The 57,479-nt window shown below is 42.4% G+C and carries 58 protein-coding genes, 2 tRNA genes and 2 other annotated features (1 of these 62 running past the window's edge); of the genes, 53 read left to right on the top strand and 7 right to left on the bottom strand.

Features of this window, described 5'->3' with window-relative positions; translation table 11 throughout:
• The 7 genes from ytxC to ACQ4XT_RS10890 form a co-directional block, all read left to right on the top strand.
• Positions 1–394, top strand: partial view of a sporulation protein YtxC gene (gene ytxC / locus ACQ4XT_RS10860; protein ID WP_446853694.1) — the end only. The gene continues 425 nt to the left of window position 1, outside the view; the window shows 394 of its 819 coding nt (coding positions 426–819); the start codon falls outside the window, past its left edge; the stop codon is at positions 392–394.
• 328 nt (positions 395–722) lie between these two features.
• Positions 723–2,669, top strand: coding sequence for a threonine--tRNA ligase (thrS, locus tag ACQ4XT_RS10865; protein WP_446853695.1), 1,947 nt, complete (start codon positions 723–725; stop codon positions 2,667–2,669).
• An 848-nt stretch (positions 2,670–3,517) separates the two neighbouring features.
• Positions 3,518–3,641 (top strand) — a sequence feature (ribosomal protein L20 leader region).
• Positions 3,642–3,723: 82 nt separating this feature from the next.
• The gene (gene infC / locus ACQ4XT_RS10870) at positions 3,724–4,227 is read left to right on the top strand and encodes a translation initiation factor IF-3 (protein WP_160915569.1); all 504 of its coding nucleotides are present in this window, start codon (positions 3,724–3,726) and stop codon (positions 4,225–4,227) included.
• A gap of 32 nt (positions 4,228–4,259) precedes the next feature.
• Entirely contained in the window at positions 4,260–4,457 is a 198-nt protein-coding gene (rpmI, locus tag ACQ4XT_RS10875; RefSeq protein ID WP_035509568.1) for a 50S ribosomal protein L35, read from the top strand.
• Positions 4,458–4,487: 30 nt separating this feature from the next.
• On the top strand, positions 4,488–4,844 hold the full coding sequence (gene rplT / locus ACQ4XT_RS10880; RefSeq protein ID WP_089650567.1) for a 50S ribosomal protein L20: 357 nt from the start codon (positions 4,488–4,490) through the stop codon (positions 4,842–4,844).
• A gap of 152 nt (positions 4,845–4,996) precedes the next feature.
• The gene (locus ACQ4XT_RS10885; protein ID WP_446853696.1) at positions 4,997–5,278 is read left to right on the top strand and encodes a DUF1294 domain-containing protein; all 282 of its coding nucleotides are present in this window, start codon (positions 4,997–4,999) and stop codon (positions 5,276–5,278) included.
• A 38-nt stretch (positions 5,279–5,316) separates the two neighbouring features.
• The gene (locus ACQ4XT_RS10890; RefSeq protein WP_446853697.1) at positions 5,317–5,889 is read left to right on the top strand and encodes a TVP38/TMEM64 family protein; all 573 of its coding nucleotides are present in this window, start codon (positions 5,317–5,319) and stop codon (positions 5,887–5,889) included.
• Between the two features lie 9 nt (positions 5,890–5,898).
• Here the strand turns inward: ACQ4XT_RS10890 and ACQ4XT_RS10895 are convergent, their stop codons facing one another.
• Positions 5,899–6,324 carry a sigma-w pathway protein ysdB gene (locus ACQ4XT_RS10895; protein ID WP_446853698.1) on the bottom strand — a complete coding sequence of 142 codons (426 nt, stop codon included), beginning with the start codon at positions 6,322–6,324 and terminating at the stop codon, positions 5,899–5,901.
• Positions 6,325–6,619: 295 nt separating this feature from the next.
• On the opposite strand from ACQ4XT_RS10895, the gene ACQ4XT_RS10900 reads away from it, so the two are divergent.
• Both ACQ4XT_RS10900 and ACQ4XT_RS10905 read left to right on the top strand, forming a co-directional pair.
• On the top strand, positions 6,620–7,102 hold the full coding sequence (locus ACQ4XT_RS10900) for a dUTP diphosphatase (RefSeq protein WP_446853699.1): 483 nt from the start codon (positions 6,620–6,622) through the stop codon (positions 7,100–7,102).
• 83 nt (positions 7,103–7,185) lie between these two features.
• The gene (locus ACQ4XT_RS10905; protein WP_446853700.1) at positions 7,186–8,271 is read left to right on the top strand and encodes a M42 family metallopeptidase; all 1,086 of its coding nucleotides are present in this window, start codon (positions 7,186–7,188) and stop codon (positions 8,269–8,271) included.
• A gap of 45 nt (positions 8,272–8,316) precedes the next feature.
• On the opposite strand, the gene sspI is transcribed toward ACQ4XT_RS10905, so the two are convergent.
• Positions 8,317–8,532, bottom strand: coding sequence for a small acid-soluble spore protein SspI (sspI, locus tag ACQ4XT_RS10910; RefSeq protein WP_035509556.1), 216 nt, complete (start codon positions 8,530–8,532; stop codon positions 8,317–8,319).
• Positions 8,533–8,647: 115 nt separating this feature from the next.
• On the opposite strand from sspI, the gene ACQ4XT_RS10915 reads away from it, so the two are divergent.
• The 3 genes from ACQ4XT_RS10915 to pheT all read left to right on the top strand — a co-directional run bounded on the left by ACQ4XT_RS10915 (position 8,648) and on the right by pheT (position 13,235).
• Positions 8,648–9,382, top strand: a complete 735-nt coding sequence (locus tag ACQ4XT_RS10915) for a TrmH family RNA methyltransferase (RefSeq protein WP_446853701.1) — start codon at positions 8,648–8,650, stop codon at positions 9,380–9,382.
• Between the two features lie 57 nt (positions 9,383–9,439).
• Positions 9,440–9,655 (top strand) — a binding site (T-box leader).
• A gap of 103 nt (positions 9,656–9,758) precedes the next feature.
• Entirely contained in the window at positions 9,759–10,793 is a 1,035-nt protein-coding gene (gene pheS, locus ACQ4XT_RS10920) for a phenylalanine--tRNA ligase subunit alpha (protein ID WP_446853702.1), read from the top strand.
• Positions 10,794–10,808: 15 nt separating this feature from the next.
• Positions 10,809–13,235, top strand: a complete 2,427-nt coding sequence (pheT, locus tag ACQ4XT_RS10925; protein ID WP_446853703.1) for a phenylalanine--tRNA ligase subunit beta — start codon at positions 10,809–10,811, stop codon at positions 13,233–13,235.
• Between the two features lie 67 nt (positions 13,236–13,302).
• On the opposite strand, the gene rnhC is transcribed toward pheT, so the two are convergent.
• Entirely contained in the window at positions 13,303–14,244 is a 942-nt protein-coding gene (gene rnhC, locus ACQ4XT_RS10930) for a ribonuclease HIII (RefSeq protein WP_446853704.1), read from the bottom strand.
• A 147-nt stretch (positions 14,245–14,391) separates the two neighbouring features.
• Between rnhC and zapA the strand changes: the two genes are divergently transcribed.
• From zapA to uvrC, 12 genes are all read left to right on the top strand, one after another.
• A complete protein-coding gene (gene zapA, locus ACQ4XT_RS10935) occupies positions 14,392–14,676 on the top strand; it encodes a cell division protein ZapA (protein ID WP_089650576.1) in 285 nt (94 codons plus the stop codon).
• 1 nt (position 14,677) lies between these two features.
• Positions 14,678–15,220 carry a CvpA family protein gene (locus ACQ4XT_RS10940; RefSeq protein WP_446853705.1) on the top strand — a complete coding sequence of 181 codons (543 nt, stop codon included), beginning with the start codon at positions 14,678–14,680 and terminating at the stop codon, positions 15,218–15,220.
• 104 nt (positions 15,221–15,324) lie between these two features.
• A complete protein-coding gene (gene polX, locus ACQ4XT_RS10945; RefSeq protein WP_446853706.1) occupies positions 15,325–17,046 on the top strand; it encodes a DNA polymerase/3'-5' exonuclease PolX in 1,722 nt (573 codons plus the stop codon).
• An 18-nt stretch (positions 17,047–17,064) separates the two neighbouring features.
• Complete coding sequence (locus tag ACQ4XT_RS10950) at positions 17,065–19,410, top strand: endonuclease MutS2 (RefSeq protein ID WP_446853707.1); 2,346 nt, start codon at positions 17,065–17,067, stop codon at positions 19,408–19,410.
• A 23-nt stretch (positions 19,411–19,433) separates the two neighbouring features.
• Positions 19,434–19,841: a DUF350 domain-containing protein gene (locus ACQ4XT_RS10955; protein ID WP_226591355.1), complete on the top strand. Its 408-nt coding sequence runs from the start codon at positions 19,434–19,436 to the stop codon at positions 19,839–19,841.
• Positions 19,842–20,689: 848 nt separating this feature from the next.
• Complete coding sequence (locus ACQ4XT_RS10960; RefSeq protein WP_446853708.1) at positions 20,690–22,393, top strand: long-chain-fatty-acid--CoA ligase; 1,704 nt, start codon at positions 20,690–20,692, stop codon at positions 22,391–22,393.
• A gap of 101 nt (positions 22,394–22,494) precedes the next feature.
• The gene (gene fadR / locus ACQ4XT_RS10965) at positions 22,495–23,085 is read left to right on the top strand and encodes a fatty acid metabolism transcriptional regulator FadR (RefSeq protein ID WP_115822610.1); all 591 of its coding nucleotides are present in this window, start codon (positions 22,495–22,497) and stop codon (positions 23,083–23,085) included.
• Between the two features lie 16 nt (positions 23,086–23,101).
• A complete protein-coding gene (locus tag ACQ4XT_RS10970; protein ID WP_446853709.1) occupies positions 23,102–23,875 on the top strand; it encodes an enoyl-CoA hydratase in 774 nt (257 codons plus the stop codon).
• 18 nt (positions 23,876–23,893) lie between these two features.
• Positions 23,894–24,667: an electron transfer flavoprotein subunit beta/FixA family protein gene (locus ACQ4XT_RS10975; RefSeq protein WP_089652716.1), complete on the top strand. Its 774-nt coding sequence runs from the start codon at positions 23,894–23,896 to the stop codon at positions 24,665–24,667.
• 25 nt (positions 24,668–24,692) lie between these two features.
• Positions 24,693–25,673, top strand: coding sequence for an electron transfer flavoprotein subunit alpha/FixB family protein (locus ACQ4XT_RS10980; RefSeq protein ID WP_446853710.1), 981 nt, complete (start codon positions 24,693–24,695; stop codon positions 25,671–25,673).
• Between the two features lie 133 nt (positions 25,674–25,806).
• Positions 25,807–26,121, top strand: a complete 315-nt coding sequence (trxA, locus tag ACQ4XT_RS10985) for a thioredoxin (protein WP_226591341.1) — start codon at positions 25,807–25,809, stop codon at positions 26,119–26,121.
• Positions 26,122–26,335: 214 nt separating this feature from the next.
• On the top strand, positions 26,336–28,135 hold the full coding sequence (gene uvrC / locus ACQ4XT_RS10990; protein WP_446853711.1) for an excinuclease ABC subunit UvrC: 1,800 nt from the start codon (positions 26,336–26,338) through the stop codon (positions 28,133–28,135).
• Positions 28,136–28,158: 23 nt separating this feature from the next.
• Here the strand turns inward: uvrC and ACQ4XT_RS10995 are convergent, their stop codons facing one another.
• Positions 28,159–28,593 (bottom strand): YslB family protein, encoded by a 435-nt coding sequence (locus ACQ4XT_RS10995; protein WP_446853712.1) that lies wholly within the window; start codon positions 28,591–28,593, stop codon positions 28,159–28,161.
• Between the two features lie 291 nt (positions 28,594–28,884).
• Between ACQ4XT_RS10995 and ACQ4XT_RS11000 the strand changes: the two genes are divergently transcribed.
• From ACQ4XT_RS11000 to ACQ4XT_RS11070, 15 genes are all read left to right on the top strand, one after another.
• Positions 28,885–29,505 (top strand): succinate dehydrogenase cytochrome b558 subunit, encoded by a 621-nt coding sequence (locus tag ACQ4XT_RS11000; RefSeq protein ID WP_089652712.1) that lies wholly within the window; start codon positions 28,885–28,887, stop codon positions 29,503–29,505.
• 62 nt (positions 29,506–29,567) lie between these two features.
• On the top strand, positions 29,568–31,319 hold the full coding sequence (sdhA, locus tag ACQ4XT_RS11005) for a succinate dehydrogenase flavoprotein subunit (RefSeq protein WP_446853713.1): 1,752 nt from the start codon (positions 29,568–29,570) through the stop codon (positions 31,317–31,319).
• Positions 31,320–31,333: 14 nt separating this feature from the next.
• Positions 31,334–32,098: a succinate dehydrogenase iron-sulfur subunit gene (gene sdhB, locus ACQ4XT_RS11010; RefSeq protein WP_446853714.1), complete on the top strand. Its 765-nt coding sequence runs from the start codon at positions 31,334–31,336 to the stop codon at positions 32,096–32,098.
• Positions 32,099–32,752: 654 nt separating this feature from the next.
• Complete coding sequence (locus tag ACQ4XT_RS11015) at positions 32,753–33,865, top strand: IS110 family RNA-guided transposase (RefSeq protein WP_446852965.1); 1,113 nt, start codon at positions 32,753–32,755, stop codon at positions 33,863–33,865.
• A gap of 711 nt (positions 33,866–34,576) precedes the next feature.
• Positions 34,577–36,901 (top strand): sensor histidine kinase, encoded by a 2,325-nt coding sequence (locus tag ACQ4XT_RS11020; protein WP_446853715.1) that lies wholly within the window; start codon positions 34,577–34,579, stop codon positions 36,899–36,901.
• Entirely contained in the window at positions 36,898–37,548 is a 651-nt protein-coding gene (locus ACQ4XT_RS11025; RefSeq protein ID WP_446853716.1) for a response regulator transcription factor, read from the top strand. The genes ACQ4XT_RS11020 and ACQ4XT_RS11025 overlap by 4 nt, the downstream gene beginning before the upstream one ends.
• Positions 37,549–37,642: 94 nt before the next feature.
• Positions 37,643–37,867, top strand: a complete 225-nt coding sequence (locus ACQ4XT_RS11030) for a helix-turn-helix domain-containing protein (RefSeq protein WP_008635211.1) — start codon at positions 37,643–37,645, stop codon at positions 37,865–37,867.
• A 202-nt stretch (positions 37,868–38,069) separates the two neighbouring features.
• A complete protein-coding gene (locus ACQ4XT_RS11035) occupies positions 38,070–38,507 on the top strand; it encodes a MarR family winged helix-turn-helix transcriptional regulator (protein ID WP_446855657.1) in 438 nt (145 codons plus the stop codon).
• 21 nt (positions 38,508–38,528) lie between these two features.
• Positions 38,529–39,350: a glutamate racemase gene (gene racE / locus ACQ4XT_RS11040; RefSeq protein WP_446853717.1), complete on the top strand. Its 822-nt coding sequence runs from the start codon at positions 38,529–38,531 to the stop codon at positions 39,348–39,350.
• A gap of 136 nt (positions 39,351–39,486) precedes the next feature.
• Complete coding sequence (locus ACQ4XT_RS11045; protein ID WP_446853718.1) at positions 39,487–40,590, top strand: GerMN domain-containing protein; 1,104 nt, start codon at positions 39,487–39,489, stop codon at positions 40,588–40,590.
• A gap of 140 nt (positions 40,591–40,730) precedes the next feature.
• Positions 40,731–41,489: a ribonuclease PH gene (gene rph, locus ACQ4XT_RS11050; RefSeq protein ID WP_226591319.1), complete on the top strand. Its 759-nt coding sequence runs from the start codon at positions 40,731–40,733 to the stop codon at positions 41,487–41,489.
• A gap of 1 nt (position 41,490) precedes the next feature.
• Positions 41,491–42,084, top strand: coding sequence for an XTP/dITP diphosphatase (locus tag ACQ4XT_RS11055; RefSeq protein ID WP_446853719.1), 594 nt, complete (start codon positions 41,491–41,493; stop codon positions 42,082–42,084).
• Between the two features lie 14 nt (positions 42,085–42,098).
• Positions 42,099–42,623 carry a metallophosphoesterase gene (locus tag ACQ4XT_RS11060; RefSeq protein WP_446853720.1) on the top strand — a complete coding sequence of 175 codons (525 nt, stop codon included), beginning with the start codon at positions 42,099–42,101 and terminating at the stop codon, positions 42,621–42,623.
• Positions 42,624–42,735: 112 nt separating this feature from the next.
• Positions 42,736–42,809 (top strand) — tRNA-Gly (locus tag ACQ4XT_RS11065).
• A 174-nt stretch (positions 42,810–42,983) separates the two neighbouring features.
• Positions 42,984–43,057: transfer RNA gene (locus tag ACQ4XT_RS11070), tRNA-Arg, on the top strand.
• Positions 43,058–43,153: 96 nt separating this feature from the next.
• Here the strand turns inward: ACQ4XT_RS11070 and ACQ4XT_RS11075 are convergent.
• The gene (locus tag ACQ4XT_RS11075) at positions 43,154–43,339 is read right to left on the bottom strand and encodes a Spo0E family sporulation regulatory protein-aspartic acid phosphatase (RefSeq protein WP_446853721.1); all 186 of its coding nucleotides are present in this window, start codon (positions 43,337–43,339) and stop codon (positions 43,154–43,156) included.
• Between the two features lie 313 nt (positions 43,340–43,652).
• On the opposite strand from ACQ4XT_RS11075, the gene ACQ4XT_RS11080 reads away from it, so the two are divergent.
• The 10 genes from ACQ4XT_RS11080 to essC all read left to right on the top strand — a co-directional run bounded on the left by ACQ4XT_RS11080 (position 43,653) and on the right by essC (position 53,391).
• Positions 43,653–43,946, top strand: a complete 294-nt coding sequence (locus ACQ4XT_RS11080; RefSeq protein ID WP_446853722.1) for a WXG100 family type VII secretion target — start codon at positions 43,653–43,655, stop codon at positions 43,944–43,946.
• A gap of 112 nt (positions 43,947–44,058) precedes the next feature.
• Positions 44,059–44,415, top strand: coding sequence for a YwqH-like family protein (locus ACQ4XT_RS11085; protein ID WP_446853723.1), 357 nt, complete (start codon positions 44,059–44,061; stop codon positions 44,413–44,415).
• A 21-nt stretch (positions 44,416–44,436) separates the two neighbouring features.
• Complete coding sequence (locus ACQ4XT_RS11090; RefSeq protein WP_446853724.1) at positions 44,437–44,712, top strand: DUF5344 family protein; 276 nt, start codon at positions 44,437–44,439, stop codon at positions 44,710–44,712.
• A 10-nt stretch (positions 44,713–44,722) separates the two neighbouring features.
• Complete coding sequence (locus ACQ4XT_RS11095) at positions 44,723–46,195, top strand: ribonuclease YeeF family protein (protein ID WP_446853725.1); 1,473 nt, start codon at positions 44,723–44,725, stop codon at positions 46,193–46,195.
• Between the two features lie 22 nt (positions 46,196–46,217).
• Positions 46,218–46,520, top strand: a complete 303-nt coding sequence (locus ACQ4XT_RS11100) for a DUF4176 domain-containing protein (protein WP_446853726.1) — start codon at positions 46,218–46,220, stop codon at positions 46,518–46,520.
• A 76-nt stretch (positions 46,521–46,596) separates the two neighbouring features.
• Positions 46,597–46,884, top strand: coding sequence for a hypothetical protein (locus tag ACQ4XT_RS11105; protein ID WP_446853727.1), 288 nt, complete (start codon positions 46,597–46,599; stop codon positions 46,882–46,884).
• 27 nt (positions 46,885–46,911) lie between these two features.
• Positions 46,912–47,409, top strand: coding sequence for a hypothetical protein (locus ACQ4XT_RS11110; RefSeq protein WP_446853728.1), 498 nt, complete (start codon positions 46,912–46,914; stop codon positions 47,407–47,409).
• A gap of 10 nt (positions 47,410–47,419) precedes the next feature.
• Positions 47,420–47,659 (top strand): ESX secretion system protein YukD, encoded by a 240-nt coding sequence (gene yukD, locus ACQ4XT_RS11115; RefSeq protein ID WP_446853729.1) that lies wholly within the window; start codon positions 47,420–47,422, stop codon positions 47,657–47,659.
• A 21-nt stretch (positions 47,660–47,680) separates the two neighbouring features.
• Complete coding sequence (gene essB, locus ACQ4XT_RS11120; protein WP_446853730.1) at positions 47,681–48,895, top strand: type VII secretion protein EssB; 1,215 nt, start codon at positions 47,681–47,683, stop codon at positions 48,893–48,895.
• Between the two features lie 23 nt (positions 48,896–48,918).
• On the top strand, positions 48,919–53,391 hold the full coding sequence (gene essC / locus ACQ4XT_RS11125; RefSeq protein WP_446853731.1) for a type VII secretion protein EssC: 4,473 nt from the start codon (positions 48,919–48,921) through the stop codon (positions 53,389–53,391).
• Positions 53,392–53,462: 71 nt separating this feature from the next.
• Here the strand turns inward: essC and ACQ4XT_RS11130 are convergent, their stop codons facing one another.
• Positions 53,463–53,852, bottom strand: coding sequence for a thiol-disulfide oxidoreductase DCC family protein (locus ACQ4XT_RS11130; RefSeq protein ID WP_446853732.1), 390 nt, complete (start codon positions 53,850–53,852; stop codon positions 53,463–53,465).
• 75 nt (positions 53,853–53,927) lie between these two features.
• On the opposite strand from ACQ4XT_RS11130, the gene ACQ4XT_RS11135 reads away from it, so the two are divergent.
• On the top strand, positions 53,928–54,137 hold the full coding sequence (locus ACQ4XT_RS11135; RefSeq protein ID WP_446853733.1) for a hypothetical protein: 210 nt from the start codon (positions 53,928–53,930) through the stop codon (positions 54,135–54,137).
• 86 nt (positions 54,138–54,223) lie between these two features.
• The gene (locus tag ACQ4XT_RS11140) at positions 54,224–54,397 is read left to right on the top strand and encodes a hypothetical protein (RefSeq protein ID WP_326315941.1); all 174 of its coding nucleotides are present in this window, start codon (positions 54,224–54,226) and stop codon (positions 54,395–54,397) included.
• Positions 54,398–54,479: 82 nt separating this feature from the next.
• Here the strand turns inward: ACQ4XT_RS11140 and sda are convergent, their stop codons facing one another.
• A complete protein-coding gene (gene sda / locus ACQ4XT_RS11145; RefSeq protein ID WP_202412530.1) occupies positions 54,480–54,626 on the bottom strand; it encodes a sporulation histidine kinase inhibitor Sda in 147 nt (48 codons plus the stop codon).
• A 353-nt stretch (positions 54,627–54,979) separates the two neighbouring features.
• Here sda and ACQ4XT_RS11150 point away from each other — a divergent pair, with 353 nt between their 5' ends.
• Together ACQ4XT_RS11150 and tig are read left to right on the top strand one after the other, a co-directional pair.
• Positions 54,980–55,960, top strand: coding sequence for a tetratricopeptide repeat protein (locus tag ACQ4XT_RS11150; protein WP_446853734.1), 981 nt, complete (start codon positions 54,980–54,982; stop codon positions 55,958–55,960).
• A gap of 146 nt (positions 55,961–56,106) precedes the next feature.
• Positions 56,107–57,393, top strand: a complete 1,287-nt coding sequence (gene tig / locus ACQ4XT_RS11155) for a trigger factor (protein WP_446853735.1) — start codon at positions 56,107–56,109, stop codon at positions 57,391–57,393.
• Positions 57,394–57,479 lie beyond the last annotated feature (86 nt).

Raw genomic sequence — 57,479 nt, forward strand, 5'->3', positions numbered from 1 at the left:
GCTTATTGAATACACCGGTAAAATCATTGACGAATATAAACAAGAAGAGTCTTATCAATTAATGGTGGATTCATGGCGTTATCGCGTCCATCATAAGGACACAGGCGTGCAGTTGCTTCATTTGCTTGATGATGGTCGTTTGACCTACTATCATGATGAAGGGAATCCGATCAGTGAATCAGAAACAAAACTATACATGAAGCAATATCCCGACGAAAGCATTGCTCATCTGCCGATTGAATGGCCGGTCACCCCGGCTCTTGCTCATGCCCCTGATGAGTTGATTATCTATTCAGATGAAACGGACCATTCAAATTTAGAGTTATTGATGAATATTTTTGAAGAAAAAGCTTCTTGGAGGCCCAAATCACAATTTCCTTTTAAAATGGGTTGATTTCCTTTTCCTAAATGGATATAATAACGTACATATCTAAACAACGGCTTGGAAAAGGACACGAACATAAAGTGACTCAAGACCAGAGAGAGGAGCCAACGGCTGGAAGCTCCTTGTTGACGGCTTTATTGTTTACCACCTTGGAGCTCTGTCTGTGAACATACGATTAGTAATGGACAGCGTCTGATCCGCGTTAAGGAGAACGAAGCCGCATGGTTTAACCTTGCGGGAATTTGGGTGGAACCACGAGTGATAACGCTCGTCCCTTAGCATATAAGCTGAGGGACGGGCGTTTTTTATATTTATTTTAGATAAAGGAGTGTTAAACATGTCGAATGCGATTCAAATCAAATTTCCAGACGGTAACATTAAGGAGTTTGAGAGAGGAACGACAGGTGAAGAAATCGCACAATCGATCTCCCCTGGCTTAAAAAAGCAAGCGTTGGCGATCAAATTAGACGGCGAACCTTACGATTTAAGAAGGCCGATCGAGCAAGATGGAGCTGTTGAAATCTTGACATATAAAAATCCTGAAGGTTTGGAAGTGGTGCGCCACTCTTCCGCTCACTTGATGGCTCAGGCGATTAAACGTCTATATGGCAACGTGAAGCTTGGAGTCGGTCCAGTCATTGAAAACGGCTTTTATTATGATATCGACATGGAAGAATCCCTTACACCAGAGGATCTTCCTAAGATCGAAAAAGAAATGCAGCGCATCGTTGATGAGAATTTAGAAATTGAACGTATCGAGCTTTCCCGTGAAGAAGCGATCGAAAAGTATAAAGAGATCGGTGATGACTTGAAGCTTGAGCTAATCGAAGCGATCCCTGAAGAAGAGCAAGTGACAATCTACCAGCAGGGAGAGTTTTTCGATTTATGCCGCGGAGTTCATGTCCCGCAAACAAGTAAAATCAAAGTCTTCAAGCTTTTGAGCATTTCTGGTGCGTACTGGCGTGGAGACAGCGACAACCAAATGTTGCAGCGTATTTATGGTACAGCTTTTGAAAAGAAAGCTCACCTTGATGAGTATCTGAAAATGCTTGAAGAAGCAAAAGAAAGGGATCATCGTAAGTTAGGAAAAGAACTCGACATTTTCACAGTCAATCAAAAGGTTGGTCAAGGATTGCCGATGTGGCTTCCGAAAGGAGCGACAATCCGTCGTACCATCGAACGGTACATTGTAGATACAGAGGAACGTCTTGGATATGACCACGTGTACACACCTGTTCTTGGAAGCGTGGATTTGTACAAAACAAGTGGACACTGGGACCATTATCAGGATGACATGTTCCCGACAATGGAAATGGACAATGAAGACCTCGTCCTTCGTCCAATGAACTGCCCACACCATATGATGATCTACAAAAATCAATTGCACAGCTATCGTAATCTTCCTGTGCGTATTGCGGAGCTCGGCATGATGCACCGTTACGAAATGTCCGGCGCACTAGCAGGATTGCAGCGTGTACGCGCGATGACATTGAATGACGCACACATCTTCGCTCGTCCGGATCAATTGAAGGATGAATTCAAACGTGTTGTTCGTCTTGTTCAGGAAGTGTATCGTGATTTTGGTATCAATGATTACTACTTCCGCCTTTCCTACAGAGATCCTGAGGATAAAGAAAAGTATGTCGACAATGACGCGATGTGGGATAAAGCCCAGGCGATGTTGAAAGAAACAATGGAAGATATGGAGCTTGAGTATGTGGAAGCAGAAGGGGAAGCGGCCTTCTATGGTCCAAAACTCGATGTTCAAGTGAAGACAGCTCTTGGAAAAGATGAAACATTGTCTACGGTTCAGCTTGATTTCCACCTGCCAGAGCGCTTTGATCTGACATACGTTGGGGAAGATGGAGAAGATCACCGCCCGGTTGTTATTCACCGTGGAGTGGTATCAACTATGGAACGCTTTGTTGCTTTCCTTATTGAAGAATATAAAGGTGTATTCCCGACGTGGCTCGCTCCTGTACAGGCGAAAATCATCCCTGTTTCCGCAGATGTTCATCTTGATTATGCGAAGAAACTTGAAGATGAGTTGCGTGAAGCGGGCGTACGTGTCGAAGTCGATGAGCGTAATGAGAAAATCGGTTACAAGATCCGTGAAGCTCAAATGCAGAAAATTCCGTTCCAGCTTGTGGTTGGTGATAAGGAAATCGAAGACAATGCCGTCAACGTCCGTCGTTACGGAGAACAAGATTCCGCAACAAAACCACTGGATACTTTTAAACAGGAAATCCGCAACGAAATCGATCAAAAGCTCCTGCGTAAGTAAAAGAAGAAAACCCGAAAGTCTTCCACAAGACTTTCGGGTTTTTATTTCGCTAAATGACAGGATTGTGGAAGACTTGATTTCGAGATGTTTGTGTGGATTTAGGGGCTCCGGGAAAAGGTTCGCTTTCCGTGGGCGAGTGATGAGCCTCCTCGAGCTAACGCTCTGCGGGGTCTCACCTACCACGCACTTCCCACAGGAGTCTCACCGTTTCCCTCCGCCCCTTTACCAAATGAGGTTCTCGAAATCCCTCTTATAGAAACCTGCCTAGTTGTGTTGTGAAATCCTGCTTAATCTGCATCGGCATAGGATTCTTAACTACAAAAGCTCTTATTACTGGAAGATAGTTTCGCTGTCTTACGAAAAGTGGGCGGAGGGGAATGGCGAGACTCCTAACTTAAGTGTGCAGGCGCCTTGATCAGCGGCGTATGGACTGGACTGAGCTGGCGGAGATAAAGGAAACACGAAGAACGGAGTGATTCGATGTTGACTTATCGTACAGAAGCGAGGGAAGTCTCACTAGCCGCTAAGCGCCGGAACCGGATATCGAAGAGGAAAAAAGTGCATGGTGAGACCCCACAGGACGCAGTCCGAGGAGGCTCACCGCGCTCCCGCGGAAAGCGAGCTATTCCCCGTAGCCCCCATCCACTCAATAATAGTCTCGAAACTGAGTCTTCCACTAAAGGGAGCTTTAGTGGAAGAAGGTGGATTGTGGGGAGTGGCTAAAAAAGCCTTGATTTTTGTAGGTGCATGGCTTATCCTAGTTTAAGTAGTCATGTCGGCGGAGTTTAGTTGTTGACATGCATCATAAGGCATGCTATTATAATTTAGGTAACTGAATGAACGGATCTAGAGACAAGTAGGAGCACCCGCTTCTCACCTGATCGACGCATAGCGCAGTTGGCAGGTCACTTATTCCTTTGATTATTAGGAGTCGTGTGGGTGCAGTATGTGTACCGACACTTTTTTTATTTGCATCAGGAAATCTTGTCGATGACAGATCTCATATAAGTTTTCTAAAATTTGTTGGAGGTGGCTCGATATTAGCAAGGATAACATGAACGTTAATGAAAAAATCCGTGCCCGTGAAGTTCGTCTGATCGACGTGAATGGTGAGCAACTTGGAGTTAAATCACGTAACGAAGCTCTTGATATTGCAGCGAATGCAAATCTTGACCTTGTTATGGTGGCACCAAATGCGAAGCCTCCGGTTTGCCGAGTGATGGACTACGGTAAATATCGTTTCGAGCAGCAGAAGAAAGAAAAAGAAGCTCGTAAGAAACAAACGGTCATCAAAGTCAAGGAAGTTCGTCTCAGCCCTGGGATTGAAGACCATGACTTCAACACGAAATTACGTAATGCGCGTAAGTTCTTGGAGAAAGGTGACAAAGTGAAAGCATCTGTCCGTTTCCGCGGTCGTGCAATCACACACAAAGAACTTGGACAAAAAGTACTTGAACGCATGGCGGATGAGTGCAAAGATATTGCCCAAGTAGAGACCAAGCCTAAAATGGAAGGTCGTAGTATGTTCTTAATGCTTGCTCCTCTTAACGAGAAGTAAGTCACTGTATCAAGTAAAAGGAGGAAATTCACATGCCAAAAATGAAAACCCATAAAGGTTCTCAAAAACGCTTCAAAAAGACTGGAACAGGTAAAGTGAAACGTTCCCACGCATTCACAAGCCACTTGTTCGCGAACAAATCTACAAAACAAAAGCGTAAGTTGCGTAAAGATGCACTAGTTTCTGCTGGAGACTACCGCCGCATCAAGCACATGCTTCCAAAAGACTAATATAGAACGACATAAATAGGAGGGATTACCATGCCACGAGTAAAAGGTGGAACAGTGACACGCCAACGTCGTAACCGTGTCCTTAAACTAGCAAAAGGTTATTATGGTTCAAAACATGCACTATTCAAAACTGCAAAACAACAAGTAATGAAATCAGGTCAGTATGCTTACCGTGACCGTCGTCAGAAAAAACGCGACTTCCGTAAGCTATGGATCGCTCGTATCAACGCTGCAGCGCGTTTGAACGACATTTCTTACAGCCGTCTAATGCACGGTTTGAAGCTTGCAGGTGTTGAAGTTAACCGTAAGATGCTAGCTGATCTTGCTGTAAACGATGAGCAAGGTTTCGCAAGCCTAGCAGAGCAAGCTAAATCTGCTCTTAAGTAATAAAATGACAATGAAAAAGAGCCATTTCCGATCGGTAGGAAATGGCTCTTTTTTATACTTGTAAACTTAGTCATTTACTTAGTACTTTATTTTGGAGGGTACATTTTTGAGACGTTTGTTTTTGCAAATGGTCTAGATGGGGAGGGTTTTTTATGGATGTTGTGATCCTCGTTGGTATATATGTAATTGTCATCAATCTAGTCCTTTTCATTATGATGGGTGTGGATAAACGTCGTTCTAAAAGAGGATCTTGGCGTATTGAAGAAAAGAAATTATGGGGAATAGCTTTAGCAGGAGGAGTCTTTGGGGGATGGATTGGAATGAGGGTATTCAGGCATAAAACGAAACATACTTCATTCAAACTCGGTTTCCCAATCCTAAGTCTCATCTATATCGCTGGAGCAGCCTACCTGGTGTATCGGTTCTATCTCTAGCCGCACTGTCATATTATGTAGACAGGGAGGGGGATGAGATGGGCGAAACAACAAGTACCATTTTTGCATGGTTAGAACATCAAGAAGCCTGGGCACCGCTCTTATTTATCGCTATTCATTTATTACGGCCTTTTTTGTTTTTACCCGTTATGCTCGTTTGTATCACGGGTGGCGTTTTGTTTGGTCCGATTGCTGGAAGTGCATACTCGGTGGTGGGTACAATGCTCTCTAGCTTATTGTTTTATCGCACCATCAGGCTCGTTCCTTCTGGCTTTAAGAAATTGAGATCCTTAAAAGAAAAATGGTTGAATAAGAACTCTCATTTGACGGTGAAACAGGTCGCAGTCTTAAGGCTTGTGCCTTTTATTCATTTTCATTTACTTTCCTACTGTTTATTGGAAATCAGTGCAGACTTTAAAGAATATGCGAAGTCATCATTATTTGCAAACTTACCCTTGGCCGTCGTTTATACGTCTGTCGGACAATGGATATCCTTGTTTTCCATTCCAATGATGATCCTCTTTTCGGGAGCTTTGATTGGTTTATGCTTCTTGATACGCAAAAAATATGAAGTTTTTTTATGGAGGGACTTTTTCCAGACGAGTCCATAAAGGAAAGCCTCACTCAAAGGAGTGAGGCTTTTTTTCATCGTGATTTTTTAATGGCTGAATAATTAAACGGGTCATCGGGTATTTCCACTCGATGGAAGCATAAGGATAGCGGATCAATATTTCTTTTTCCATAAAGTAAAGATCTTCTCTGTCCAGACCCTGCAGCTTTTCAGGGTTGTGTACACTCACGCTAATGTTAATGACTTCAAACGAATCTTCTGTGGTGCCTAAGTATTTCTCTCCTTCAAAGACATGTCCCTTTAGAGTCATCAAAAAGTTTTCTTTTGTATTCTCCTTGTTATCATGGAAATAAAATTGTTTTTTGTCTCTGGCAAGCTCCAATTTTCTCCTTGGATTGACAATGAATTTATAAGCGGTATAAATAATGAAGGCTATGGCAATCAGTAAGAGTAAACGGAATAATAAGATGATCATTTCTTTCATCTCCCTGTAAACTGTTCTTTTGCTTCCATACGTATGAACGTATCCTTTTGTTTCAAAAAATGATACATTTAATTAGAAAATTTTTTAAATAGGGTTCTTAGGTACTGATGATTATTAGTAAAGCATATGGCGGGATTGTTTAAACTTGATTTTGAGAAGCTTCAGGGGCGTTGTTGAGTGGAGCTCCTAGGTTCACACCATCGCATCGAAACGGAGTCTTCTAAAATTAACTTATTTAAAATCATCTCAGAGGCTTGCTAAAGGTAATATGAAGGAGTGTTAGGGTATGAATTGGGAAAGATTGTATGATATGCAACGGAAACTAGATCAATATATAGAAGAGCAGCACGAGATACAAGAAGGACAAAAGATTGAGGAGAAAGTATTAGCTCTGCTTGTTGAGTTGGGTGAGCTTGCAAACGAAACAAGATGCTTCAAGTTCTGGAGTACAAAAGGCCCCAGTGAAAAAAGTGTGATAGTAGAGGAGTATGTGGATGGAGTTCACTTCCTTCTTTCTTTAGGTTTGGATCTTGGGTATCGTCATTCATCCACTTCACTAGAGGAGCCTGACTCCCAAACAGCAGCATTTCTTTCTGTCTATTCTTCTATTGGGGATTTAAGGATGAAAAAGGATGAAAGCTCCTATGTTAAAGCTTTTTATGATTATTTAGTTCTCGGTCTTACACTAGGGATTACCGAGAAAGAATTGATTGAAGCGTACGAAAAGAAGAATGCCATAAACTTCGAGCGGCAAGATGAAGGTTATTGATTTTCGGAAAGACTGAATTTTTGTGAAATCGCTTCAAAAGGTTTATAATATCCATTGGATAGGAAAAGGAGGAATTGTTACATATGGCTAAAAAAGACGAAACATTACAAATGTTAAAAGATTTGACAGATGCTAAAGGCGTTCCTGGTAATGAGCGGGAAGCTCGTGATGTGATGAAGCAGTACATCGCTCCTTTCGCAGATGAAGTGTTTACAGATAATTTAGGCAGTTTGATCGCGAAAAAGGTAGGAAATAAAAAAGGCCCGAGCGTTATGGTAGCCGGTCACTTGGATGAGGTAGGCTTCATGGTTACCCGTATTGATGACAATGGCTATATTTATTTCCAAACGGTTGGAGGCTGGTGGAGCCAGGTAATGCTTGCCCAGCGCGTGACGATCATGACGCGTAATGGAGATTTGACCGGGGTGATTGGATCTAAACCACCACACATTCTACCTCCGGAGCAACGTAAAAAAGCCGTGGACATTAAAGATATGTTTATTGATATCGGTGCTTCAAGCAAAGAAGAAGCGATGGAGTTTGGTGTGAAACCTGGAGATTCAGTCGTTCCATATTTTGAATTCACACAAATGAAAAATGAGAAGATGCTTCTTGCAAAAGCTTGGGACAACCGTATTGGGTGTGCGATTGCCATTGAAGTCTTGAAGCAGTTGAAAGGGGAAAAACACCCGAATATCGTTTATGGTGTTGGAACTGTCCAGGAAGAAGTAGGTCTTCGTGGAGCACGTACGTCTGCCAATGTCATTAACCCGGATATCGCTTTTGGTGTGGATGTTGGAATTGCTGGAGATACACCTGGCGTGTCTGATAAAGATGCTTCAAGCAAGATGGGTGAAGGTCCTCAAATCATCCTCTATGATGCGTCTATGATTTCACATAAAGGTCTTCGTGACTTTGTAACGGATACGGCGGATGCCAATGAGATTCCATACCAATTTGATTCGCTAGCAGGTGGCGGAACGGATTCAGGTGCGATTCATTTAAGTCATGATGGTGTTCCTGCGTTGTCCATTACGATTGCGACACGCTATATTCACTCGCATGCAGCGATGCTTCACCGTGATGATTTTGAAAATGCAGTGCGTTTGATTGTTGAAGTCATTAAAGGACTTGATGCAGATAAAGTCCAGGAAATAACATTTAACTAATGACGTATGATATAAAAAGCCAACCTTTTTCAGGTTGGCTTTTTCTTATTGATTTTGCTTCAATCCCTGCTCTAACGTATCCAGGATTTCTTGTCTTTCTTGTTCATCGGATTCTTTCCATAACATTTCAAAAAAGACACCAAGGCCAGGAAGCATTTTTTCTTCGCCTTTTTGAAGGGCATCATCGATGGTTGCTTCCAACTGTTCCGCGTTATGTCCGCTGACGTTAGAAAGAATCGCAGCTCTTAAGTTTAAGTTCATCGGTCATTCAACCTCCTTTTCTGCATAACTTCGCGAATATTCTTCTTTAGTTTGACCAACCATGGTCCTGCTATGTATGATGAATGAGAAATAAACACGCAAATGAGGGACTATTATGTTGACTTCCTTACAGAATACAAAAGTGAAGGAATGGAAAAAACTACATAAACGGAAATATAGAAATCAAACAGGAAACTTTATTGTAGAAGGCTTTCATCTCGTAGAAGAAGTGCTGAAGAGCGATTGGGAGATCGTTGAAATGATTGTACGTGAAGGAACAGACTTTTCAATCCCCGAAGATATTCCTGCGGTAATGGTCAATGATGCTGTGTTTCAGGCAATTGCAGAAACTGAAACACCCCAAGGGATTGCAGCAATCGTTAAACAGAAGGAAGGATCCGTAGATCAAGCTGCATTGACCTTAATGCTTGACTCCGTGCAGGATCCTGGGAATGTCGGTACACTAATTCGGACAGCGGATGCAGCAGGATTCGACCAGGTAATTTTAGGTTCCGGTACTGTGGATGTCTACAATGATAAAGTCATCCGAGCGACGCAAGGGTCTATCTTCCACATCCCCGTAGTTACGGGAAACTTGGAAGACTTTGTAGGACCAATGAAAAAAGACGGAGTACAGATTTGGGCTTCTGCCCTAAAAGATGCTGCCCCTTTTCAACAACTGCAGGCTCCTTCTAAAGCAGCACTCATTGTAGGGAATGAAGGTCAGGGAATTCGGGAGAACCTTTTGAACGAAGCAGATCAACGTGTCTATATCCCGATTTATGGACAGGCAGAGTCCCTGAATGTAGGAATCGCAGGTGCTGTTCTTATGTATCATTTAAAGGGATGAGGTTGCATCCACAGGCTTCTTTGACTATAATATATTCAGTTGATAAAAATTAAACAATGAAATGCTTAGAAAGAGCAAAGTAGATGAATGTAAATCGTTATAGGGAGGAAGCACCTTGGACTGGAAGTGCTTCTAACGTGGCATGTATCGAAATTTCACTCTGGAGCTGGCCAATTGGCCCGGATTTATCCGTTATTTTCATCAAAGTGGGCACATGTCAATGTGTCAACAAGGGTGGTACCGCGAAACGACCATACAAGTCTCGTCCCTTTTTCAGGGATGGGGCTTTTTTTATTTTCCAGCCGTTTTTTAACCTTAAAAAGTTCTGAAGCATAAAGGGAAAATGAGTCGAGACGATTTTAAAGGAGGAAAAAGCATGAAGGAACGTTTAGAAGAGCTGCAACAGGAAGCCTTGGCCAAAGTCGATCAGGCGGATTCTGTTCAAGGCTTGAAGGATGTAAGAGTCGAGTACTTAGGGAAGAAGGGTCCAATTACGGAAGTTCTGAGAGGAATGGGCAAATTGTCCAAAGAAGAGCGTCCGGTCATCGGCCAATTGGCTAATGATGTTCGTGAAAATATTGCTCAAGCCATTGAGACAAAGCAAACAGCACTTGAGGATGCGGAATTAGAGAAGCAATTGGAAGAAGAAAGCATCGATGTCACCCTCCCTGCCCGTCCTGTGAAAGTCGGCGGTCCGCACTTATTGACGAGCATCGTAAAAGAAATTGAAGACCTCTTCATCGGTATGGGGTTTGAAATCAAAGAGGGACCTGAAGTGGAGGCGGATTATTATAACTTTGAAGCACTGAATTTGCCGAAAGGCCACCCGGCAAGGGATATGCAGGATTCTTTCTACGTTACGGAAGAACTCTTGATGCGTACCCATACGTCTCCTGTTCAAGCACGGACAATGGGAGCTAAAGACGGCAGCGAACCCGTCAAAATGATCTGTCCGGGTAAGGTGTACCGTCGTGACACAGATGATGCTACCCACTCTCACCAATTCACACAAATTGAGGGTCTTTTAGTCGATAAGAACGTCCGAATGAGCGATTTGAAAGGCGTTCTGAATGCATTCGCGAAGCAAATGTTCGGAGCAGATCGTGAAATCCGTCTTCGTCCAAGCTTCTTCCCATTCACAGAGCCATCTGTAGAAATGGATATCTCCTGCAAAGTTTGTGGAGGAAAAGGCTGCTCCGTATGTAAAGGTACCGGCTGGATTGAAATTCTCGGTGGAGGAATGGTTCACCCGAACGTACTTGAAATGGCGGGCTATGATCCAAAAGAATATTCCGGATTCGCATTCGGTATGGGACCAGAGCGGATTGCGATGTTGAAATATGGAGTAGATGATATCCGTCACTTCTACACCAATGATATTCGATTCTTAGAACAGTATCACAAGGCTTAAAGGAGGAATAAAACCATGCTTGTATCATTAAATTGGTTGCAAGAATATATTGATGTCAGTCGTTACTCGCCAGAAGAGCTGGCAGAAATCATTACGAAGACTGGAATTGAAGTGGAAAGTGTCGAACCTGTGGCAGAGGAAGTCACAGGCGTTGTTGTCGGGTATGTCCGATCTTGTGAACAGCATCCGAACGCCGATAAATTGAACCTTTGCCAAGTAGACGTAGGAGAAGAAACGCTACAGATCGTTTGCGGGGCACCGAACGTTGCTGAAGGTCAAAAAGTGGCTTTAGCGACACCGGGAGCGGTACTTCCAGGGAACTTCAAAATTAAAAAGACGAAACTGCGTGGAGAAGAATCCAATGGAATGATTTGTTCGCTTCAGGAGCTCGGTGTCGATGAAAAAGACGTCCCGAAAGAGTACGCTGATGGTATTTTCGTATTTCCCGAAGACGTGGAAGTCGGAGCAAATGCCGTTTCATTGTTAAACCTTGATGATTTGATCATCGAGCTTGGCTTGACCCCAAACCGTTCGGATGCTCTAAGTATGGCTGGCGTAGCCTATGAAGTGGCAGCGGCGATCGATGGCGCGTATGAATTGGCTGATGAAAATGTCCAAATGGCTGATGAAAAAGCAACTGATCATGTCTCTGTAGTCGTGGAAGACTCGGAAGCGAACCCTTATTATGGAGCTTTCATTATTAAAGACATCCAAGTCGGCCCTTCTCCACTGTGGATGCGCAACCGCCTGACTGCCGCAGGTATCCGTCCAATCAACAATGTCGTGGACATTACAAACTACGTACTTATGGAGTATGGACAGCCGCTACATGCTTTCGATTACGATCGCTTTGGCTCGAATACCATCGTTACACGTCGTGCGAAACATGGAGAGAAGATCACCACACTTGATGACCAGGAACGGACGCTGAAAAGCAATCACCTTGTTATTACGAACGGGGAAAAAGCTCACGCGGTTGCTGGTGTCATGGGTGGAGCGGAGTCTGAAGTCCAAGATGATACGAAGAATATTATTTTAGAAGCCGCGTATTTCCACCCGTCTGTGGTACGTGAAGCTTCTAAAGATCATGGACTCCGCAGTGAATCCAGTACACGATTCGAAAAAGGTGTTGATCCAAATCGTGTAGAACGCGCGGGCTTGAGAGCCTGCGAACTTCTTGCAAAATACGCAGGAGGAACGGTATTGAATGGTGTCGTGTCCCATGACGAACTGGACCGCACGGAAGTGCAAGTCACTGTAAACACGAACACCATCAATGATCGACTAGGAACCGAAATATCCAATGAGGATATTGCTGACATTTTCCGTCGTCTTCAGTTTAATTATGACCAAAATGGGGATGAGTTCCACGTGTCTGTTCCAACGCGACGTGGGGACATTACGATCTTTGAAGATATGCTGGAAGAAGTGGCGAGGATTTATGGCTATGATAATCTTCCGTACACGCTTCCACAAGGGGCTTCTCAAGCAGGAGGACTTACACTTGAGCAACTACTGAAACGTAAAGTGAAAGCATACTTTGAAGGTGCGGGACTTCATGAGACCATCACTTATTCCCTTACTCATAAGGATAAAGCTCAAATGCTTGTCAGCCCTGAAGTGAAAGAAAAATCCGTAAGCCCTGTCGCTCTTGCTATGCCTATGAGTGAAGATCATGGAACGCTTCGGTTGAGCATGGTTCCTGAGTTGTTAGACTCCTTATCCTATAACGTGGCACGGAAACAAGAAAACCTTGCTTTTTATGAAGTGGGTACTGTGTTTATCAGTGAAGAGGAAAAAGTAACGAAACAGCCGCACGAAATGTTGCGTGCATCAGGCGCATTGACAGGGGAATGGCTCTCTCATCCATGGCAGCAGGAGAAAAAATCGGTAGACTTTTTCGTTGCTAAAGGTATATTGGAAGGATTAAGTGAACAGCTGGACCTTCCTTTCACTTATGAAAAAACGAAGTTGGATCATATGCACCCAGGACGTACGGCAACGGTGTCGGTAAATGGAGAAGTCATCGGCTTTGTTGGGCAGGTTCATCCGAAGCTTCAAAAACAGCTTGGATTGAAAGAAACCTATGTCTTTGATGTGAATTTGGAAGCTCTTATTGAGGAATATAAGAAAGAAGAGAAATTCCAGACCATCCCTCGCCACCCATCTGTTTCTCGTGATATTGCGCTCGTCGTAGATGAGAATGTCACTGCAGGATCAATTGAGGAGACGATTGCACAAGCTGGAAGTCCATTAGTGAAGGATGTTCAAGTATTTGACCTATATCAGGGTGAACATTTAGATGAAGGCAAGAAGTCTCTCGCTTTCCGTCTGCTTTACCTCGATCCACTTCGTACGTTGAAAGATCAAGAAGTAGAAGAAACACACAACGCTATCCTGGAAGCGGTGAAAAATCAGCATCAGGCTGAGCTTCGGGGATAAACCATAGAATAAACTAAAAAGCTCAGAGTTTCCTAAACTCTGAGCTTTTTGTATAAGCAACTATTGGTTATTTAACAAATTTTTTCGCTTTTTCCGTGGTTGCAAAGTGGACTTTGGCTAATTCCTCCAGCTTTTTTTCACCATAAGCTTCAATAATAGCTGCAGCCGCGCGATCGACTTTTCCGGAGGCGCCTTTTGGTATCGGAAGACCTGTATCGAATTCCATCTGGTTCATCGCTTTTACAAAAGCAGATCGTGCAATGATGGAAGCTGTTGCAACAGCAATCGAATAACTTTCCGCTTTTGTCATAAAGTAAACATGTTCTTGAAGTTGCTGGTTTTCACTTCTTAGGTGTTTCTTGTACACATCTGGTTCTGAGAATTGGTCAATCAATATTCCATCTGGTTTTTCAGGTGCAATCTTCTCAAGCAGACGGTTCAGGGCTTGATGGTGGAGCATGGTTTTCATTTTTCCTTGGCTCCAGCCTTTCCTCTGCCACTGGTTGTATTTTTTATTTGGCAGCCTCAGGAGACTGTATGGAATGTTCATAGCCACAATATCTTTCGCCAGGTTGGTAATTTGGGCATCTGAAAGGTTTTTTGAATCTTTGACACCGATCGCTTTCAACTGTGGGATCTGTTCTTTCGTTACAAAAGCGGCCGCTACAGTTATGGGTCCAAAATAGTCCCCCGTCCCCGCTTCATCAGATCCAATATGTGAGCTTACGAAAAGCTCCTGATCAGGATGGTAAGCATGGCGTTTATTCTTGCTCTTACTATTGCTCTGACCTCCCGGGTGCGGGGAGGTAACGGTTCCCCATTTCTCAGCTTCTTCTTCTGGTTTTTGACCTTGGAAAAGTACCTTACCTGATTTGTAGGCTGTAATCGTACAGTTTGCTGTTTTAGCGGCAAACAACGCCGTCGGGGGACAGTTTTTTTGGCTTGAGGCGTAATGCTTCTTCATCTTCTCTAGTGTAGAGGCAGGTAATTTTAATACAACTTGGGGCATAATGGATTCCTTTCTGTCTCAAATGATAGGATTAGTATAGCAAAGTGAATGGCAAAAGAGAACATTTGCGAAAAACATCCATATTGGTTTCCTATTTGTCAAGCTTCGTGTTAATATAAAGTTTAGGATTGAGAGAAACTAGGGGGTATGAATGTGTCGCAGTCAGACCAAGAGAAAAAAAGAATTACAGTGGAGATCAACAAACGATCTTACACTATAGTTGGTCATGAAGAGCCCCATCATATCCGTATGGTATCCAGTCTGGTGGATCAAAAAATGCGAGAGATCCATGAAGCAAACCCAAGCCTGGATACGGCAAAGCTCGCCGTTTTGACCGCTGTAAATACAATGAATGAATATATGAAATTAAAGGAAGAATGCACAGAACTTATGAATTATATTGAAAAGAAAGAGAAAGAGGACAGAGGGTAAAATGATTGATTTATTGTTGTTGTTTATTTTGTTTATTGGTGTAATAACGGGTTTGAAAAGAGGTTTCATTCTCCAGCTTTTCCATCTCATCGGATTTGTTGTGGCCTTTGTACTCGCTGTCATCTACTATGATGACCTCGCGCCGAAATTGACGTTATGGGTACCTTATCCAGAACTACCTCAGGATTCTTCCTGGGCGATCTTCTTAGAAAATCTGCCTTTGGAACAAGCCTTTTATAACGCTGTTGCTTTTGCCATTATCTTTTTTGGAGCCAAAATCATCTTACATATTATTGCGTCCATGTTGGACTTTGTTTCAGAATTGCCGATTCTGCATTCGTTGAATACGTTGTTAGGTGGAATTTTAGGCTTTATTGAAAACTATGTCATCTTATTCGTGGTGCTGTACATAGCGGCACTTGTACCTCTAGCTGGGGTGCAAAGTGCTTTGGACGGATCGATTCTTGCACAGCTGATCATCGAACACACACCAGTCTTTTCAGAACAATTGAAAACGCTGTGGATTGAACATGTAGCTGGCTGAGTAGGATGCTAGGATGAAAGTACAGGTAGAGCCGCTATGATTATGATCATGGCGGCTCTTTTTCATCTTGAAAACAGAATAAAACGTAAAGGAGTCGACAAAACATGGCTATCGATAAAAAACAAGTCATTAAACTGTTGGAGAAAATCGCTGTTTACTTAGAGCTGAAAGGGGAGAACCCTTTTAAAATTTCCGCTTATCGTAAGGCTGCCCAAGCTTTAGAGCGTGATGACAGATCATTAAGTGAGATCGATGATTTCACCAAAATGAAAGGAATCGGAAAAGGTACGGCAGCGGTCATTGATGAATACTTAGAAAACGAAGAATCAGATACGTTAAAACAATTACAAGCAGAAGTTCCTGCGGGTCTTGTCCCATTACTTGATCTTCCAGGTCTCGGTGGCAAGAAATTGGCTAAACTTTACCAACAGTTAGGTGTGACTGATGCAGAGTCTTTGAAGGAATCTCTGGAGGCTGGCAAAGTGGAGGCGCTGGATGGTTTCGGGAAAAAGTCTGCGGAGAAGATGTTGAAGGCGATTGAAGAAGCAGGAGCACGTCCTGAACGTTTACCGATTGCTCTTATGCTTCCCTTAGCTGAGAAAATTGAGCGTTATCTGGAACAGGGGAAGACATTCACACGTTTTTCAAGAGCGGGTAGTTTAAGAAGAATGCGCGAAACGATTAAAGACTTAGATTTCATCATTGCGTCTGAACATGCCGTTGAAACTCGAGATGAGCTATTGGCGTATCCAGATATAAAAGAGGTTATTGCCTCCGGCGAGACGAAAGTTTCTGTCGTTGTCAATGAGGGTTATGATATAGGCATTGACTTTCGTATTGTTGCACCAGAAGAGTTTGCTACAACCTTACACCATTTCACGGGATCCAAAGACCATAATGTCGCTATGCGGCAACTTGCAAAAGAGAACGATGAGAAAATTAGTGAGTATGGCATTGAAAAAGTGGAAACGGGAGAAATCCAAACGTTTGAAACGGAAGAAGAATTTTTCCAACATTTCGGACTTCACTTCATCCCTCCTGAAGTCAGAGAAAATTATGGAGAAGTAGAGAAATTCAAAGAACCTATCGAACTCGTGGAATTAGAGGATATCCACGGGGATCTTCATATGCACTCGACTTGGAGCGATGGAGCCCAGTCTATTAAAGAAATGGCGGAGAAAGCAAAAGCGAAAGGGTATGAGTACATCGCCATTACCGATCACTCCAAATATTTGCGTGTAGCAAACGGATTGAATGAAGAGCGCCTGCGTTTGCAAAGAAAAGAAATTGAGAAGGTGAATGCAGAAATGGAAGATTTTCATATCTTTGCAGGCATTGAAATGGACATTCTTCCAGATGGATCCCTGGATTTTGATGATGAGTTCCTGAAAGAAATGGATTTTGTCATCGCATCCATCCACTCAAGCTTTCAGCAATCGCAGGAGCAAATTATGGAGAGGTTGACCAACGCTCTCGAAAACCCTCATGTTCATATGATTGCTCATCCGACCGGCCGCTTAATCGGACGGCGCGAAGGGTATGATGTGGATCTTGAAGCATTGATTGAAGGGGCGAAGCGAACAGGGACGATCCTTGAACTTAACGCGAACCCTAACCGGTTAGATTTGAGTTGGGAATGGTTGATGAGAGCTCAGGAAGAGGGCGTGAATATTGCTGTTAATACGGATGCGCATAGTTATCCAATGTTGGAGCATATGAAAATAGGAGTTGGAGCAGCCAGAAAAGGGTGGCTGAGAAAAGGTACAGTCATCAACACGTGGACGAAAGAACAGTTGATGGATAAGTTCAAGATCCATAAGGAGTAATAAAGGAGACGGTTACACATGAATCAACGCATCCTTCATGTACTAGAATTTAAAAAAATCATAGAACAATTGAACGAGCAAGCAGCCTCTTCCTTAGGGAAAGAACAAACGGCCGCTTTGAAACCATCTTCTGACTTGGAAGAGGTTCGCCATTTGCAAATGGAAACGGATGAAGCGGGACAAGTACTGCGCTTGAAAGGTCATGTCCCACTTGGCGGCATTTTTGATATTAAGCCAAGCTTGAAGCGGACTACAATAGGTGGGACGCTGAGCGCATTAGAATGCCTGGATGTTGCCAGTACCATTTATGGTGGAAGACAACTGAAGCGTTTCATTGAAGATATGGAAGAACCCGAAATGCCGATTTTAAGAGATATGGTTTCTAAAATCGCTCCATTGAGAGAACTGGAGAGTGAAATCAGAAACTGTATTGATGATCATGGAGGAGTCATGGATGGGGCATCTGAGAAATTGAGATCCATCCGTTCGAAAATTCGGACCTATGAGAGTCGAGTAAGGGACAAAATGGAGTCTTTTACAAAATCTAAATCCAAAATGCTTTCTGATGCGATTGTCACTATTAGAAATGAACGTTATGTTCTTCCGGTTAAACAAGAATACCGGGGATCTATTGGCGGGATTGTTCATGATCAATCATCTTCTGGGGCGACATTGTTCATTGAACCCCAAACGGTTGTTGACTTGAATAACCAACTGCAGGAAGCCCGTGTCCAAGAAAAAAATGAAATTGAAAAAATCTTGAAAGAACTTTCCGATGCGATTGCGGAGAACCATGAACCATTGTATGAAAATGTGAATGTCTTAGGGCATATGGACTTTATGTTTGCCAGAGCGAAGTTGGGTAAGCAGATGAGAGCCGCCATGCCTAAGATGAATGACGAAGGCCGCATTGATATAAAGCAAGCGAGGCATCCGCTAATACCTGAGGATGAAGTCGTGCCGAATGACATCGAAATAGGCACAGATTACACATCCATTGTTATTACTGGGCCGAACACAGGAGGAAAAACGGTTACTCTCAAACTCGTAGGATTGTGCACATTGATGGCACAGTCCGGATTACAGGTCCCTGCATTGGATGGGTGTGAGATGGCTGTATTCAAGGAAGTTTATGCAGACATTGGCGATGAACAGTCCATCGAACAAAGTTTATCAACTTTTTCTTCTCATATGACCAATATCGTAGACATTCTGGATAAAGTAGACGATCAGTCTTTAGTATTGTTTGATGAACTTGGTGCTGGAACGGATCCGCAGGAAGGGGCAGCTCTTGCGATGTCGATCCTGGATGAAGTAGTCAACCGGAAAGCGCGTGTGATCGCAACCACTCACTATCCTGAATTAAAAGCTTATGGCTACAACCGTCCCGATGTTATCAATGCTTCAGTCGAATTTGATATACAAACCCTGAAACCGACTTACCGCTTGTTGATAGGAGTTCCGGGTCGTAGTAATGCATTTGAGATTTCAAGGCGCTTAGGTTTAAGAGAATCTGTGATTGACTCCGCAAAGGGCCATATTGGTGTGGATTCTCAAAGTGTTGAAAATATGATTGCTTCATTAGAGGAGTCGAAGCGGGGAGCAGAGCAGGATTATGAAGAAGCAGAACGATTGCTTGCAGAAGCGGAAGAGCTCCGGAATGAATTGAAACAGAAATGGGACCAATTCGAAGATCAGCGTGAAAAGTTATATGAGAAGGCAGAACAAAAAGCAGAAAAAGCCATTCGACAGGCGAGAGAAGAAGCGGAAACAATCGTTGGCGAAATCCGGAACATGAAATCCCAGGCACAAATGAAAGAACATGAATGGATTGAAGCTCGCAAGATGTTTGACGAAGCACAGCCTGAACTGACGAAGAAAAAAACGAAAGCAGCTCCAGCACCTAAGAAAGAGTCGAAAGAATTGAACCCTGGAGATGAAGTGAAACTACTGACCCTCAACCAGCAGGGAACCATTGTGGAACAAACTGGTAAGAATGAATACCAAGTTCAGGTTGGGGTAATGAAAGTGAAAGCCAAACGCAAAGAACTTGAATTCGTTAAGGCGAAGCAACCCTATAAAGAAAAGCCCATGGCGACAGTCAAAGGTAAGAACTTCCATGTGAAAACAGAACTCGATTTACGTGGCGAACGATATGAAGATGCGTTGAACCGTTTAGAAAAATATATTGATGACGCTCTCTTAGCAGGCTATCCACGAGTATCCATCATTCACGGAAAGGGAACGGGCGCACTTCGGACAGCCGTTCAAAACTTTGCAAAAAACCACCGCAGCATCTCCAGTCACCGGGCAGGAGGCATGAATGAGGGTGGAAGTGGAGTGACCGTACTTGAGTTTCGATAATTCGTTGAAAAGGGAGCGGAGGAATGAGTAATTTTTGGGAATATACGTTAGTGGAAACCGCCGCTCGTTACAGTGTGGTTGTGCTGTGTTTAGTTCTTTTTATGGCGATTTTTGAAATCGTCACTTCTTATAATAACTGGGAAGAGATCAAAAAGGGCAACATTGCTGTAGCGATGGCTACTGGGGGAAAGCTATTTGGAATTGCAAACATCTTTCGTTTTTCGATTGAACATAATGACTCACTCACCCAGACGATGGGATGGGGCTTGTATGGATTTGCTCTTCTCCTTTGCGGGTATTTCATTTTCGAATTTTTGACCCCATCTTTTAAGATTGATGAGGAAATTACAAATGATAACCGTGCTGTAGGATTTATTTCCTTAGTCATTTCTATCGGACTTTCGTATGTAATTGGAGCGAATATCATTTAAGGAGAGAGACAGTGGAAACCTTAGCCAAAATTTTAATGGTCGTTGCCGCGGTATTTCTCATCGTCGGCATCCTGTTTTTTATCATATAAGTGTAGGATTCATCATCAAACAAGAAGTCCAAAATTAAACGGACTTCTTGTTTTTTTATGTTAATGTAATATTAGTTATTACACTATATGGCAGGATTGTGTAAGACTCAGTTTCGAGACTTTTTTTGAGTGGATGGGGCTGCGGGGAATAGCTCGCTTTCCGCGGGAGCGCGGTGAGCCTCCTCGGACTGCGTCCTGTGGGGTCTCACCCTGCACTTTTTTCCCGCAGGAGTCTCGCCATTCCCCTCCGCCCCTTTACCTTGGAAGATTCTCGAAACGACTACTGGAAAAATTACCTGGTATAGTAGAGGGAAATGGATGATATCAACTCTTCCCAGTGGGCATGTAAAACCGTAAACGCTTGGTACAGAGAGCTTTATGCCTGCTTAAGCTGGACGAGTGGGAGCTCTGCTTCTGGGTACTGGGGTTCGTTTTTCGTTACATGAGATGGGGGGGGTGGGAAGCTGCGAGACTCCCGTGGGAGAAAGGAGATAGGCGAGATCCCACAGGGCTTTAGCCCGAGGAAGCTCGCCACTCCCCCACAGGAAAGCGAGTAGCTTCCCAGCCACCCCTGACGCTCAACCCCAGCAACGAACCCTGAAACATCTCGAAACTGAGTCTTCAAGAAAAGGGAGCTTATGTGCAAGAAAGGGTTTGATTTTTAAGGGTAATATTTTCAATTTTTTAAATAATAATTCAAATATAAGCCTTTAGTCGTTATAATAGGAGAGAAGACAATTATTAGGGAGGTCTGTCAAAATGAGTGATTTTCAACGTCCATGGCACAAGTTGTACCCACCAGAAGTCCCTGTCACCATTGATTACAAAGAGCAACCACTCCATGATTACCTTAAAGAAAGTGCTGAAGTTTACGGAGAAAAGAAAGCGCTTTATTTTATGGGCAAGGAGTTGGATTATAAAGAAATCTATGACCAGGCCCAAGCATTAGCAAGCTATTTACAGGACCTTGGGTTAGAAAAAGGCGATCGTGTTTCTATCATGTTGCCGAACTGTCCTCAATCCGTCATCTCCTATTATGGAGTCCTTATGGCTGGAGGAATCGTAGTGCAGACGAACCCTCTTTATATGGAAAGGGAATTGGAGTATCAAATGAATGATTCAGGAGCCAAAATGATCATTTGTCTTGATATCCTTTATCCAAAGGCAGCCAATATCAAACCTGATACCCCTCTTGAACATATCATCGTGACAGGTATTAAAGATTACCTTCCTTTCCCTAAAAATAAAATTTATCCTTTTATTCAAAAACGTCAGTATCAAGTGCTCGTTAAACCGGAACAATCTACGGACACCCATCTTTGGGCCCATATCTTGAAAAACGCGAGCGGTAATGTTGAAGAGGTAGAGATTGACCCTAAAGAAGATCTTGCTTTATTACAATACACCGGAGGAACGACCGGATTTCCAAAAGGTGTGATGCTTACTCATTATAATCTGATTGTGAATACGCAGATGTCGAAGAAATGGTTGTACAAATGCAAAGATGGTGAAGAAACCGTTCTCGCTATTTTACCGTTCTTCCATGTATATGGAATGACTTCGGTTATGAACCTGTCTGTTATGATGGGGAACAAAATGATTCTCATGCCAAAGTTTGAACCCGAAGATGTTTTGAAAGTAATTGAAAAACAAAAGCCTACATTATTCCCTGGAGCACCTACTATTTATATTGCCTTATTGAACCATCCGAACTTGAAAAAATATGACCTTTCATCTATTGAAGCGTGTATCAGTGGTTCGGCGCCATTGCCGGTCGAAGTACAAGAACGCTTCGAGGCAGTGACTGGTGGACGGCTTGTGGAAGGGTATGGGTTGACCGAAACCTCCCCAGTGACCCATTCCAACCTTGTATGGGGACAGCGCATGAGTGGAAGTATTGGTGTGCCATGGCCGGATACCGACGCTAAGATCTACAAGATGGATGCTGATGAAGAGGCTGAGAATGGGGAAATCGGAGAAATCGTCGTAAAGGGTCCTCAAGTGATGAGGGGTTACTGGAACAGACCAGAAGAAACAGCCCAAGTTCTCAGTGAAGATGGTTGGTTCCGAACAGGAGATATGGGGTATATGGACGATGCTGGGTACTTTTATATCGTCGACCGCAAAAAAGATATGATTATTGCAGGCGGGTATAACATCTATCCTCGAGAGGTAGAGGAAGTCCTTTATGAGCATTCTGAGATTCAAGAAGCTGTCGTTGTAGGAGTTCCTGATCCTTATCGCGGGGAAACCGTAAAAGCCTTCATCGTTAAAAAACAGGGAAGCGAAATTACAGAAGATGAACTGAATGAATATTGTCGTAAAAACATCGCTTCTTATAAAGTCCCAAGGTTGTATGAATTCAGAGATGAGCTGCCAAAAACAGCGGTCGGTAAAATCTTAAGGAGGACTTTAATCGATGAAGAAAAACGTAAGTATGAGGAATCTGAGAGTATTCAGTAATCTTAAAAAAGAAAGTTGACAGAATATTTCTTTGCTTGTAGAATAATAAGTGAATGATGATTCATTCATTTTTCAGTTCGCAATAGCAAGGAGATATACCATTGAAGAAAAATAAACCGAAATTCAAACAAATCATTGATGCAGCTGTCGAAGTCATTGCTGAAAATGGCTACCACTCTTCCCAGGTTTCCAAGATAGCAAAAAAAGCGGGAGTGGCAGATGGAACCATCTATCTTTATTTTAAAAACAAGGAAGATATCCTTGTATCATTGTTTCAAGAAAAAATGGGGCAGTTCATAGAAAAAATTGAGCAGGAAACAACCTCTAAGCAGTCAGCAGAACAAAAACTATTGACTTTAATTCAAACACATTTTGAACAGCTGGCTGCCGATCATCACCTGGCGATTGTGACACAACTAGAATTGCGCCAATCCAATAAAGAGTTGAGGCAGAAAATCAACCATGTATTGAAGCGCTATTTAAATGTCATTGATCAAATCGTTGAAGAAGGTGTCGAGGAGGAGTTGTTCCGTAGTGGCCTGGATCGCCGTCTTGTACGTCAAATGATTTTTGGGACGATGGATGAGACGGTGACAAACTGGGTTATGAAAGAGCAACGGTATAACATAGAAGAACAGGCCAAAGAAGTCCATAGCTTAATTGTAAATGGATTAGCCCGACATGATAAGTGAGAAAGGTGATGATGTTTTGTCGACTTTAACTTCACAAGTAAAAGGGAATGTAGCAGAAATCACGATTCAGAGCCCGCCTGCAAACGCACTCTCCAGTTCCATCCTTCAGGATCTTTCCAAGGAATTGGATCAGATTGAAAGCAATCCTTCCGTAAAAGTCATCCTTCTTAAAGGGGAAGGACGCTTTTTCTCTGCAGGAGCAGATATCAAAGAATTTACATCTCTCCAAGGAGCGGATGATTATAAGGGGTTGGCAGCTAAGGGCCAGCAATTGTTTAGCAGAATTGAAAATTTCCACATCCCCGTGATTGCTGCTATTCATGGAGCAGCACTCGGTGGTGGCCTTGAGCTAGCCATGTCCTGTCACATCCGCTATGTAGCAGATGATGCAAAGTTAGGATTGCCTGAATTGAACCTTGGAATTATCCCCGGCTTTGCAGGGACTCAAAGGTTACCAAGGTACGTCGGCACAGCGAAAGCTTATGAAATGATTTTGACAGGTGTGCCGATTAGTGGTGAAGAAGCTGCCCGATTAGGTCTAGCTAATCAAAGTTTCTCAAGTGAGGAACTTTTTGAGAAAGCAGAACAACTGGCCCAAACGATTTCAGAGAAAAGCGGGCCGACCATTCATCACGTCATGAAGTTGATTCCGTTTGCCCATACTTCTCAATTTGAAGCAGGGAACCATGCGGAAGCGGATGCCTTTGGAGAGGTGTTTGGGAATGAAGATGCTAAAGAAGGTATCCAAGCATTCATTGAAAAAAGAAAACCAGCATTTAAAAATCAATAGTCCAGGAGGTATATAAACATGAATATTTACGTTTTGTTGAAAAGAACGTTCGACACAGAGGAAAAAATCTCTGTAAGTAATGGAGTGATTGCTGATGATGGGGCAGAGTACATCATCAACCCATACGATGAGTATGCGGTGGAAGAAGCGATTAATCTGCGTGACGAGCACGGCGGTGAAGTTACAGTCGTGACCATTGGAGAAGAGGAAGCAGAGAAACAGCTGCGGACAGCTCTGGCTATGGGAGCAGATAAAGCGGTTCTTATTAACACAGAAGATGATCTTGAAGAAGGTGACCAGTTTACAACGGTTAAAATTCTTGAAGCATTCTTTGAAGATAAAGAAGTCGACATTATTCTTGGGGGTAATGTAGCCATTGATGAAGCAAGTGGTCAAGTAGGTCCCCGTCTTGCCGAACGTCTGGATATGCCATGTGTGACGACAATCACGGATATCAAAATTGATGGCACAACCGTAAACATTGAGCGGGATGTCGAAGGGGATGTCGAAAAGGTAGAAACGACACTTCCTGTGTTGGTTACATGTCAACAAGGTTTGAATGAACCGAGATATCCATCTTTGCCAGGGATCATGAAAGCGAAGAAAAAGCCGCTTGATGAGCTTGAAATCGATGATCTCGATCTGGATGAGGATGACGTAGAACCAAAAACAAAAACGACTGAAATTTTCCTTCCACCTGAAAAAGAAGCAGGTAAAGTCCTCGAAGGAGAAGTCGATGACCAGGTGAAAGAACTTGTATCATTATTAAAAACAGAAGCGAAAGTACTGTAAATAGACAAGGGAAAGGAGAATCTTTATGAGTAAAAAAGTGTTGGTAATCGGGGAAGCTAGAGAAGGATCTCTTCGTAATGTTACATTTGAAGCCATTGCAGCAGCGAATATCGTCAGTGATGGGGGAGAAGTCGTTGGTGTCCTTTGTGGAGATGGCGATTTAAATGAAATGGGCCAGGAGATGGTTTACTATGGAGCTTCCAAAGTAATCACTGTTTCAAACCCAGATTTGAAAACGTATACATCTGATGGTTATGGTCAAGCGGTCTATCAAGTGATCCAGGATGAATCACCAGAAGGAATTATCATGGGTCACACAGCAATTGGTAAGGATTTGACTCCGAAACTGGCCAGTAAGCTGGAATCCGGACTTATCTCAGACGCTACTGAGGTAGTGGCTGAGGGTGGAGATATTGTTTTCACACGTCCGATCTACTCCGGAAAAGCTTTTGAAAAGAAAGTGGTTACAGAGGGATTGGTATTTGCGACCATTCGTCCAAATAACATTCCAGCCCTTACAAGAGATGAATCGTTAACAGGAAGCGTATCCGAAAAAGATGTAGAGATTTCAAATATCCGTACGATTATAAAGGATGTGCTTCGCAAGTCTTCGGATGGTGTCGATCTTTCGGAAGCGAAAGTGATCGTCGCCGGTGGGCGTGGCGTGAAGAGCGCGGAAGGTTTTGAACCACTTGAGAAACTTGCCGAAGTTCTTGGTGGTACAGTTGGCGCCTCACGTGGAGCTTGTGATGCTGGCTACTGTGACTACTCTTTGCAAATTGGGCAGACAGGTAAGGTTGTAACACCCGACTTGTACATTGCATGTGGTATTTCTGGGGCTATTCAACACTTAGCTGGAATGTCGAACTCGAAAGTCATTGTGGCAATTAACAAAGATCCGGAAGCGAACATCTTCAATGTTGCGGATTACGGAATTGTCGGTGATTTGTTTGATGTTGTTCCTAAATTAATTGAAGAAATTAAAGAAATGAAAGTGAACGCCTAACCATAAAGCCGAAGCCAAATATTTGGCTTCGGCTTTATTCCATGTTTAAATAAGGTATAAACAAATTGTTAGTCACTAAAAATAGATAGTGATATACTCTTAACAGACTATTAGGTCGAGGAGGAATTATAGAATGTCAATTGTAAAAGCAACTGATCAAAACTTTACAGAAGAAACAAGTCAAGGTCTTGTCCTAGCTGACTTCTGGGCACCATGGTGTGGACCTTGTAAGATGATCGCACCCGTATTAGAAGAATTGGATGCGGAAATGAGCGATCAAGTGAAAATTGTCAAGCTTGATGTTGACGAAAACCAAGAAACAGCAGGAAAGTTCGGTGTCATGAGTATCCCGACACTGCTTCTATTCAAAGATGGTCAAGTGGTTGATCAGGTGATCGGCTTCCAACCGAAAGAAGCCCTGGCTGAACTGATTCAAAAACATTCTTAATGAATGAACTTACTAGGAAAGCCGCGTTGCCAAGCAGCGCGGCTTTCCTCATCTTTACAGGATGTTCTCAGGTTCAAGATCTTAAGCAGCTTTTTGCGTCAAGTGAATGACTCGAGACGTTGCTTAAGTTGGTCCAGACGCATTGAACCTGCATACTTGTTCCATAGTTGTGGTATTTTCAATATATATTCAACAAGTCATGGAGTGAACTTATATGAACTCAACAATTAAAGAAAAACTGGCTGTACTACCTGACCAGCCTGGCTGTTATTTAATGAAAGATAAAAATGACACAGTCATTTATGTAGGAAAGTCTAAAGTGTTGAAAAATCGAGTCCGCTCCTATTTTACCGGAGCGAATGATGGTAAAACGCAAAGACTTGTCCGTGAAATCGTCAACTTTGAATATATCGTGACGACTTCAGAGATTGAAGCTTTAATTTTGGAAATGAATTTAATAAAAAAATACGATCCCAAATACAACGTATTACTAAAAGACGATAAAACATATCCTTATTTGAAGGTAACAGCAGAGAGACATCCCCGGCTGATTGTCACAAGAAACGTGAAGAAAGATAAAGGGAAGTATTTCGGCCCCTATCCAAACGTCATTGCTGCGCGGGAAACGAAGAAGCTTCTGGATCGATTGTACCCGTTACGAAAATGTAATACCATGCCTGACCGTGTTTGTCTTTACTACCACATGCATCAGTGTCTTGGTCCATGCGAGTATAAGGTCTCTAAAAAAACGAATGAGGAAATTGTTCAAAATATAACGTCCTTTCTAAATGGTGGCCATACGGAAATAAAGAAAGATTTGAAAAAGCGAATGCTTGAAGCATCAGAAGAGCTTGATTTTGAACGGGCGAAAGAGTTGAGAGATCAAATTGAACACATTGAGTCTGTCATGGAACAGCAGAAGATGACGATGAATGATCAAGTAGATAGAGACATATTCGGTTATTCCTATGACAAAGGATGGATGTGTGTTCAGGTCTTTTTCGTCCGACAGGGCAAACTCATCGAACGGGATGTTACGCTCTTTCCATTTTTCGACGACCCAGAAGAAACTTTCATCAGTTATATCGGACGCTTCTACCTGCATCAAAACCATCCATATCCTAAACAGGTTCTCGTGCCGGTCGCGACCGACGTGGATGTCTTGGAGGGAGCATTAGACACAAAAGTTCTTATCCCTATGCGTGGTCGGAAAAAAGAATTGGTGGAGCTTGCCATGAAAAATGCCAAAATATCTCTGGAAGAAAAATTCGCCTTAATCGAGCGGGATGAGGAGCGGACCATCAAAGCCGTGGAATCACTTGGCGATCATCTCCATATTGAAACGCCACATCGGATCGAAGCTTTTGATAACTCAAATATACAAGGAGCAGATCCCGTCTCTGCGATGGTTGTTTTCATAGATGGAAAACCTCAGAAGAAAGAGTACAGGAAATACAAGATTAGGGATGTAGAGGGTCCGGATGATTATGAAACCATGAGAGAAGTAATTCGAAGAAGGTACAAGCGGGTGTTAAAAGAAGATCTGCCTTTGCCTGATTTAATTGTCGTCGATGGCGGGAAAGGTCAAATGACAGCCGCACTTGATGTCCTCGAAAATGAGCTGGGTGTTGATGTTCCATTATGCGGCTTAGCTAAAGACGATAAACACAAAACCAGTGAATTATTATACGGAGATCCACCAACTCCTATCGACCTTGATCGGCAGTCGCAAGAATTTTATCTAGTCCAGAGAATTCAAGATGAGGTACACAGATTCGCTATTTCCTTTCACCGTCAGCTTCGAGGCAAGGGTGCCATCCAATCTGAACTGGATCGTATCCCAGGGGTTGGACAGAAACGTAGACGGTTATTGTTGAGACACTTCAAGTCTGTGACGGAAATTAAGAATGCAGACATTGAAGATATCACAAAGTTAGGTGTTCCTGAACCTGTAGCTAACACGATTCTTATCCATCTCAACCAGGATAACGTAGAAGAACCAGCTGAAGAATAACAGCTGGTTCTTTCTTTCTTCATTTATCCTTTTAGTGCTTTAATCTCAACAAAGTTTTCTTTGTGGTTTTTCTCTTCAAAACATTCATATGTATGATCACTAATTTGGGAAATGATTTCAGCCATGAACCCACATTCCATGCGGAAATCGACTACGAACATCTTCTGGTTCAGCCGCTTCTCTATCATATGGCCACTCAAATTAAAAATCATTTCTTTTCTTTTTTCTTTGACTAAGACAAGTTCCCCCCAGCCCATGTACTGGAAAAACTCATAGAGGTCGTCCAGGGTACTGATCTCTGCCTGTCTAGCCATGTTCTTCCCCATATAATAAAGGAGGTAGGGGGCATCTTTCCCTAAGAAATCGGGGAGGGTGTAATAACGCATCAGATCAAAGCCTGCGCCTGTCCCTACAAGCGATGAAATGTTGCCGGTTGTTAGCTTCGTAGATTCTTTCAAAACGCTCAGTCCTTTCTCTCCTTATTATCACTCGAAACGAGATTCGGTGCAATAAAAATCGTCCCTTTTCATCGAAAGGAAATAAATGTGTATTTTCGAGCAAATTATGAACGTGCTTTCTTGACGCTCATACGGGATAGAAGTACAATAAACATGTCACAAATTGTACATTGGTCAGACAAGTTAGAAGGGAAGAGGGGCTTTTCCCATTATTTTTAACGTTTAATTAAAGCGCTTAACTGTCTGAAAAATGTTCATATTCAAACTGTTATCATCTTGAGGGGGGTAAATATGGCGGGAACACGCGGATACGTTAATCGAAGACTGCATTCACTTTTGGGAGTCGTCCCAATCGGGATCTTTTTGATCCAACACTTAACTGTGAACTATTTTGCAACACGTGGACCAGAAGCATTTAACGCTGCAGCTCATTTTATGGAGAGCTTGCCATATCGTTATGTACTGGAGACATTTATTATCTTTTTACCACTGTTGTTTCACTCTATTTACGGGGTGTATATAGCTTTCACAGCAAAAAGTAATTTATCCAACTTCGGTTATTTTAGGAACTGGATGTTCATCTTCCAACGAATCACTGGAATCATCACACTCATATTCATCGCATGGCATGTATGGGAAACGAGAATTGCTATTGGTTTCGGTTGGGCAGAATTGAACTATTCCTTGATGGAAGGCATCCTTACTGAACCGTTCTTCTTTTGGTTCTACATAGTAGGGGTCATTTCAACGACTTTCCACTTTTCTAATGGTCTTTGGTCGTTCTTTGTCAGCTGGGGAATCACCGTATCACCTCGCTCACAGAAGATTATGACCTATGCAAGCATCATCATTTTCCTTGCGATTTCTTATGTTGGTGTACGAACACTGATTCAATTCGCATATGGCATATAAACAATGAAAATTTCAATCAAGAAACGGTAGATTTTTAGTATTCAAGGGAGTGAGCTTCAATCATGACAAACCGTAATATTGTTGTTGTCGGTGGTGGTTTAGCCGGCCTAATGGCAACAATTAAAGCAGCAGAACAAGGGGTTCACGTGGACTTGCTTTCCATTGTTCCTGTTAAGCGTTCTCACTCTGTATGTGCCCAAGGTGGAATAAATGGGGCAGTTAATACGAAAGGGGAAGGCGATTCCCCATGGGAACACTTTGACGATACAGTTTATGGGGGCGATTTCTTAGCGAACCAGCCTCCAGTAAAAGCAATGTGTGATGCAGCACCGGGAATTATTCACTTGCTGGATCGTATGGGCGTTATGTTCAACCGTACTCCGGAGGGACTGCTTGATTTCCGTCGTTTTGGTGGAACACAACACCACCGTACAGCATTTGCCGGAGCAACGACTGGACAACAGCTTCTTTACGCTCTGGATGAGCAAGTGCGTCGCCACGAAGTGAATGGTCTAGTAACAAAATATGAAAACTGGGAATTCCTATCCGCAATCGTCGATGACAATGGTGTAGGCCGAGGCATTATTGGTCAGAACCTTAGTGACCACGAAATTAAAGCTTTCCCAGCTGATGCTGTTATTATGGCAACAGGCGGACCTGGAATCATTTTCGGTAAATCAACCAACTCTGTCATCAACACGGGATCTGCAGCAGGTGCCCTTTATCAGCAGGGGGTAGATTACGCAAATGGTGAATTTATACAAATTCACCCTACAGCGATACCTGGGGATGACAAACTGCGTCTCATGAGTGAATCCGCTCGTGGTGAAGGTGGACGCGTATGGACATATAAAGATGGGGAGCCTTGGTACTTCTTAGAAGAAAAATATCCGGCTTATGGAAACCTCGTTCCACGTGACATTGCGACCCGGGAAATCTTTGATGTTTGTGTCAATCAAAAGCTGGGAATCAATGGTGAAAACATGGTATATCTTGATCTTTCCCATAAAGATCCGAAGGAATTGGACGTCAAGCTTGGCGGAATCATTGAAATCTATGAAAAATTCGTAGGGGATGATCCGCGTAAAGTACCGATGAAGATATTCCCTGCGGTCCACTACTCTATGGGTGGAATGTGGGTTGATTATGACCAGATGACCAATATCCCAGGGATTTTTGCTGCCGGAGAATGTGATTATACTCAACACGGCGGGAACAGACTTGGGGCCAATTCGCTTCTTTCTTCCATTTTTGGTGGAATGGTAGCTGGACCAAATGCTGTTAAATATATTGATGGATTAGAAACATTGGCGGATGATATGACATCCAAGCTGTTCGAAGAGAAAGTAAAAGAAGAACAGGATAAATTCGAGAAAATTATGAATATGGATGGCGATGAAAATGCTTACCAAATTCATAAAGAGCTTGGAGAATGGATGACTGACAACGTAACCGTTGTTCGGGAAAACGAAAAGCTTCTCAAAACAGATGAAAAAATCGTGGAATTGATGGATCGTTACAAACGAATCAACATCAATGACACTTCCCGCTGGAGCAACCAGGGAGCGATGTTTACGCGTCAGCTTTGGAACATGCTTCAATTGGCTCGCGTTATTACTCAAGGTGCTTACAATCGTAATGAAAGCCGTGGCGCACACTATAAGCCTGAGTTTCCTGAACGTAATGACGAAGAGTGGCTGAAGACAACGGTTGCTAGCTTTGATAAAGAAAACAATAAGCCGGTATTCCGTTATGACGAAGTCGATACATCCTTAATCGAGCCTCGTAAACGTGATTACTCGAAAAGTAAATAAAGGAGGTAACGATCATGAGCGAAAATAAAACGATCACGATGATCATTACTCGTCAGGATCATCCTGATGAATCATCTTATGAAGAGAAATTCAAGATTCCGTATCGTGAAAATATGAACGTCATCTCTGCGCTTATGGAAATTCGTCGTAACCCTGTCAATGCAGATGGTGAACCGACGACTCCTGTTTATTGGGATATGGGTTGTCTCGAAGAAGTGTGTGGCGCTTGTTCCATGGTGATCAACGGAACACCTCGTCAGTCCTGTACAGCGCTTGTCGACCAACTCGAACAGCCAATTCGTCTGGCTCCTATGACGACATTCCCAGTCAACCGTGACTTGGCTGTTGACCGTAGCCGCATGTTCGATTCATTGAAGAAAGTAAAAGCCTGGATTCCCATTGATGGAACATACGATCTTGGCCCAGGACCTAAGATGCCGGAAAGTAAACGTCAGTGGGCTTATGAGTTATCCAAGTGTATGACATGTGGAGTATGCCTGGAAGCTTGCCCGAACGTCAACAGTAAGTCCGACTTCATCGGACCTGCACCATTGTCTCAAGTTCGTCTATTCAACTCTCATCCTACAGGGGAAATGAATAAGAGCGAACGTTTGCAGACTATTATGGATGAAGAAGGACTTATGGGTTGCGGGAACGCGCAAAACTGTGTTCAAGCGTGTCCAAAAGGAATTCCATTAACGACTTCCATTGCTGCACTTAACCGTGACACAGCTATTGAATCTTTCAAAAGCTTCTTCGGAAGTGACCAACGCGTCTAATATTCTACTAAAGAAGCCTCCATTCTATATGGAGGCTTCTTTTTTTGTCATAAACCTATCTCTTCCACAAACGCTCCCTTTTCTTGAAGACTCAGTTTCGAGACGATTGTGTGGTTCTGGGGGCTCCGGGAAAAGGTTCGCTTTCCATGGGGCGGGCGGTGAGCCTCCTCAGGCTACGCCTTCCGGGGTCTCACCTGTCCCACTCGTCCCATAGGAGTCTCACCGTTTCCCTCCGCTCCTCTATCAATTAAGAATCTCGAAACCACTTCTGTTTATCCTACTTAAGGAAGCGCAGGAATATATACTTGTCAAGCCAGCATTCTGATCCTGAAAGTTCGATATAGAGATTTTTTCAACTAAAGATCCGCGGTTTTGGAAGTTGTTCTACCCTGTATGTGGATTCCACTTCTCACAACCATACAAGTTGATTTTCCAGAAGTGGTTTCGAGAATCTTCCATGGTAAAGGGGCGGAGGGGAATGGCGAGACTCCTGCGGGAAAAAAAGTGCAGGGTGAGACCCCACAGGACGCAGTCCGAGTTATCATGAACGAAACTAGCCCCTTACTCGTAAAATCGTAGGTTGAGTTGGGTAGACTGTTTACTGTTAAAAACACTACCTAAATCAGAGCTACATTACGGAAGGAGCTAGTTACTATGAAGGATACCATTAAATACGTAGGTTTAGACGTATCAAAAGAAAAAATTGCTGTTGCTATTGCGGAGGAAGGTAGAGAGAATCCGAGGTATTTTGGAGTTATTCCTCACACCCCAGTAGGAATAAGAAACTTAGTGAAAAAACTCGGAGATCCCTCCACCTTGCGTTTCTGCTATGAGGCTGGACCTACTGGATACCCATTGTACAGGCAGTTTCTTGCCTTAGGACTTCATTGTGAGGTTATTGCTCCGTCTCTAATACCCCAAAGGCCAGGGGAACGTATTAAAACCGATCGACGAGATTCCATCCGCCTCGCTCAATTATACCGAGCTGGTGAGTTAACTTCGATTTATGTTCCTACCCACGAAGACGAAGCTCTTCGTGATCTTGTGAGAGCTCGCGAAGATGCGAAAGAAGACGAGTTAAGGGCTAAACACCGTTTGACCAAGTTCTTACTTCGCCATTCCATTCAACCACCTAGCGGAGTAAACGCATGGACAAAGAAATATCGGGAATGGCTAAATGCGCTTAAGCTTGAAAATTCTTTATTACGTTGCGTCTTTCAAGAATATTACCACCATCTTCAAGAAATTGAACAGCGTATTAAACGCTTTGAAGAAGAAATTCATATCCAAGCGGCGGAAGGCATTCATGCACCTACGATTCAAGCTCTCCAATCCTTAAGGGGAATAGCTCAGATTACGGCTGTAAGTCTTGTCGCTGAGATTGGTTCCTTTAAACGCTTTTCAACCGCTAAACATTTCATGGGGTATGTAGGGTTGATTCCGAGCGAATCGTCGAGTGGGGAAAGTCGTAAACAAGGAAGTATCACGAAAACAGGAAATCGTCATGTGAGGCGTTTATTGATTGAGTCTTCTTGGAGTTATCGACACCAACCGGCTGTAAAAGGAGATTTGAAAAAACGACAAAAAGGACAGCCGGCCAATATTCTGTCGATCTCTTGGAAAGCCCAACACAGACTTCACAATAAATACTTTCGTTTATTATCTAGAGGAAAAGAACAGGGGAAAACAATCACCGCCGTAGCCAGAGAATTGGCAGGATTTATTTGGGCTGTGACTCAAGAATTAGATGAAGAAATCTGCCATTAAGCACTGAGATATAAAAAGATGAAACGTAAGTCTCTTACCCATAGATTTATGAGATTAGGGCTCGAAGGCAAAGAAGAACACCGGAAAGGAAAACCCACGTGCCTCCTTTGTGCTATATCTACTCAGATTAACGCACGTTCCGAGTTAGTGGAAACGTCCTTTATACGGAAAGATAAAATGTGAAAACCCACGAATATCAGAATGCTAACCGCAGCTGAGTTTTTGCCTTCGTGCCGTGCCCTCATCGTCTAACGAAAAGGAGGAAAGTATCTTCTTAAGCTTGAAAATAGAGTCTCATCCCTTGGAGTGACAGTCAAGGAAAGCACTTGACAGCCACTCCAAGGGATGAGAAGGAATCAGTAAGCTAAAGAAGGACCCACTGTGTCTTATCAAGACAAAAATCCACCATTGATAAAGAAGCTAAAAACAGCTTCTCTTCTTTAAAGCGTCTTATTTTAATCCAACGATAAATGTAGTAGGGGTATCTTGACAGTTTCGTTCATATCAGGAGGCTCACCGCGCTCCCGCGGAAAGCGAGTTATTCCCCGCAGCCCCATCCACTCAACTAAAGTCTCGATATCGCGTCTTCAATAATCCTGCCATATAGCTGAATAACCATAGTCTTTTGACTGGGCAAAAGACTATGGGTTGTAGGCTGTAAGTTCCATAGTATAATAGACATGGTTGAATAATGTACGAAGGTGGATTTATATGCTTAATTTCAAATGGTCACAGTGGCTGGTCCTATCCTTTTTCGTCCTATCTGCTTGCTATATGATCGTATTATCGGTCACACAGCCATACCTTGGAATCGACGTGAAAGAAAGAGAAGGAGAATGGGTGGTGACCTCTATCCATAGTGGAAGTTGGGGAGACCGTCACAATGTTCCTCTAGGAGGCAAAGTCAATTCAGTAAATGATACTCCCCCCGAGGACCATCGTTCTATTTCGATGTTCAATGAATTGGAGGGGGCTCACTCATTTTCAATACAACATAATGGACAAGAAATTGTCTACAATGATATAGAAAATTCAAGTCCGATTCATTGGTTATTGTATATTGTCCTGCCTGTTCTTTTCTTTTTAGTTATTCTTGGAATATCCTATCTGGTCCATAAGCGGGTCCCGAAAAGGTATTCAGCGGAACAGTTAATTCTGTTTTTCCTGGCGATTGCTACTGGATATTTAAGTAATGGCGGGGCAGTAAGGGATGATTTTTATGGCTTGTTTTTAAACACAGGGTTATTTTTGTTTGCGCCTGTGATTTTAATTCACTTCTTATTTAATTATTTCCAGGAACTGAATTTGTATTGGTTTTCTAAAAGAATCGTTCACCTGTTATACGTTACTGTAGGGGTTGTTTCGTTACTTGAAGGATACTTTCTTATCAGTGAATCTTACCCAGCATTTTTTGAACCGGTTCCAGGCGGTTTGCTTTTGGTTTTGTATATTATTTCTTTCTATATCATTTACCGGGGACTGTTCATCCACAAAGATACAGCGGTCGGACCTATTTTCAAATATATGTCTATAGGAGTGTCGGTTGCGTTCTTTCCTTACATTTTTCTTTATTTGATTCCAGCCTTGGCTTTTGGGGTGAAGGTGATTTCACTTGAGGTTGGAGCTATGTTTCTTATCGCTTTACCCATTACTTTTATGTATCTGGTAACGAGGGAAAGATTGATTGATATTGATTTTGTCATAACACGTGTGCGGTATTACATGATTCTGTCTGTGATCCCGAGTTTAGCTCTTATGTTTACAATTGGCTGGATTGTTGAGGAAGATTTATACGTTGTTAGTTACATTCAGATGTTTTTGTTGTTCCAATCTTCTTTAGTTATATTTTTATCCGTTAAAGAAGTATTGGATTTCAAGCTACAGCGTTATTTGTTTTCCGCTCGTTACGGTTATCAGGAGAGCATGCACCGGATGGCTCAGGATATGAAGGACCAGTCCAACGCGGTGGACTTGATGAAGGTCATGCGTGATGAAGTGAAAAATGTACTGAATGTTCGAGATATCTACATTTATTCCAAGCATAATAAACGAAATATGTATTGTGTGTATGACCAGATTCCTGAGGACATTATCGATCATTTTGATGATCACCTGAATAGCCACCATTATGATATCGGGTCTGTGATTGAAACCGAGAAAGGGTTTGGAGTTATTGTAGGCTACTCGTTAGAAAAGCTGACCATGATGTGGTGTGAAGGGAAAAAAGATTATACAAACCTGAATCGTGATGAGAAGACCTATTTGCAAACCATCTCTCATAATGCAAATATCGCCATTCAAAACATGAACACGATTGAAGATTTATTAAAAGAACTTCGTAAGTTACGGAGCGACCAAACACAAAAATATCCAACCTGGCTATCAAGGTTATTGTTCACGATTGCTGAAAATCAAAGAAAACAACTTTCCATTGATTTGCATGACACTGTGTTGCAAGAGCAACTGTATCTTTATAGAAAGATGGATGACTTGATCAGGCATAGAAATGATTTAACTCCAAGCTTGCATGCGGAGTTGATGGTTTATAAAGAATCTCTTCTTGACAGTATTCACTTGATTCGCGAGACGTGTAATGAGTTGCGCCCGGCATTTATTGAGGAAATGGGACTCGTGCAATCATTAAAAAATCTGATTCATCAATATCAGCTTCGTTCGAACTTTACGGTTTATTTTACGGATGAACGCTTTGATGCTGAATTAGATCAGGAGCGGATCTTAGCTATTTTCAGAGTCGTTCAAGAACTTTTGACAAATGCCATGAAGCACTCAGATGCCAAAATTGTCAAACTATCATTATCCAGCCGGGAGAATCACGTCATGCTTTTATATTCCGATAATGGAAAAGGCATGGACTATTCCGTTCAACGTGATTTGTTCTCACATATTGGTTTGTCAGGTATTGAACAACGGGTCAATGGTCTTAATGGACACCTGGAAATAGAAACCGCACCAGGCGAAGGCTTTAAGACGATCATTACGTTTCCGATCGAAGTAAAAAGGGAGGTCCAAGTATGATGAATGTGTTAATTGTTGATGATCACCCTGCAGTAGGGGCAGGTACGAAATCAATGCTCGAGCAAGAGGGGGATATGCAAGTAGATGTCACTCACGAAAATACCAGTGTAGAACCTCTCTTAAGAGAAAAAAACTACGATGTCGCTTTATTAGATTTATATATGCCTGGAATGAACGGAATTGAATTGGCGAAGAAAATACGAAAGTCCTATCCGGATCTAAAGCTCCTTATTTATACAGGGTTTGACTTAAACACCCACTTTAATATGCTAGTGGAAGCGGACATTAATGGTTTTGTCAGCAAAACGGCAACTAGTGACCAACTGGTAACTGCGATTCGTTGTGCTTGCAGAGACGAGGTGGTCATTCCTTTGCATTTATTTAAACAATTGAGAAGGTCAGAGGCTAGTGTTAGCACAACATCTGAAACAGAAAAAGGCCATGGTTTTTCTTTGAATGAAAAAGAACAATCCATTTTACAGGAGGTAGCGTCGGGTTTTACGAACAGAGAAATTGCCCAAACCCTTCACATGTCGCAGCGAAGTGTGGAATACACATTGACCGGCATTTTTAACAAACTGAATGTTAGATCCCGTACAGAGGCCCTCTTCAAAGCTCAAGAACTCGGGCTTGTGTCTAAATCGTGAAAGCGTAGCACAGGGCGACCTCCCTGTTCATACGATACAGAGACTAAATAATTCCCCTCATATAAGCTCAGGGACAACAAGGAGGGGTACGCTTGTGAAGGAGGACGGCTATCGGCCAACACAAATTCTTACCAAGCGGGAGCGAGAAGTTTTCGAGCTTCTAGTACAGGATAAGACGACACGTGAGATCGCAAAAGAGCTCTTCATTTCAGAGAAAACTGTGCGGAATCACATCTCGAACGCAATGCAAAAGCTAGGGGTGAAAGGACGTTCTCAGGCAGTGGTAGAACTGCTGCGAATGGGAGAACTGGAACTGTGATCTCCATAGAACAGCAAACCATTGCTTTTGAGATGGAGGGGGTCCTTTCAGGTAAGGTCGCGTTTAACGCAGCCATACCTGAAAGGGTTTTTCTTATAAAGAGAAGTTAGACCTTGAATTTTTCTGCTCAAACCATGAGAATGGGATTTATAAAGTATTTTCGTTAGGAGTGCTGAATGTGACCAAATCACAACAGACGTCCATGATGGCTGATGTAGAAAAAGAGTTGAGATACATAGCCGGGATTATTAAACAAAGAGGACGAGTTATCTTAAATCATTATCCAATTACAGCTCCACAATTCGTTGCTCTCCAGTGGCTTTTAGAAAAAGGAGACATGACAATTGGAGAGCTCTCAAACTATATCCACCTTGCTTGCAGCACAACGACAGACCTTGTAGATCGTATGGAAAAGAACGAGCTTGTAGAGAGAGTTCGCGATCCTAAAGACCGTCGAGTTGTTCGTATTCATGTCTTGGATAAGGGAGAGAAGATCATCCATGAGGTGATTGAGAAACGACAGCATTATCTTGAAGAAGTCTTGAAGGGCGTACCTGATGAGGACGTAAAAACACTCAACCGCTTACTTCACGTTCTTCATGAAAACATGAAAGAGACAGACAAGGAATCAGACAACTAAGATATAAAAGAGGGATGCGAATTGAAACAACCGATAGGAGTTATAGATTCTGGCGTGGGCGGTTTAACGGTGGCAAGAGAATTGATGCGCCAATTACCCAAAGAGACTTTCCTCTATCTAGGTGACACAAAAAGGTGTCCATATGGTCCCCGCTCTGAGGAAGAAGTTCGGGCATTCACTTGGCAAATGGTCAATTTCTTACTGGAGAAAAACATCAAGATGCTGGTGATTGCCTGCAATACAGCCACGGCCTATACGCTAACAGAACTTCAAGATACGCTGGATATTCCTGTGATTGGTGTCATTGAACCCGGCGCCCGGGCAGCGATTAAATTCAGTCGTAATAAACGTATTGGAGTAATCGGTACGGAAGGAACAATCGAAAGCAAAGCGTATCCAAATGCACTTGTGGCCATTGACCAAAACATCCGCGTCAATGGCCTTGCATGCCCTCCTTTTGTACCAATGGTAGAAGACGGAATTCTATCCGGCCCGGAAGCCGAAGGAATCGTTTCCAATACCCTACAACCTTTGAAAAAGATGAATCATATTGACACCCTTATTTTAGGTTGCACCCATTATCCGTTGATTAAGGAGCTGGTGCAAAAAGAGATGGGAAATCATATACAAGTGATTAGTTCTGGTGAAGAAACAGCAAGGGAAGCAAGTTTAATCCTTGCATACCATAAGTTGTTAGTGAAAGGTAACTCTTCCCCTGTTCATGAATTTTATACGACGGGAGATCTCGAAAAGTTCCGCTTGGTTGCAAATAGCTGGTTTGACGAACCCGTCCAGGTTCTTAAATCCGTACAGATTGAACATGTTCCGAGCTCTGCTTACTAAAGCAGAGTTTTTTTATTTGAAAGGGCTGTGGAACTCTTTTAAATCATTGTCTCATTTTCATTCATAAAATCTTCTGGTCTAATCCTCCAAGGGGCTCGTATATATGGTAGTACAATCTATCTCAGGAGGGAAAACTATGAAGAAATACGGCTACAAACCCTTCATGCTCGCGGTTTTATTGCTGTTGAGTACAGGGTTACTATCAGGCTGCCTTTTTGAAGGAGAACAATCATTAGAGAAAATGGATACACCTGAAGAGGCGGTTACAACAACGCCAGATCCGAGTAGTGATGAACCTCAACCTGAAGGAGAAGGTGAAAATACAGAAGGGGAAGAAGGCGAAGGAACAGAAGACGCACCTTCTTCAGCCACGGTCGCTCGCGAGGTGTATTTATTGGATGCGAACGGCATGGTTGCCCCGCAGACCCTAGAGCTGCCGGCATCAGAAGAGGTGGCAACACAGGCACTTGAGTATATGGTGAAAGATGGGCCTGTAACAAACTTGCTGCCAAATGGTTTTGAAGCGGTTCTTCCTGCTGGAACAGAAATTCTTGGAGTGAACGCCAAAGAGGATGGAACGCTTATTGTAGATGTATCAGAAGACTTCAAAAATTATGCGGCTGAAGATGAAGAGAAGATTTTACAAGCCATGACCTATACATTGACTCAGTTTGAAAATGTAAAACGGATTAAGCTTTGGATCAACGGTCACGAGCAGCAAGTGATGCCTGTCGACGGGACTCCAATTTCTAAAGGGGTTTCCCGTGCTGACGGGATCAACCACAGTGTAGGGAACAACACAGATATTATGAACAGTGAGGCGGTCACGGTTTATTTTCCTGCCCAAAATGGGGAACAGGTTTATCAAGTCCCTGTGACTACTCGTGTAGCAAAAGGAAGTGACGAATATACCGCAATGGTTCAGGCGTTACTTGAAGGCCCTGAACTTGGGAGTGCACTGATGAACCCATTCAATGAAGGGGCGCAATTGGTCAACTCTAAGCTTGAAAACGGGGTTCTGACTGTGTCCTTCAATGAGAACATCCTGACGAGTGTGGACGAGCAACCCTCCTTATCTGATGCTGCGTTGGCGAGTCTTGTTATGAGTCTTACTGATCAAGCGGACGTTGAATCCGTCGAGGTTCATGTCGATGGAACAGAACAAGTGTTCAATGAAGCGGGAGAGCCCTTGGCTGAGCCTGTTTCAAGACAGGATATTAATGGCGCAGAAGCCATGTAGTCACAAAAAATAATCATGAAGCGCTTCAAAAGTGAAAAGCTTTTGAAGCGCTTTTCCATTTGAGCTTTAACTACCTCACACATGTAATTTGTGTTAAGATGGGCAAGGATAATGGTGTAGGCAAAAGGAGGTCGTTACTGATGAGAAATGATCATCGGGAAGTCAACGAACTAAGAAAAGTAACAATTGAAACGGATTATGTAAAGCATCCAGAAGGGTCTGTGCTGATCAGCTTTGGAGATACGAAAGTCATTTGTAATGCCAGCGTAGAGGATCGTGTACCTCCTTTTTTACGTGGACAAGGAAAAGGTTGGATTACAGCTGAATATGCTATGCTGCCTCGTGCAACGGAACAAAGAAATATCCGTGAGTCATCAAAAGGGAAAGTTTCTGGGCGCACGATGGAAATCCAACGTTTAATCGGACGTTCCCTACGAGCGGTTGTAGATTTAGATAAAATCGGCGAGCGCACCATCTGGGTCGATTGTGATGTCATCCAGGCTGACGGAGGAACACGTACAGCTTCCATTACTGGAGCATTTGTCGCCGTCGTTATTGCTTTAGGCAAACTAGTGAACAAAAAAACCATTAAAGAGCTGCCGATTACAGATTTCTTGACTGCTATTTCTGTTGGTGTAATGCCTGGCGGGGATGAAGTTCTGGACCTTTGCTATGAAGAAGACAGCAAGGCACAAGTGGATATGAACGTCATCATGACTGGAAAAGGTGAATTTGTTGAATTGCAAGGTACTGGAGAAGAAGCTACATTTTCTATGCAGCAACTGCAAAAGATGTTGTCCCTCGCTGAGGAAGGCGTTACAGATCTAATCAAACTCCAGGGAGAAGCCATTGGAGAATGGTCAGACGTCATTCGTACAAAAGCGGAGGCGACTAAGTAAAATGAAGGAACTAATAGTGGCGACGAAGAACCCAGGTAAAGTGGATGAGTTCCGCCAGATGTTTTCCAAATACAATATTTCTGTGAAATCCTTGTTAGATATTGATCGTTCCATTGACATAGAAGAAACAGGATCGACATTTGAAGAGAATGCAGCCATTAAAGCAGAAGCTATGGCTGAGCATTTCGGAGTGCCTGTCGTGGCTGATGATTCAGGTTTGGAAGTCGATGCATTAAATGGTGAACCAGGTGTTTATTCCGCCCGCTATGCAGGAATAGAGAAAGATGACGGGAAAAATACAGAAAAACTCTTAAATGAGCTCCAAGATGTACCTGAAGAAAAACGTACAGCAAGGTTTGTGTGTGCCGTAGCGGTGGCAAGACCTGGTGAGAATACTTTTGTTAAAAGAGGAACATGTGAGGGCACGATCGCCAACGAACCTCAAGGTACAAATGGTTTCGGTTATGACCCTGTATTCATACCGGAAGGGTCTTCACGTACGATGGCTGAACACTCCTCTGAAGAGAAAAACGCAATCAGTCACCGTCACCACGCCATACAAAAAATCGAAGAGTGGTTGAAAACTCAAAGCTAATCGAGGTGAGTCGTATGCCGAAAGTTTTAATTGTGAGTGATACACACGGCTTAAAAAATGAAGTGATGGATATTAAGGCAAGACACCAGGAAGTCGATGCCATGATTCATTGTGGGGATTCTGAACTTGCTTTTGATTCCAAAGAGCTTGAAGGCTTCTCTTATGCAAAAGGGAACTGTGATTTCGAACCAGAAATGGAAGAAGAACAAACCCTGCAAGTAGGTGAAGTAATGTTCTTGGTGGTTCATGGTCATTTGCATCAAATCAAATCAACATTGATGCCCCTCTCTTACCGTGCAGAAGAAGTTGGTGCACAAGTTGCCTGCTTCGGCCATTCCCATATAGCAGGAGCAGAAAAAGTTGGCGACACTCTATTCATTAACCCAGGAAGTGCAAGGCTCCCGAGAGATCGGGAAGAGCCGACGTATGCAATTTTGGAATGGGAAGATGTAAGTGAAGTCCACTTGCAATTTTATCATGTGAACGGCGACCCTATGCCTGACTTATACATGACAACAGCACTTGCAGCGAAGAATTAATTTCTTTGCTGCAACCTGTTGACATTTTTCCGTATTCTTAATATAATAATTCTTGTCCGCTTCACAAGACATCAACAAAACTTGTTTTCTTATAAGCTAACTTTTTAACTACGCGGGTGTAGTTTAATGGTAAAACCTCAGCCTTCCAAGCTGATGACGAGGGTTCGATTCCCTTCACCCGCTCCATTACATATCTTAAACTTTAATAAGTATGACCCAGTAGCTCAGCTGGATAGAGCATGATCGAATATGCTTCGAAGCGATGCTACAACGTACCGATTTCAACACATCTTGAATCCACCCAGGAAATCGGGACAACAGCCGACAAAAGTTTGCGCATTCAATTTTATACTATTACATGTCCCAGTAGCTCAGCTGGATAGAGCAACAGCCTTCTAAGCTGTGGGTCGGGAGTTCGAATCTCTCCTGGGACGCTAAATGAAAAAACTGTTTCTTTTGCTAGAGCAAAGGAAACAGTTTTTTTGTGCTCTACATGCCTCTACATTCAAGAGGGAATGAACCATCCCCTTTCAGAGCATTAAAACGGACACAGCGATGATAAACGGTTTTTGACACAGCTTCCTAAACTTATTAAGCATAGCATCAAGTTCCTGAGATCTAATAAGAGCATGGGTATAATTTTGATCGATGAGGTAGGCTTGGTACATTTCTCTTCTCTTTTCTTCAATCTTATTCCTTAAACTTTCACAGTCCATAAAAATTCCCCTTTTCACATCATTCTACCTTTTTAATAGACCATAAGTAATCAATTAAAACCATTTTGGGAAAATGTCACAATATCGAGAATTTTTGTTTCTAAGGAAGAATTAGATGGAAAAGACCTATGAGTAATTACCCATTTAATTAATATATACAGAGTCTTTAGTCATGATTTAGAATTCAAGATGGTAGGAAAGTATTCTCCTCTATCTATCAAACTCAGGAGTATACTACTGAATCTATGAGAAAGATTGACTGGTAAAAATATCAAGGGTAATATGTAACCAAATTGGTTAGAGGAGTGAAATTGTGTCACAAAATATCCGCTTGACCCCAGATGAATTGAGAGAGTTTGCAAGACAGTACAATACAGAAAGTTCAAATGTCCAGGAGTTAGTTTCCCGTTTAGACGGAATGAGTGGTCAGCTTCAGGAAATCTGGGAAGGGGCCTCCAGTCAGGCGTTCGCTGCGCAATATCAAGAATTGCGTCCTGCCTTCGAAAGAATGAGCACACTGCTTGCAGAGGTTTCCCAGCAGTTGAATAGTACGGCTACTACCTTGGAAGACACTGATCAGCAAATTGCTGGTCAAATTCGAGGCTAATACATGAAGAAAGCACCTAAGCAGGTGCTTTCTTCCTTGTATTTCCCTTATATATTTTTATGGTATATAAGGGAAATACAAGGAAGAAGCAGGGGGCTTGGAGATAGTGCTAATGGAGTCGTTGTTTTACTACAATCAACTGTATGATCAAAAACAAGATGAGCTAAGGCGATTGAGAGAAGCAGCCTCACGCTTACAAGGGTTCAGAGAGGAACTCGCTAGGCAAAAGAAGGTGTGTATGGAACCTGAATTATCACCAGCGACTTGGTCTGGGCAATTGGCAGGGGAGTTTGAAAACATCCGAATGAATGGGCTGTTAACACAGTATCGTTCAATTGAAGGGGAACAATTGATGAATGCACTGGATGCCATACAGTCAAAAATCAGCGGGTTACAGTTCGATTTGTATCACTATAATCAAAAGATTACGTCACTAAGATATGAAATGACGCTAGCTGAGAAGAAATAGATTGGAAAGGTGTGTAGAATAGTGAGTCAGGAAATTAAAATAAGATGGAGTGAAGTGGAACAGTCCATTTCTCAAATGCAAACAGCGACACAATCTTTTTCCTCCCCTTCAATAAAAACAATAAGTGAACCATGTAATCTGGAGGTTGTAAACCAATTGAATGACTTGAACGCTGAGCTTAAACTGTTGGCTGAAAGCTATAAAAGCCTCCTATTAAATAATGAATCTGCTACCTTACGATCTGTTGAAACTTTCGTTCAAACTGATGAAGTGGCAGCCGGGTTCATGAAGAAGTGAGTGAAGCGGGATGAAAACATTACAAGTGAATCAACTGCAAAACGGAATAGAAGAAACGCTTGTTGAACTATCTGAGGTGAAGGCCTCTTTTTCAACAATTGAAGAAGCTGTTCGTAATTTCATACAGCTTGATGCTTTTGAGGGGCAGGGAGGTTCTTCCATTCGTTCTTTTTACCAGGACTGCCATCAGCCCTTTTTGTCTTACATCAAAACCTTCCTTACGAATTATGAATCAACATTGAAACAAATGCTTTCTTCCTTGCACCACTTAGAACCAGCCGATCAAGGATACCTGGATCAGGCCTTTATGGAAGGTGAGGTCCAACAAGGGCTGAGGCATGTAAAACAAACGACTACCTCTTTGACGGAGGAAGCGAACAGCATCCTTTCAAGTGTTAAAGATATTGTTTCCGTGCCTCATTTGGATGCAAGCGGGGTATATGAGGAAGTACGGCGAGGAGAAAGATATGTAAATGAAACGATTGAGAAGTTGAATGAGTTTGATAATCAACAGGTTTCAAGTATGCAACCCATACAAATGGATATGGATTGGATGAAAAATTTTGTTTCTATTATTCAATCGAAATTCATGTCTGGTACTCTTTCTGTTTCTAATTACCAGGATCATCAATTGTCGGATCTAAAAGCTTATCACCCTGTTTTTACCTCAATGAGCAGCCAGGGTTATTCTTTGATCGTTCCATCATATCTAATCAAACAGCAATCTTTATACAAGGGATTCAATCATTGGACAGGTCGTAACTCGCTCTACACGTTCAATCGATTAGAATATTTGCAAAGAACAGGAACTTCTTCAGTTGCTGCAAGCGACGAATCTAGTAAGGAGAGCGTATCCAAACCTTATGAGTTTATGCTGGGAGAAAGTTCAGAAGTCAGTGACAGCTTTTCAGTAGGATCAGGATTTGGAAAGGCCAAACATGACTGGGAGGGCCTTGATGGCTTTCAAACAGATGATCAAATTGGAGGTTCCAGTCAATTCACTGGGCTTTTCGCAGGAGGAAAATGGGATACAGATCTTATGGATGGAAACTTTACTCAGGATATTCTTAAGCTTGAAGGACAGGCAAGTGTGGGAGGGAAATCTGTTGCTCCGCTTGCTAAAGCCCAGGCTACAGGAATCTCCTGGTCTGTAAGGAATCAAATTGACAGAGATATTAAATATGTTGGAGATTACTTTGGAGGATGGGGAAGCGAAGCAAAAGCTTCCATTGGTGATGCGAAAGCATTTGCCGGTGTAGAGAATTTCTCAGTTGGAATTGGTGCAACAGCAGCTGTAGCTGAAGGAGAAGTCTCTACGATTTTCGGAATTCCTTTCACTGATTTTAATACTAAGGTGACTGTAGGTGCATCCGCAGGTTCAATTGGTGGGAAAGCTAAAATCGGTAAAGATACATTAGTAGATTTACGCTTACTTTTTGGTGCTAAAATAGGACTGAGTTTTGAAAAAGAACAACCAAAATGATAGTTAGACAGGGGTGAAAGCTTTGGATAATCAAATCACTTCTTTGAAAATAAAAAAAGGTGAACATTTGCTTCCGGTTGGGACTGTCGTAATCGTGGAGTTTATTAATCAAGCGGTTATGATTTATGGAAGGAAACAAGAGCAACTCAGTGAAGAGGGTAACAAATTGTGGGACTACGTAGCTTGTCCTTATCCTCAAGGCCATATTTCTGAAGAGAGTAATGTGTTCTTCAACCATAAACAGATTCGGGAGATTATTTATAGAGGGTTAGAAACAGAGGGAGAGCTTGAGTTAAGGGAAAAACTGGAGGAAACCCAAAAATAAAGAGTGTTCTAATGGATATTTAAACTTTCCGCATTAACAAAGGGTGTAGATGATGATCAGATTTTTTATTGAACCATTGAAACAATCATGGAGTGAGTGCAAGGAGTGCTGGATTAGAAGTAAAAAAGAACCTAAAATAGCCAAGGCTAAATTTATAGGCCTTACTTACTTTAATGCAATTTTTATCGTAGGTTATAGTTTGGCGCTTTGTGCAAGCTTGTATGCGTTAATAGGGGGAATAGTGATTCATCCCTATGGTTTTCTAGCCTTAGCATCTGTCCTGCCATTTGTTATCATTGCAGTATTTTTCAGAATGAAATATTATCCTAAATTTAGAGAGTACTATCTTAAGAATGTTTCATAATAAATCTTAAACAATGGCGGTGACAGCATGATAAAAAAAACAATAGCACTCCTATCTATTATATTCTTATTGGGTGGATGTTCTTTATTCCAATCAGACTTCCAAAAAAGTTTTGTAGAATATGTCAACGAAGACTTGGAGCCGGTCGGGAAACTAGAAGCGGAAGCTATTACAAAATTGGAAAGTGTGTGGGGGGAAAACTATACGGATGATGCCACACTAAGCAGCGCGCTTGAAGAAGAGATTATTCCAACATATACAGAAGCGGTTCAAGAACTTAAATCCATTGATCCAGAACCGGAAGAGCTGAAGGAACTGCATCAGCAGTACATTAGTGGCGCAGAGTCCCAGTTATCCGGATTTGAAACAGCATTGGAAGCAATTAAAGTCCAGGATGCTTCCATGATTGAGGAAGCCAATCAACTGGTCATGCAGGGACAGGCAGAAATTGATGATTATAAGCAAAATATGCAAGACCTCTCTAAGGAACATGACATCGATTACGCGGTAGAGGGGCTTGAGTAAGGGGTTTCCTATGTATATTCAAGTAACGATTGATCTGAAAAACTACAATCAGGGAACGCTTGACCTTCGACTCTCCAATCATTCATCTCTGCATACGCTTATCGATCTTGCATGGCAGGTGGCTAGTGTCGAACTCCCTCCTCCTGATGGGAGTTGGGTGCGGATTTTAAACAAACATAAAGTATGTACTGGTTCTTCAACTATGGAGGAACATGGGATAACCTCTGGAGACCGGATTGAAATATTGTAATTGTAAAAGGGGAAGTTTGTGATGAGTGAGGTTCAGAATTCTTATTTTCGTCAGGTAACGGGCGCAGAACTCATGCAAGATGGGCATTTATCCACTGTCATTTATCAGAAAGCCCGTCTCAAAATGCAGGATGAGTTGGAAATTCAGGTTTTACATGATATCGATTTCAGCCTGAGTAAAAAAATTGACGTGGGCGAGGATGAAATCTCCCTGACTATGGAATGGCCCAAGTCTTTCATTCCCTATACGCAATTAAAGCAAAAGGCAGAATATTCACGGTGGATTTTTGCCCATCAGTTAATCAAAATAGTGGAACAACATAAGTTTACCCGGCTGAATCTAGTCATCTGCCCTGAAAACATATGGATCGATTCCGCCATGACTCCTCACTTTCTTCATTATGGAGTGAATGAAAGTATCCCCCCCTATGATAATGAAAAGGAACGTGTGATAGAAGAGACCAAGGCTGCCGTTGCGGCGGCCATTGATCTTTCTGAGAGCTATATTTATTACCTTAAGTTTAGAGACACTATGAACGTTAGTGAAGATGTGAAGGAAATCCTTTTAGCGAATGATTTAGATGAATTAAAAGGGATGGTTACCCGTAGGATTCAAGAGGTTGAAAATATGGAAAACAAGCTCGTGAAGGAACCTGAACATAAGTGGAAACAACGTAGAAACGTATTGAGAGGAAGTGTTCTGACCTTTCTGCCGGTCTTTGCCTTGGTCATCTATGCGTTCTTCTTTATACAGCCGAAGCAGGAGGCCTATTTAGAGAGCAGTGAACGGTTTATGGAAGATCAGTATGAAGAGGTGATAGATGTTCTCTCCCCTTATGAGGTAGAAGCATTGACAACAATGACAAGGTACCAGCTGGCTGCAGCTTACGTAGAGGATGTGTCATTATCCGAAGAACAAAAGGAGAACATACGGAAAACGATCACACTTGAAGCAGAACCTGAGTACTTGGATTATTGGATTCATATCGGAAGAGGGCAAAACGAAAAAGCTGTCAATCTAGCTAAAATTTCTGAGAATCCTGACCTTATTCTTTTAGCCTTGTATAAGCTTCAACAGGAAGTGAAGGAAGAGAATGGGTTATCTGCGGAGGAAAAAGAACAAAAATTGGAGAGCGTGCAGCAGGAAATCGAGAAATACGAAAAAGAGCAAGAAGAAGCTGCAAAAGAATCAGATCAGCCGCAGAGTGAGGGCCGGGAAAGTGATGGCAATGGATGATTTAATGGAGGAGAGGTGGCTCTATGTCTCAGCTTTACACTTTTTTTAACGATCAATATACTGTTACGGATATAGAGAATCCTGAGCGTTTTCATTTAACTGTGGGAAATAATCCGACGAAAGATATTTATTTGCCTTCTCTTTCATTTGAAAAAGGTCCTCTGGAGATTTTGAAGGAAGGTGGTCATTCGGATGTTGAGGTCTTCCAGTGCGGCCAAAGGATTTACAATTTCAAGGCAGACGAGCAAATGGAGGTTGACGTAGGTTCGATCTCGCTTACTTTCATATATAAAAATAAACCGAATAAGGAAGAAACCTTTTACATAGGAGGAAAAAAGGAAATCACCGTCGGACCAAGCTCTTCCTCTACCATTCATAATTGTTTTGATTCCTCAGGTGACATGGGGAGGGATGCAACATTATTCATGATTGGTGAAGATTGGTATCTATCGCCTGGTGAGGAAAAGCATGTCTTTAAAAATGGAAGGAAAATCATCGGGAAGACAAAAGTTCAAGCGGGAGATCTATTATTTCTATCCTGGATCACTCTGGTGCTGAAGGATACCGATCTGTTACAGGTTAGTGGTCAGGAAACGTTTGAGACTACGTTGACCCACACTGCCCTTCCGACTTCAGAGATGGAAAAGCAATACCCTAATTTCAGACGTACCCCTAGGATGATGTATGACTTACCGGAGGAAAAGGTCACCTTCTCGTTTCCGAGTCAGGAAAGTGATGATCATGGGCGATCATTATGGATGATCATCCTCCCTCCCCTTGTCATGCTAATTGTCCTAGGGGCTGTTGCGTTTCTCATCCCAAGAGGAATTTTCATTATCATTTCAGTAATGATGTTTGCCACCACACTGATTACCTCTACACTTCAGTATTTTAGAGAAAAAAGAAGGAAGAGAAATCGAGAAGAGAAGAGGAACCGTGTGTACACCAGGTACTTAAAAGAGAAGCGGGAAGAGCTCCAGAACTTAAGAGAGCGCCAAGGCGAGGTACTTCATTATCATTATCCATCGTTTGAAACCATGAAAACCTACACGACACACCTCAATGAGCGGCTTTGGGAGCGGACTGTGGACAGTAGAGATTTTCTAGCAGTACGGATAGGAAAGGCAATCCTCCCCTCGAGCTTTGAGGTGTCTCTTAATACGGGTGATTTAGCGAATCGGGAAATTGATCATCTGGTTGAGAAATCACAGGAAATGGTCAATGTCTATCAAACGGTAGAAAATGTGCCTTTATCTATTGATCTACACTCGCCATTAGGTCTGGTAGGGAAGAAAACGGTTGTGCAAAAAGAGATTCACCAATTGATCGGCCAACTTTCTTTTTTTCACAGCTATCATGATTTACGCATCATTACTATTTTTGATGAGGATGATTATGAGGATTGGAAATGGATGAGATGGCTTCCTCATATTCAACTTCCCCATTCATTTGCTAAAGGGATGATCTACAACGAGAAAACGAGGGATCAGCTATTATCTTCCATTTATGCCACGATCAGAGACCGTGACTTAGATGACCGGAAAGGGAAGAAAGCTTTTTCTCCCCATCTTTTATTTGTCGTCGAAAACCAAAGGCTGGTTTCTGATCATGTAATTATGGAGTATTTAGAAAAGGACCTAAAGGATCTTGGGGTATCTGTGATTTTTGCAAAAGAAAGAAAAGAGATGCTCTCCGATCATATCGACACACTCATTCAATATATAAGTGATAAAGAAGGAGAGATCCTGATTAAGGATGGAAAAGCCATCCACAAAGCTTTTGGCTTGGATCTGCACCAAACGGATGATAACGAAAATTACGCACGAAAGCTGTATTCTTTGAATCATCTGACTGGTGTGAACAATTCTATTCCCGATGTTGTTACTTTTCTTGACCTTTTTGATAAAGGAGCGGATGAACTTCCGATAGAAGAGAATTGGCGAAATAACCAGTCCTCCCGATCGCTTGCTGCTCCCATTGGTTTGAAAGGGAAAGAAGATCTTGTTGAGCTGAACCTCCATGAGAAAGCTCATGGACCTCATGGACTTCTGGCTGGTACAACCGGGTCAGGAAAAAGTGAATTGTTACAAACCTATATATTATCACTTGCTGTTCACTATCATCCGCATGAGGTTGCCTTTTTATTGATTGACTATAAAGGAGGAGGGATGGCGCAGCCATTTGAAGACATCCCTCACCTATTAGGAACAATCACCAATATCCATGAAAGCGAAAACTTCAGTACTCGGGCGTTAGCTTCAATAAATAGTGAATTAAAGCGGAGGCAGACGCTATTTGACCGATACAAAGTCAATCATATCAATGATTACACACGATTATATAAACAAAAAACAGCCGACGAACCCATGCCTCATCTGTTTATTATTTCAGATGAGTTTGCGGAACTGAAAAATGAAGAGCCGGAATTCATTTCGGAACTTGTGAGTACCGCGCGTATTGGAAGGAGCTTGGGGGTTCACTTGATCCTTGCGACGCAGAAACCCGGGGGCATCATTGATGATCAGATTTGGAGCAACTCCAGGTTTCGTATCGCTTTAAAAGTACAGGATGCAACAGATAGTAAAGAAATTTTGAAGAATAGTGATGCCCAAGATCTGCAGACGACAGGTCGGGGGTATTTACAAGTAGGAAACAATGAGGTCTATGAATTATTTCAGTCTGCATGGAGCGGGGCTCCTTATCATTCCTCTGCATTCGAAGGAGAGAATGATGTTTCCCTTGTGACAGATTTAGGGCTCGTTCCCGTTTCCGAAGTGGCTCATTCATCAGAAAAACTTCAGTCTCCTGAAGTAACGGAAATAACAGCTACCGTTGCAGAGATTTGTAAGACGCAGGAACGGATGAACATTAAGCGTTTACCAAGTCCATGGCTACCCCCTCTTCCTGAGAGGATTATGAATCAGGAACAACCATTTTCAAGGAATGGGGAATTTGCCATCGGGTTAAAGGATGAACCTGAACAACAAAGGCAGGAACCTTACCTTTATAAATTTGGCAAGGACGGAAATATTGGGATTTTCGGTTCATCAGGCTATGGGAAGACGACAACAGCCTTAACTCTGTTGTTTGATTTCGCTTACGCTTACAGCCCTCAGGAACTACATTATTATGTGTTCGATTTTGGGAATAGTTCATTATTATCGTTAAAGCAACTTTCCCATACAGCCGATTATTTCAGATATGACGACCGTAGGAAAATCGAAAAATTCATGACCATAATGAAAGAAGAGATGAAACGACGGAAGCAGTTGTTCCTGGATGCAGAAGTCAGTACAATTGCTCTCTATAATCAAAAGAACGACGGATGCCTTCCTTATATTACGATCGTGATTGATAATTTTGATCTGGTCAAAGAGGAGTTCAATGAACTCGAAAATCATTTTATTCAGTTTGCCAGGGACGGGCAGACGCTGGGGATCTTTATGATTTTCACTGCTACTCGAATCAATTCGATCCGTCAGCCTTTAATGAATAATTTAAAAACAAAAATCATCCATTACTTAATGGATGCCTCTGAAAAATTTGCATTAATCGGCCGAACCCCTTATGAGATTGAACCTATCCCAGGACGGGCGATGATCCAGAAAAATGAGTCATACTTAGCTCAAATTTACCTCCCTGCTGACGGGGTAGATGATTTGGCTATTCTGGATGACGTGAAAAGGAAGGTGGAAGAAGTGGAGGCTATGTACAAACATGTCCCAAGTCCACCTCCGATTCCAATGCTTCCTAAATCCTTGGATTATCATTTGTTTAAACAACAATATGGTCAAAGTCAGAAAGAGGGCCAGGTTGCCATCGGTCTTGACGAAGAATATGTAGAGTCTGTAGAGATAGACTTGGATGTCCATTGTTTGATAACTGGTCAAGCAAGAAGTGGGAAAACAACTGTCCTGCGTGTACTCCTGGAGCAAATAAGCGATCATGCTTTTGAAGAGATCGCTGTTCTTGATGGAATGGATCGCGGGCTATCCTCGTATCGCCATGACCCAGCTATTTCTTATTTGGAAACAAAAGAGGAGATCAGCGCCTGGATTGCTTCTATGAAAGAGCTTCTCAGTGCTCGCGAAGCCTTTTTCGCAGAGGGAGAAGAATCAAGTAGTGGGGAGAGGGAAGGAATCCTCCTGGTGATAGACAGCCTATCACGGTTAAACCAAATCATTGATGCAGGTTTACAGGGGCAGCTAGCGGATTTAATGAAACGCTATGGATATTTAGGATTTAAAGTGGTCGCAGCGGGAAACATTAGTGATTTTACGAAAGGGTTCGATTCATTTTCTAATGAGCTTAAACAAATTCGTCAGGCGGTCTTACTTATGAAAAAATCCGATCAAAGCTTGTTCACATTGCCATTTACTAGAAACGAAGCACAAATACAACCAGGTTTTGGTTATTATGTATGGAATGGCAGAGAAACAAAGATTAAAATACCGACTCTAGATGAGAACGAAAAAGCGAAGCATGTCAGCTTTTAGCCTGCCCTTTTTCTAAAGAATACTAAAAGAGCGTCCACCTACTTGTGGACGCTTTTTTCTTTTGAAAGAGTTCATAAGAAACGCTTCCTAATTTCTGGTGAAGGCAGTTGGCAGGCCTCTTGTTTACCGAACCACTTATAACGATTATTTGAAAGGGTCATGTATGCCCAATCCCTAATCTGTTTAGGGACTAAGATGAAAACAAATCCAAATTTCCAAAAACCTTTCAAGCTTTTACTTATTCTTAACGCAGCCGTGGATTGAAGGTAAGCCTTGGAATCTTCAATGAGGACTAGGCTGTCCACTTCTTTAGGAATATCAAATTGCCGCATGAACGATCCTCCAACTTCACTTTGTTGAGAAGCGAATTTGAAACGTCCTTCTGGATCTCTCTTAATAATAAACTGCACACTTTGATTGCAAAAATTGCATTCCCCGTCAAACAGAATGATCCGTTGCATATTCCATCACCTCTATAAACATTTTACCATGTTTAACGCCATACATTTTTAAAGGTTAGCTTTGAGGTGGGGCACATGTCACGTATTCTTCATACGCTATGGTGTAGAGGAGTGATTCATTTGATAGCCTTCACTTACATCCTGATTGGTCTGTTTTTCTGTTTTCAACAAGAAGAACCTGTAAACCAGAGTAGAGAAGAGAAGTCCATATACATGTTCGTCTTATTAGGGTGGATCATTCTTTGGCCGCTATTCTTAATCCGTTTGCTATTTAAAGGTAAATAAAGGATAGAGAAGATGGTTTTAACTCACATACGTGATCCTTCTCCAGGAAACAATACAAATGGCTATAAAGCCAAGCGATTTGAGGAGTGATCAGGATGGAGAAGAAGAATGTTCAGTGGTTGCCGATTGTCGCTTCAATCGGAATCGGTGCTGCCACCTACAGCATGATGACTGGTCAGGCAGGGCAGTTGCAGAATGTTATCCCGAGTATTGCTAAAATGTCCGGGCAACGACAGAGCAACCCAACCTCTAATCAATAAAAGAAAGGGTGTGCTGTTCAGCACACCCTTTCTAAATTCCTCTATAAAAACGTTCTCGTCATGGAGAGCGTTCGATGTCGATTCATGTAAGTTGGAGATTTCCTTTAGGCAATTCCATAGATCGCTTATCAATCTCTTTCGTCAATAAGTGGACGAATTCATCATCTAATTGAAGTTTCACGGATTCTATGTACGTTTCCAGCAATGTTTGATCATCTAGCAATGACAAAACGATACATCTCCTTAAAATTTAATAATTCGGTGAAATTTTATTCACATTCACTTATTTTAGCAAAAAAAACAAAATCATCATGAGTATAAAGTCCTGTTTTGCGCTAATATCAAACATTTTCAGATGTTATAGGAGGATAAAGTTTTCGATTAATTGAAGGAATTGTCGCTCCTTGTATTTCCTTAACGGATCATGACGTACAGAAAACGGATTGCAGACCTAGAAGTGTATTCTTTGTGTTTATTGTGAATATACTTTAGTATATCCTAATAAGCTGAATGAATAGAGGTTTGAAATACAAACGATAAGGATAGAATGAGGGAAGTATAAACTCTAGGGAAGGGTGTCTTATGGAAAATAAAAACGGGAACTTAGTAATGTTCCCAAAATGGAAAACCACTCTGCAACGAGTAGGACTGGAAGCGTTAAAGGAAAAAAGGTATAAAGATGCTTCAGAAGCCTTGGAGCCACTTGTGGAGTATGGCGTTGCAAATGCGGATGTCATCACGGGACTTCTGATGAGTTGGATCGAACTTGGATTGTTCGATGAAGCCGAAGAATTATGTCAAAAGCAAATGAAGGAAGATTACGAACAGTACTATCATTATTTACATATCTATATCACCATCTTATTTCAAAGCAATCAGTATGAAGAAATCATTAATCTTTTGGAAGAAGTGTTTGAATCAGAGGACATCCCTCATCAAAGTCGTACTCAACTCTGGCAGATGTTTGAGGTAAGCCGGAAACTTCTCGAGGATCGTCATAAAGAAGAAGGTACGAAATACTTTGATGAATTTAAACAGGCCATGGATTCCGATGATATACATAAGCAATGGCAAGCGGTTGACCAATTAAAAAAACAATCACCTGACCTTTTTGCGGAGGACTTCCAACGTGTATTAGTGAACGAAAAGGTCCACCCGATTATTAAATCTTCCATTTTAGAATGGTTTAGGGACACAGGTTGGAGTGAAGAGTTGACGATTAAGAAATTTGGGCAGGTATCCACCGTTGTCCCCTCGGAATTAACACAGCTTCATTCTGATTACATCATTAAACAGATTCAGATGAGACTCGGGCAAATTGAACAAAACAACCCGACGATGTACGAGATGATTAATCGTCTTTTATATCATTATTGCTATGTGCGTTATCCAATATTCCCCAATGAAAAGGAAGTCCCGATTCTTGTCGAAGCCCTTAAACAATTAGGGCATGAATATTTACAGCTTCCCATGCATGAGAATGATGAATTGGAACACGTGCAGAAATACAAATCTGAAATCGAACTATGTGAACAGCATTATGTATTGATCGTAGGGGAATAAATGAACAGCTCACGGCTTGAAAGGCTGTAGGATTATGTTATAATGTAGTGGTTGCAAACGAGATTCGTATGTAAAAAGAGTCATAGAATCATCAGATCATCGTCTTCGGACGAAAATGAATGAATAGATGTTGGAGGGAATTTTTTATGTCAGCAAAATGGGAAAAGCAAGAAGGCAATCAGGGGACTTTGACAGTAGAAGTACCTGCAAGTGAGTTCGACAAAGCACTTGACCAAGCCTTCAAAAAAGTAGTTCAACAGGTACAAGTACCTGGTTTCCGTAAAGGTAAAGTACCTCGTAAACTTTTCGAACAGCGCTTCGGAGTGGAGTCTCTTTATCAGGATGCCCTTGATATCGTTCTTCCGCAAGCTTATACAGAAGCTGTTGAAGAAACAGGAATCGAACCTGTTGATCGTCCAGAAGTAGACGTAAAACAAATCGAAAAAGGGCAGGACCTTGTATTCACAGCTGAAGTTACTGTGAAGCCTGAAGTTAAGCTTGGCGACTACAAAGGTCTTGTTGTAGAAGAGCAGGATACTGAAGTATCAGATGAAGATGTTGAAAGCGAACTGAAGCAAATGCAAGAGCGTCAAGCTGAGCTAGTTGTTAAAGAAGATGCAGCTGTTGAAAATGGCGACACAGTCGTTATGGATTTCGAAGGTTTCGTTGATGGTGAAGCATTCGAAGGTGGACAGGCAGACAACTACTCGCTGGAAATTGGTTCTGGCTCCTTCATCCCAGGTTTTGAAGAACAGCTGGTTGGTAAGAAAGCAGGAGAAGAAACAGACGTTGAAGTGACTTTCCCTGAAGAATACCATGCAGAAGATCTAGCTGGTAAATCGGCTACTTTCAAAGTTAAAATTCATGAAGTAAAAGGAAAAGAACTTCCTGAGCTTGATGATGAGTTCGCGAAAGATGTCGACGAAGAAGTCGAGTCTCTTGAAGAACTGAAGACAAAAACTCGTGAGCGCCTGGAAGAGCAGAAGAAAACAGACGCTGAAAACAGCAAGCGTGACACGCTTGTGACGCAAGCTTCTGAAAATGCAGAAGTTGAAATTCCTGACGCTATGGTAGACACAGAGCTTGACCGTATGGTTCAAGAATTCGAACAACGTCTACAAATGCAAGGGATGACGAAAGACATGTACTTCCAATTCACTGGTCAAGACGAAGATGCCCTTCGTGAGCAGATGAAAGAAGATGCAGCGAAGCGTGTGAAGACGAACTTGACTCTTGAAGCGATCGCAGAGGCAGAAAATGTCGAAGCTTCTGAAGAAGATGTGAATGCTGAACTTGAGAACATGGCTTCCATGTACCAAACAGACGTTGCTCAACTGACGCAAATGCTTGGCGGGAATACAGACATGATTAAAGAAGATCTTAAAGTCCGCAAAGCCATTGACGTTCTAGTTGCAAATTCTAAAGCTGAATAATAAACTAAGAAGACAAGGTGCAGGATCGTACCTTGTCTTCTCATATATTTCTATATTTTAGAGTATAGAGGTAGAGATTAATGGGG

Source organism: Halobacillus sp. 12SKB (assembly GCF_052941655.1).

What these genes read in the sequence shown, in the direction of transcription:
- ACQ4XT_RS11020 (WP_446853715.1), top strand. Translation starts at nt 34,577, where the DNA reads ATGCTTAATTTCAAATGGTCACAGTGGCTGGTCCTATCCTTTTTCGTC.
- ACQ4XT_RS10895 (WP_446853698.1), bottom strand. Translation starts at nt 6,324, where the DNA reads ATGATCATCTTATTATTCCGTTTACTCTTACTGATTGCCATAGCCTTC.
- ACQ4XT_RS11045 (WP_446853718.1), top strand. Translation starts at nt 39,487, where the DNA reads ATGAAGAAATACGGCTACAAACCCTTCATGCTCGCGGTTTTATTGCTG.
- zapA (WP_089650576.1), top strand. Translation starts at nt 14,392, where the DNA reads ATGAATGTGTCGCAGTCAGACCAAGAGAAAAAAAGAATTACAGTGGAG.
- essB (WP_446853730.1), top strand. Translation starts at nt 47,681, where the DNA reads ATGAGTGAGGTTCAGAATTCTTATTTTCGTCAGGTAACGGGCGCAGAA.
- ACQ4XT_RS11095 (WP_446853725.1), top strand. Translation starts at nt 44,723, where the DNA reads ATGAAAACATTACAAGTGAATCAACTGCAAAACGGAATAGAAGAAACG.
- ACQ4XT_RS10940 (WP_446853705.1), top strand. Translation starts at nt 14,678, where the DNA reads ATGATTGATTTATTGTTGTTGTTTATTTTGTTTATTGGTGTAATAACG.
- ACQ4XT_RS11060 (WP_446853720.1), top strand. Translation starts at nt 42,099, where the DNA reads ATGCCGAAAGTTTTAATTGTGAGTGATACACACGGCTTAAAAAATGAA.
- ACQ4XT_RS11085 (WP_446853723.1), top strand. Translation starts at nt 44,059, where the DNA reads ATGGAGTCGTTGTTTTACTACAATCAACTGTATGATCAAAAACAAGAT.
- rph (WP_226591319.1), top strand. Translation starts at nt 40,731, where the DNA reads ATGAGAAATGATCATCGGGAAGTCAACGAACTAAGAAAAGTAACAATT.
- thrS (WP_446853695.1), top strand. Translation starts at nt 723, where the DNA reads ATGTCGAATGCGATTCAAATCAAATTTCCAGACGGTAACATTAAGGAG.
- pheS (WP_446853702.1), top strand. Translation starts at nt 9,759, where the DNA reads ATGAAGGAACGTTTAGAAGAGCTGCAACAGGAAGCCTTGGCCAAAGTC.
- rpmI (WP_035509568.1), top strand. Translation starts at nt 4,260, where the DNA reads ATGCCAAAAATGAAAACCCATAAAGGTTCTCAAAAACGCTTCAAAAAG.
- essC (WP_446853731.1), top strand. Translation starts at nt 48,919, where the DNA reads ATGTCTCAGCTTTACACTTTTTTTAACGATCAATATACTGTTACGGAT.
- sdhA (WP_446853713.1), top strand. Translation starts at nt 29,568, where the DNA reads ATGACAAACCGTAATATTGTTGTTGTCGGTGGTGGTTTAGCCGGCCTA.
- uvrC (WP_446853711.1), top strand. Translation starts at nt 26,336, where the DNA reads ATGAACTCAACAATTAAAGAAAAACTGGCTGTACTACCTGACCAGCCT.
- ACQ4XT_RS10905 (WP_446853700.1), top strand. Translation starts at nt 7,186, where the DNA reads ATGGCTAAAAAAGACGAAACATTACAAATGTTAAAAGATTTGACAGAT.
- ACQ4XT_RS11130 (WP_446853732.1), bottom strand. Translation starts at nt 53,852, where the DNA reads ATGCAACGGATCATTCTGTTTGACGGGGAATGCAATTTTTGCAATCAA.
- yukD (WP_446853729.1), top strand. Translation starts at nt 47,420, where the DNA reads ATGTATATTCAAGTAACGATTGATCTGAAAAACTACAATCAGGGAACG.
- ACQ4XT_RS11110 (WP_446853728.1), top strand. Translation starts at nt 46,912, where the DNA reads ATGATAAAAAAAACAATAGCACTCCTATCTATTATATTCTTATTGGGT.
- ACQ4XT_RS10900 (WP_446853699.1), top strand. Translation starts at nt 6,620, where the DNA reads ATGAATTGGGAAAGATTGTATGATATGCAACGGAAACTAGATCAATAT.
- polX (WP_446853706.1), top strand. Translation starts at nt 15,325, where the DNA reads ATGGCTATCGATAAAAAACAAGTCATTAAACTGTTGGAGAAAATCGCT.
- rplT (WP_089650567.1), top strand. Translation starts at nt 4,488, where the DNA reads ATGCCACGAGTAAAAGGTGGAACAGTGACACGCCAACGTCGTAACCGT.
- ACQ4XT_RS11035 (WP_446855657.1), top strand. Translation starts at nt 38,070, where the DNA reads ATGATGGCTGATGTAGAAAAAGAGTTGAGATACATAGCCGGGATTATT.
- ACQ4XT_RS10955 (WP_226591355.1), top strand. Translation starts at nt 19,434, where the DNA reads ATGAGTAATTTTTGGGAATATACGTTAGTGGAAACCGCCGCTCGTTAC.
- ACQ4XT_RS11135 (WP_446853733.1), top strand. Translation starts at nt 53,928, where the DNA reads ATGTCACGTATTCTTCATACGCTATGGTGTAGAGGAGTGATTCATTTG.
- sdhB (WP_446853714.1), top strand. Translation starts at nt 31,334, where the DNA reads ATGAGCGAAAATAAAACGATCACGATGATCATTACTCGTCAGGATCAT.
- ACQ4XT_RS10885 (WP_446853696.1), top strand. Translation starts at nt 4,997, where the DNA reads ATGGATGTTGTGATCCTCGTTGGTATATATGTAATTGTCATCAATCTA.
- pheT (WP_446853703.1), top strand. Translation starts at nt 10,809, where the DNA reads ATGCTTGTATCATTAAATTGGTTGCAAGAATATATTGATGTCAGTCGT.
- ACQ4XT_RS10960 (WP_446853708.1), top strand. Translation starts at nt 20,690, where the DNA reads ATGAGTGATTTTCAACGTCCATGGCACAAGTTGTACCCACCAGAAGTC.
- trxA (WP_226591341.1), top strand. Translation starts at nt 25,807, where the DNA reads ATGTCAATTGTAAAAGCAACTGATCAAAACTTTACAGAAGAAACAAGT.
- ACQ4XT_RS10890 (WP_446853697.1), top strand. Translation starts at nt 5,317, where the DNA reads ATGGGCGAAACAACAAGTACCATTTTTGCATGGTTAGAACATCAAGAA.
- ACQ4XT_RS11000 (WP_089652712.1), top strand. Translation starts at nt 28,885, where the DNA reads ATGGCGGGAACACGCGGATACGTTAATCGAAGACTGCATTCACTTTTG.
- ACQ4XT_RS11075 (WP_446853721.1), bottom strand. Translation starts at nt 43,339, where the DNA reads ATGGACTGTGAAAGTTTAAGGAATAAGATTGAAGAAAAGAGAAGAGAA.
- ACQ4XT_RS11150 (WP_446853734.1), top strand. Translation starts at nt 54,980, where the DNA reads ATGGAAAATAAAAACGGGAACTTAGTAATGTTCCCAAAATGGAAAACC.
- ACQ4XT_RS10950 (WP_446853707.1), top strand. Translation starts at nt 17,065, where the DNA reads ATGAATCAACGCATCCTTCATGTACTAGAATTTAAAAAAATCATAGAA.
- rnhC (WP_446853704.1), bottom strand. Translation starts at nt 14,244, where the DNA reads ATGCCCCAAGTTGTATTAAAATTACCTGCCTCTACACTAGAGAAGATG.
- ACQ4XT_RS11015 (WP_446852965.1), top strand. Translation starts at nt 32,753, where the DNA reads ATGAAGGATACCATTAAATACGTAGGTTTAGACGTATCAAAAGAAAAA.
- ACQ4XT_RS10975 (WP_089652716.1), top strand. Translation starts at nt 23,894, where the DNA reads ATGAATATTTACGTTTTGTTGAAAAGAACGTTCGACACAGAGGAAAAA.
- ACQ4XT_RS11025 (WP_446853716.1), top strand. Translation starts at nt 36,898, where the DNA reads ATGATGAATGTGTTAATTGTTGATGATCACCCTGCAGTAGGGGCAGGT.
- tig (WP_446853735.1), top strand. Translation starts at nt 56,107, where the DNA reads ATGTCAGCAAAATGGGAAAAGCAAGAAGGCAATCAGGGGACTTTGACA.
- ACQ4XT_RS11055 (WP_446853719.1), top strand. Translation starts at nt 41,491, where the DNA reads ATGAAGGAACTAATAGTGGCGACGAAGAACCCAGGTAAAGTGGATGAG.
- ACQ4XT_RS10915 (WP_446853701.1), top strand. Translation starts at nt 8,648, where the DNA reads ATGTTGACTTCCTTACAGAATACAAAAGTGAAGGAATGGAAAAAACTA.
- ACQ4XT_RS10980 (WP_446853710.1), top strand. Translation starts at nt 24,693, where the DNA reads ATGAGTAAAAAAGTGTTGGTAATCGGGGAAGCTAGAGAAGGATCTCTT.
- sspI (WP_035509556.1), bottom strand. Translation starts at nt 8,532, where the DNA reads ATGAACTTAAACTTAAGAGCTGCGATTCTTTCTAACGTCAGCGGACAT.
- infC (WP_160915569.1), top strand. Translation starts at nt 3,724, where the DNA reads ATGAACGTTAATGAAAAAATCCGTGCCCGTGAAGTTCGTCTGATCGAC.